General features: G+C 64.0%; 54 protein-coding genes (1 of these 54 running past the window's edge). 24 read left to right on the top strand and 30 right to left on the bottom strand.

What is annotated here, in order from left to right; all coding sequences use genetic code 11:
* From EBB56_RS13085 to EBB56_RS13065, 5 genes are all read left to right on the top strand, one after another.
* Positions 1-34: the 3' portion of a TlpA disulfide reductase family protein gene (locus EBB56_RS13085; RefSeq protein ID WP_071211088.1), read on the top strand. It extends 530 nt beyond the left edge of the window; only the last 34 of its 564 coding nucleotides appear in the window; its start codon lies beyond the left edge, outside the window; the stop codon is at positions 32-34.
* Entirely contained in the window at positions 31-411 is a 381-nt protein-coding gene (locus EBB56_RS13080) for a hypothetical protein (protein WP_185696437.1), read from the top strand. The genes EBB56_RS13085 and EBB56_RS13080 overlap by 4 nt, the downstream gene beginning before the upstream one ends.
* Before the next feature lie 18 nt (positions 412-429).
* A complete protein-coding gene (locus tag EBB56_RS13075) occupies positions 430-1173 on the top strand; it encodes a cytochrome c biogenesis CcdA family protein (RefSeq protein ID WP_045991676.1) in 744 nt (247 codons plus the stop codon).
* A 77-nt stretch (positions 1174-1250) separates the two neighbouring features.
* A complete protein-coding gene (locus EBB56_RS13070; RefSeq protein ID WP_249742928.1) occupies positions 1251-2057 on the top strand; it encodes a VPS10 domain-containing protein in 807 nt (268 codons plus the stop codon).
* Between the two features lie 31 nt (positions 2058-2088).
* Positions 2089-2508, top strand: a complete 420-nt coding sequence (locus tag EBB56_RS13065) for a cytochrome c (protein ID WP_124804553.1) — start codon at positions 2089-2091, stop codon at positions 2506-2508.
* Between the two features lie 722 nt (positions 2509-3230).
* Here EBB56_RS13065 and EBB56_RS13060 read toward each other — a convergent pair.
* On the bottom strand, positions 3231-4088 hold the full coding sequence (locus EBB56_RS13060; protein ID WP_185696435.1) for a DUF3800 domain-containing protein: 858 nt from the start codon (positions 4086-4088) through the stop codon (positions 3231-3233).
* A 243-nt stretch (positions 4089-4331) separates the two neighbouring features.
* Positions 4332-5168 (bottom strand): LysR family transcriptional regulator, encoded by an 837-nt coding sequence (locus EBB56_RS13055; protein WP_045991673.1) that lies wholly within the window; start codon positions 5166-5168, stop codon positions 4332-4334.
* Positions 5169-5282: 114 nt separating this feature from the next.
* On the opposite strand from EBB56_RS13055, the gene EBB56_RS13050 reads away from it, so the two are divergent.
* Positions 5283-7049: a SulP family inorganic anion transporter gene (locus EBB56_RS13050; protein WP_124804552.1), complete on the top strand. Its 1767-nt coding sequence runs from the start codon at positions 5283-5285 to the stop codon at positions 7047-7049.
* 41 nt (positions 7050-7090) lie between these two features.
* Here EBB56_RS13050 and EBB56_RS13045 read toward each other — a convergent pair whose 3' ends face one another.
* A complete protein-coding gene (locus EBB56_RS13045) occupies positions 7091-8380 on the bottom strand; it encodes an aminotransferase class V-fold PLP-dependent enzyme (protein WP_124804551.1) in 1290 nt (429 codons plus the stop codon).
* A gap of 330 nt (positions 8381-8710) precedes the next feature.
* Here EBB56_RS13045 and EBB56_RS13040 point away from each other — a divergent pair, with 330 nt between their 5' ends.
* Positions 8711-9427 (top strand): GntR family transcriptional regulator, encoded by a 717-nt coding sequence (locus tag EBB56_RS13040; RefSeq protein WP_052704264.1) that lies wholly within the window; start codon positions 8711-8713, stop codon positions 9425-9427.
* Positions 9428-9565: 138 nt separating this feature from the next.
* Here EBB56_RS13040 and EBB56_RS13035 read toward each other — a convergent pair whose 3' ends face one another.
* The 6 genes from EBB56_RS13035 to EBB56_RS13010 form a co-directional block, all read right to left on the bottom strand.
* Entirely contained in the window at positions 9566-10810 is a 1245-nt protein-coding gene (locus EBB56_RS13035) for a cysteine desulfurase-like protein (RefSeq protein WP_045991670.1), read from the bottom strand.
* 100 nt (positions 10811-10910) lie between these two features.
* Positions 10911-11657, bottom strand: a complete 747-nt coding sequence (locus tag EBB56_RS13030; RefSeq protein WP_045991702.1) for an amino acid ABC transporter ATP-binding protein — start codon at positions 11655-11657, stop codon at positions 10911-10913.
* An 82-nt stretch (positions 11658-11739) separates the two neighbouring features.
* Positions 11740-12411 carry an amino acid ABC transporter permease gene (locus EBB56_RS13025; RefSeq protein WP_045991669.1) on the bottom strand — a complete coding sequence of 224 codons (672 nt, stop codon included), beginning with the start codon at positions 12409-12411 and terminating at the stop codon, positions 11740-11742.
* A 77-nt stretch (positions 12412-12488) separates the two neighbouring features.
* Positions 12489-13313, bottom strand: coding sequence for a transporter substrate-binding domain-containing protein (locus EBB56_RS13020; RefSeq protein WP_045991668.1), 825 nt, complete (start codon positions 13311-13313; stop codon positions 12489-12491).
* A gap of 68 nt (positions 13314-13381) precedes the next feature.
* Positions 13382-14296: an allantoinase PuuE gene (locus tag EBB56_RS13015; RefSeq protein WP_045991667.1), complete on the bottom strand. Its 915-nt coding sequence runs from the start codon at positions 14294-14296 to the stop codon at positions 13382-13384.
* Between the two features lie 283 nt (positions 14297-14579).
* The gene (locus tag EBB56_RS13010; RefSeq protein WP_124804550.1) at positions 14580-15434 is read right to left on the bottom strand and encodes a hypothetical protein; all 855 of its coding nucleotides are present in this window, start codon (positions 15432-15434) and stop codon (positions 14580-14582) included.
* Positions 15435-15783: 349 nt separating this feature from the next.
* On the opposite strand from EBB56_RS13010, the gene EBB56_RS13005 reads away from it, so the two are divergent.
* From EBB56_RS13005 to hpaI, 3 genes are all read left to right on the top strand, one after another.
* Entirely contained in the window at positions 15784-17259 is a 1476-nt protein-coding gene (locus tag EBB56_RS13005; RefSeq protein ID WP_045991666.1) for a peptide MFS transporter, read from the top strand.
* A 132-nt stretch (positions 17260-17391) separates the two neighbouring features.
* Entirely contained in the window at positions 17392-18666 is a 1275-nt protein-coding gene (locus EBB56_RS13000) for an alpha/beta fold hydrolase (protein ID WP_124804549.1), read from the top strand.
* Positions 18667-18687: 21 nt separating this feature from the next.
* Entirely contained in the window at positions 18688-19545 is an 858-nt protein-coding gene (hpaI, locus tag EBB56_RS12995; RefSeq protein WP_108131985.1) for a 4-hydroxy-2-oxoheptanedioate aldolase, read from the top strand.
* 64 nt (positions 19546-19609) lie between these two features.
* On the opposite strand, the gene EBB56_RS12990 is transcribed toward hpaI, so the two are convergent.
* The 4 genes from EBB56_RS12990 to EBB56_RS12975 all read right to left on the bottom strand — a co-directional run bounded on the left by EBB56_RS12990 (position 19610) and on the right by EBB56_RS12975 (position 24290).
* Positions 19610-20551 carry a RimK family alpha-L-glutamate ligase gene (locus EBB56_RS12990; protein WP_045991663.1) on the bottom strand — a complete coding sequence of 314 codons (942 nt, stop codon included), beginning with the start codon at positions 20549-20551 and terminating at the stop codon, positions 19610-19612.
* A 58-nt stretch (positions 20552-20609) separates the two neighbouring features.
* Positions 20610-22232 carry a zinc metalloprotease gene (locus tag EBB56_RS12985; protein WP_221621175.1) on the bottom strand — a complete coding sequence of 541 codons (1623 nt, stop codon included), beginning with the start codon at positions 22230-22232 and terminating at the stop codon, positions 20610-20612.
* 108 nt (positions 22233-22340) lie between these two features.
* On the bottom strand, positions 22341-22646 hold the full coding sequence (locus EBB56_RS12980) for a hypothetical protein (protein ID WP_045991662.1): 306 nt from the start codon (positions 22644-22646) through the stop codon (positions 22341-22343).
* A gap of 150 nt (positions 22647-22796) precedes the next feature.
* Positions 22797-24290 carry a M28 family metallopeptidase gene (locus EBB56_RS12975; RefSeq protein ID WP_124804548.1) on the bottom strand — a complete coding sequence of 498 codons (1494 nt, stop codon included), beginning with the start codon at positions 24288-24290 and terminating at the stop codon, positions 22797-22799.
* Positions 24291-24866: 576 nt separating this feature from the next.
* On the opposite strand from EBB56_RS12975, the gene EBB56_RS12970 reads away from it, so the two are divergent.
* Entirely contained in the window at positions 24867-26087 is a 1221-nt protein-coding gene (locus tag EBB56_RS12970; RefSeq protein WP_045991661.1) for an MFS transporter, read from the top strand.
* A 256-nt stretch (positions 26088-26343) separates the two neighbouring features.
* On the opposite strand, the gene EBB56_RS12965 is transcribed toward EBB56_RS12970, so the two are convergent.
* The gene (locus tag EBB56_RS12965) at positions 26344-27300 is read right to left on the bottom strand and encodes a phosphatidate cytidylyltransferase (RefSeq protein WP_108131982.1); all 957 of its coding nucleotides are present in this window, start codon (positions 27298-27300) and stop codon (positions 26344-26346) included.
* Positions 27293-28096, bottom strand: a complete 804-nt coding sequence (locus EBB56_RS12960; protein ID WP_124804547.1) for a 1-acyl-sn-glycerol-3-phosphate acyltransferase — start codon at positions 28094-28096, stop codon at positions 27293-27295. The genes EBB56_RS12965 and EBB56_RS12960 overlap by 8 nt, the downstream gene beginning before the upstream one ends.
* A gap of 331 nt (positions 28097-28427) precedes the next feature.
* Here EBB56_RS12960 and gmk point away from each other — a divergent pair, with 331 nt between their 5' ends.
* The 6 genes from gmk to EBB56_RS12930 all read left to right on the top strand — a co-directional run bounded on the left by gmk (position 28428) and on the right by EBB56_RS12930 (position 33676).
* Positions 28428-29045 (top strand): guanylate kinase, encoded by a 618-nt coding sequence (gene gmk, locus EBB56_RS12955; protein WP_045991659.1) that lies wholly within the window; start codon positions 28428-28430, stop codon positions 29043-29045.
* Between the two features lie 243 nt (positions 29046-29288).
* Positions 29289-29546 carry a DNA-directed RNA polymerase subunit omega gene (rpoZ, locus tag EBB56_RS12950; RefSeq protein ID WP_045991658.1) on the top strand — a complete coding sequence of 86 codons (258 nt, stop codon included), beginning with the start codon at positions 29289-29291 and terminating at the stop codon, positions 29544-29546.
* Positions 29547-29609: 63 nt separating this feature from the next.
* Positions 29610-31742 carry a bifunctional (p)ppGpp synthetase/guanosine-3',5'-bis(diphosphate) 3'-pyrophosphohydrolase gene (locus EBB56_RS12945; protein ID WP_045991657.1) on the top strand — a complete coding sequence of 711 codons (2133 nt, stop codon included), beginning with the start codon at positions 29610-29612 and terminating at the stop codon, positions 31740-31742.
* Between the two features lie 84 nt (positions 31743-31826).
* Complete coding sequence (locus tag EBB56_RS12940) at positions 31827-32216, top strand: RidA family protein (RefSeq protein WP_108131980.1); 390 nt, start codon at positions 31827-31829, stop codon at positions 32214-32216.
* Between the two features lie 72 nt (positions 32217-32288).
* On the top strand, positions 32289-32798 hold the full coding sequence (gene thpR, locus EBB56_RS12935; RefSeq protein WP_124804546.1) for an RNA 2',3'-cyclic phosphodiesterase: 510 nt from the start codon (positions 32289-32291) through the stop codon (positions 32796-32798).
* Between the two features lie 383 nt (positions 32799-33181).
* On the top strand, positions 33182-33676 hold the full coding sequence (locus EBB56_RS12930) for an acyloxyacyl hydrolase (RefSeq protein WP_052704262.1): 495 nt from the start codon (positions 33182-33184) through the stop codon (positions 33674-33676).
* A gap of 338 nt (positions 33677-34014) precedes the next feature.
* Here EBB56_RS12930 and EBB56_RS12925 read toward each other — a convergent pair whose 3' ends face one another.
* Positions 34015-34893 carry an SDR family oxidoreductase gene (locus tag EBB56_RS12925; RefSeq protein ID WP_124804545.1) on the bottom strand — a complete coding sequence of 293 codons (879 nt, stop codon included), beginning with the start codon at positions 34891-34893 and terminating at the stop codon, positions 34015-34017.
* A 116-nt stretch (positions 34894-35009) separates the two neighbouring features.
* On the opposite strand from EBB56_RS12925, the gene EBB56_RS12920 reads away from it, so the two are divergent.
* Both EBB56_RS12920 and recG read left to right on the top strand, forming a co-directional pair.
* A complete protein-coding gene (locus tag EBB56_RS12920) occupies positions 35010-35927 on the top strand; it encodes a hydrogen peroxide-inducible genes activator (protein ID WP_108132191.1) in 918 nt (305 codons plus the stop codon).
* Entirely contained in the window at positions 35924-38005 is a 2082-nt protein-coding gene (gene recG, locus EBB56_RS12915) for an ATP-dependent DNA helicase RecG (protein WP_045991654.1), read from the top strand. The genes EBB56_RS12920 and recG overlap by 4 nt, the downstream gene beginning before the upstream one ends.
* Before the next feature lie 45 nt (positions 38006-38050).
* On the opposite strand, the gene EBB56_RS12910 is transcribed toward recG, so the two are convergent.
* The 3 genes from EBB56_RS12910 to EBB56_RS12900 form a co-directional block, all read right to left on the bottom strand.
* The gene (locus EBB56_RS12910; RefSeq protein WP_045991653.1) at positions 38051-38407 is read right to left on the bottom strand and encodes a hypothetical protein; all 357 of its coding nucleotides are present in this window, start codon (positions 38405-38407) and stop codon (positions 38051-38053) included.
* Positions 38408-38498: 91 nt separating this feature from the next.
* Positions 38499-38774 carry an HU family DNA-binding protein gene (locus EBB56_RS12905; RefSeq protein ID WP_045991652.1) on the bottom strand — a complete coding sequence of 92 codons (276 nt, stop codon included), beginning with the start codon at positions 38772-38774 and terminating at the stop codon, positions 38499-38501.
* A 342-nt stretch (positions 38775-39116) separates the two neighbouring features.
* Positions 39117-40277: an FAD-dependent oxidoreductase gene (locus EBB56_RS12900; protein WP_124804544.1), complete on the bottom strand. Its 1161-nt coding sequence runs from the start codon at positions 40275-40277 to the stop codon at positions 39117-39119.
* A gap of 161 nt (positions 40278-40438) precedes the next feature.
* Here EBB56_RS12900 and EBB56_RS12895 point away from each other — a divergent pair, with 161 nt between their 5' ends.
* The 4 genes from EBB56_RS12895 (at position 40439) to phoR (ending at position 44361) form a co-directional block, all read left to right on the top strand.
* Complete coding sequence (locus EBB56_RS12895; protein ID WP_124804543.1) at positions 40439-41077, top strand: chorismate lyase; 639 nt, start codon at positions 40439-40441, stop codon at positions 41075-41077.
* 197 nt (positions 41078-41274) lie between these two features.
* Positions 41275-42168 (top strand): 4-hydroxybenzoate octaprenyltransferase, encoded by an 894-nt coding sequence (ubiA, locus tag EBB56_RS12890; protein WP_045991650.1) that lies wholly within the window; start codon positions 41275-41277, stop codon positions 42166-42168.
* Between the two features lie 114 nt (positions 42169-42282).
* On the top strand, positions 42283-42972 hold the full coding sequence (gene phoB / locus EBB56_RS12885) for a phosphate regulon transcriptional regulator PhoB (RefSeq protein WP_045991649.1): 690 nt from the start codon (positions 42283-42285) through the stop codon (positions 42970-42972).
* Between the two features lie 60 nt (positions 42973-43032).
* On the top strand, positions 43033-44361 hold the full coding sequence (phoR, locus tag EBB56_RS12880; RefSeq protein WP_045991648.1) for a phosphate regulon sensor histidine kinase PhoR: 1329 nt from the start codon (positions 43033-43035) through the stop codon (positions 44359-44361).
* A gap of 190 nt (positions 44362-44551) precedes the next feature.
* Here phoR and EBB56_RS12875 read toward each other — a convergent pair whose 3' ends face one another.
* The 7 genes from EBB56_RS12875 to EBB56_RS12845 form a co-directional block, all read right to left on the bottom strand.
* The gene (locus tag EBB56_RS12875) at positions 44552-44887 is read right to left on the bottom strand and encodes a YnfA family protein (protein WP_221621174.1); all 336 of its coding nucleotides are present in this window, start codon (positions 44885-44887) and stop codon (positions 44552-44554) included.
* A gap of 80 nt (positions 44888-44967) precedes the next feature.
* Positions 44968-45696 carry a sulfate transporter CysZ gene (gene cysZ, locus EBB56_RS12870; RefSeq protein ID WP_124804542.1) on the bottom strand — a complete coding sequence of 243 codons (729 nt, stop codon included), beginning with the start codon at positions 45694-45696 and terminating at the stop codon, positions 44968-44970.
* A gap of 139 nt (positions 45697-45835) precedes the next feature.
* Complete coding sequence (gene phoU, locus EBB56_RS12865; protein WP_124804541.1) at positions 45836-46570, bottom strand: phosphate signaling complex protein PhoU; 735 nt, start codon at positions 46568-46570, stop codon at positions 45836-45838.
* Positions 46571-46602: 32 nt separating this feature from the next.
* Positions 46603-47376, bottom strand: a complete 774-nt coding sequence (pstB, locus tag EBB56_RS12860) for a phosphate ABC transporter ATP-binding protein PstB (protein ID WP_045994491.1) — start codon at positions 47374-47376, stop codon at positions 46603-46605.
* Between the two features lie 86 nt (positions 47377-47462).
* The gene (gene pstA, locus EBB56_RS12855; RefSeq protein WP_260425360.1) at positions 47463-49028 is read right to left on the bottom strand and encodes a phosphate ABC transporter permease PstA; all 1566 of its coding nucleotides are present in this window, start codon (positions 49026-49028) and stop codon (positions 47463-47465) included.
* The gene (locus EBB56_RS12850; RefSeq protein ID WP_124804540.1) at positions 49025-50233 is read right to left on the bottom strand and encodes an ABC transporter permease subunit; all 1209 of its coding nucleotides are present in this window, start codon (positions 50231-50233) and stop codon (positions 49025-49027) included. Before EBB56_RS12850 ends, pstA begins: the two co-directional genes overlap by 4 nt.
* 84 nt (positions 50234-50317) lie before the next feature.
* On the bottom strand, positions 50318-51271 hold the full coding sequence (locus EBB56_RS12845) for a PstS family phosphate ABC transporter substrate-binding protein (RefSeq protein WP_260425358.1): 954 nt from the start codon (positions 51269-51271) through the stop codon (positions 50318-50320).
* A gap of 184 nt (positions 51272-51455) precedes the next feature.
* Here EBB56_RS12845 and EBB56_RS12840 point away from each other — a divergent pair, with 184 nt between their 5' ends.
* Positions 51456-51863 carry an acyl-CoA thioesterase gene (locus EBB56_RS12840; RefSeq protein ID WP_124804648.1) on the top strand — a complete coding sequence of 136 codons (408 nt, stop codon included), beginning with the start codon at positions 51456-51458 and terminating at the stop codon, positions 51861-51863.
* Positions 51864-52071: 208 nt separating this feature from the next.
* Here the strand turns inward: EBB56_RS12840 and EBB56_RS12835 are convergent, their stop codons facing one another.
* The 4 genes from EBB56_RS12835 to hexR all read right to left on the bottom strand — a co-directional run bounded on the left by EBB56_RS12835 (position 52072) and on the right by hexR (position 56767).
* The gene (locus EBB56_RS12835; protein ID WP_108131970.1) at positions 52072-53172 is read right to left on the bottom strand and encodes a TRAP transporter substrate-binding protein; all 1101 of its coding nucleotides are present in this window, start codon (positions 53170-53172) and stop codon (positions 52072-52074) included.
* Between the two features lie 190 nt (positions 53173-53362).
* Positions 53363-53578, bottom strand: coding sequence for an aquaporin (locus EBB56_RS12830; protein ID WP_258183932.1), 216 nt, complete (start codon positions 53576-53578; stop codon positions 53363-53365).
* 39 nt (positions 53579-53617) lie between these two features.
* Positions 53618-55822 carry a DNA helicase II gene (uvrD, locus tag EBB56_RS12825; RefSeq protein ID WP_124804539.1) on the bottom strand — a complete coding sequence of 735 codons (2205 nt, stop codon included), beginning with the start codon at positions 55820-55822 and terminating at the stop codon, positions 53618-53620.
* A gap of 84 nt (positions 55823-55906) precedes the next feature.
* Entirely contained in the window at positions 55907-56767 is an 861-nt protein-coding gene (hexR, locus tag EBB56_RS12820) for a transcriptional regulator HexR (protein ID WP_045994481.1), read from the bottom strand.
* Positions 56768-56833 lie beyond the last annotated feature (66 nt).

The following is a 56833-nucleotide window of genomic DNA, read 5'->3' as shown; positions in this document are numbered from 1 at the left end:
AACCATAGAAACCACCCAGGAGGACGCGCCATGAGTTGCTGTGACGACAAGCCCCAAAAGGGCCAAGAGAAAGCCGGACTGAAAGGCCTGGTAACAGGCCCACGCCGCTGGATGCTGCTGGGCGCTGTGGCGGTGGCTGGTGGTCTTGCCATGGGCTGGGATCAACTGGTCCTGCTGGGCATCGCCCCTATCCTGGTGACCCTGTTGCCTTGCCTCGTTATGTGTGGAGCAATGTGTATGCTGAAATGCAAGGACAAGAAAGGCAAGGCTACCGAGCCGGGCGAAGCCCCTGACGTCCAAGCCAACGTGGAAGCCTCTACCGCGGTAACCACGGAGACGGCATCTGCCAATCGCCAAGCAGCGGATCACCAGGTGCCATCCGAGCGCCCCGACTCCAAGCTCCAAGCCTAGCCACGGGATTAAGGGGGGATGTGGGAAGTTGCCAATATCGGCCTGGCCACGGCCTTTCTGGCGGGCCTGACCTCGTTCGCTTCGCCCTGTGTCTTGCCGCTCGTGCCTAGCTATCTCTCCTTCGTGGCCGGGCGCTCGCTGGGGCAGATACGGGAAGCGGACCGGCGGGAGCGGCTCCGGGTATTGACCCAGTCAATATGGTTCGTGCTCGGGTTCTCCACGGTATTCCTGATGCTGGGTGCCAGTGCCACGGCCATCGGTCGCCTGCTGCTGGTCTACCGCCAGGAAGCCAACCTGGTCGGCGGTATCATCGTCATCCTGTTCGGTGCCTTCATGACCGGGCTCATTCCGCTGCATTGGTTACAGCGAGAATGGCGATTTATCGGCAGGCTTAAGGAAGCGGGCGGGGGGCCCAGTGCGGCTTATCTGCTGGGTGTGGCGTTCGCGTTCGGCTGGACCCCCTGTATCGGCCCGATCCTGGGCGCCATTCTGACCGTCAGCGCCTCGACGGCCAATGCCCCGAGCGGAATGGCGTTGCTCGGCATCTATTCGCTGGGCCTGGGGGTGCCCTTTCTGTTGACGGCGGTGTCACTCGATCGCTTCCTGCAACACCAGAAATTTCTGCGCCGCTGGGGCCGGGTCACGCATCTGGCGGCCGGGCTGATCATGATCCTGATGGGCATCTTGATGATCACCGGCAAACTGACCGAGCTGTCCTATTGGTTATTGCGCACCTTCCCGGCGCTAGGCAGCATCGGCTAGCCATTATTCGAGGAAATATTGCAATGAACAAGATCACGAGTCGCTTCTGGCGTGCCCTGTCACTGACGAGCTGGGTCATGGCCAGTCTGAGCTTCGTCAGTATGGCCGGGGCCGCCGAGGAGGCATTGCCGTCGCTGAGTTATGACCAAACAGGCGAACGGCTGCTCAAGGTCCAGGCCAACCAGCTTTTCGAAAGCACGGATGGCCGAGCGGCCTGGACGATGATTCCCTTGCCCGACGAAGTAGCGGAGGGACGGTTGGTAACGGTATCGGCAACAGCCGAACATGCCCTCTATATCGCCGGCCCCTCGATCGGGGTGCAGCGCAGCACCGATCATGGAGAAACCTGGCAGGAACTCAACGATGGCTTGCCTAACCAGGACGTTACCGCCTTGGACGTGCACCGCCATCAGCCCGAGACACTCTATGTGGTGATTGCCGACGACGGCCTCTACCAGAGTGAGGATGCCGGCACGACCTGGAAGAAGATGGATAGCGGTCCTGCCCAGGCCGTTCGCCGGCTCATCCACTCCGATATGGAGGGGAGCATGCAGACTGGCTGGCTCTATGCGGTGTCCGACGATGCGGTTCGCCTGTCGATGGATTGCTTCTGCGGCTGGCGACCGACCGGGGAGCTCGATGCCGGCAGGGTCTATGATCTGGCCTACAAGCTCGACGATCCCGAACACGTCTATGTGGCCACGGAGCAAGGCCTGTGGCGCAGCGACAATGGCGGCCAGGAGTGGCAGCAAGTAAAGGGTGATGGCCCGACGTTCGTCACGCTTACGCTTGCGCCGCAGGGAACGCTCTATGCCCTGGATCGCGAGGGGGAGCTCATGCGCAGCGAAGATCAGGGCCAAACCTGGACACCCCCCGATGCGTAAGCGCTGGATCCTCGTCACAACGTGGCTGCTGATGAGTGCCGCCTGGCAGGCCATGGCGGGGGGTGGCCCCTCTTCGCGCGATACCTCTCGGCTGGAAGAGGGAGAAAGGATCTACCAGCAGTACTGTGCCAGCTGCCACGGCAGCGAGGGCGAGGGCCAGCCGAACTGGGAGCGCCAGAATGCCCAGGGCGAATTGCCCGCTCCCCCTCACGGGCCGGAGGGGCATACCTGGAAACACTCCGATGCGATGCTCTACCGAATCGTCGCCGAGGGATGGCGCGATCCCTGGAACAAGACCGAGAGACTCACCATGCCGGCCTTCGAGAATGTCCTGACCCCCGCCGAGATCCGCTCCGTGGTGAACTATCTCAAGGCGCTATGGACGCCGGAGCAACGACGTCATCAGGCGGAAGAAAGCGAGGGAGCCCCATTTCCGTCGCAGAGTGATTAGCTGTGGGGCTAGGGAAGCGCTGCGTAAACACCTCCGCAGCTGACGGAGAGTCAACCGCAGGGTAAAACCTGGCTTTCTTGCCACTGTCTGACCAAAGCCAACCGATGAAGCAGATTTCTGTCGCTCAGGCTCAGCAACAGAACAAGAAGAAGGTTCCCCGCAGCGAACGGTGTCTGGGAAGCCTTGAACAGGACATCATGCACGCCCCCAAGGTCAGTAGCGGCATTTTCACCACTACGCTGCTGACATTACTCTCAATACCAGCCCAGAGATGGTGGACATTTCATCGCACGCACGAAGCCCCCTGCGAGAGCGTCACCTTGAGCTGATTGTGGTAGGTTTGCATTTGCTCTCAGCTAGGACTGTCTCTCTCCTACCAGATGGGGAGTAAGATGGGTAGGAACAAACAAAAAACTATGCACAAAATAAAACCAACCCACTGTTTTATAAATAAAAAAACATCAAATTACATCTTCATATTCAGAATATTGAGTGAGGGCCGCTGTATCCGCCAAGGCCAGCCGAGCGCTCAGCACAGAAGACGTCTTGACCCTGGCTAGCGAATCTACTAGCATGATAGTCAAGTGGATTGGGAGTTCCCGGTCGGCGCTACAGCCTCGGTGGTTTCATCGGGGCTTTTCGCTTTTTAGTGTACATGCTTAGGCTTATCAAAAAAGCCGGCAAGCGCATACACTTTTCAGACAAGCCTTAGCGATACGAACTCAGGTTTCCGGATAGACCTTCATACCCCTTCCCTCGTATCCATCTCCCGCATCTTCCCGGCCACCATCGCAATAGAACTTCTTTTTCAGTATATCAAACGCTTTGTTTCTCTGTTCTTTTCTAATAACTTTTAGACCGATAGGACGGGCGACGAGGTCCGCAAGCTGAAGTCCTGAAGACATGGTCTTTTTGTCGGAAAACACCACGTCAAATGGCAGTTGAATCCCTGCCTGATTGCTTCCATCACAGATCCGACGAAATTCCAACTCCAGTTCTCTATCTTCTTTTTTCCCTCGACACTCAACCACTACGTGAGTCTTTTTATTTTCCTCACCTTTTTCCTGAAGAAATTCGTACAAAGTTTCCATACAGAAACGTAAAGCAAGATGATATGGGTTTGATTTATTACCATTCTGCTTCTTCAGTTCCCGCTTATCTATAGTACAGCTAATAAGGATGAAATTGCTTTTTTCTACGATGCCAGACAGCCCCGTCATGAACTGGTTCTTATGATCTCGATTTTTGAAAAAAATAAATGCTCCTTTTTCCTTTCGAATCTCATGCTCATGCAAAACCACTTGATCATGCCCAAAATAGTTGAACTTGAACTTTTCCAAAGAAGGAACAATTGCTTCACTATAATGACGCTTATGAAAAACACAAAAGGCTAGAACAAAGACTGGATAGTTTGGATCAATACTTGAAAGACCATGATCGCCACTTTCGTCTACATATACGATATATTTCCCGAATTCATCATGCATTTCATCAGATGACTCTGTACTAGATCTCGAAACATTAACATTTTCCTCACTGAACTCGAAAAGGGGAAGTTGACCCGCCTCACCATCCTTCATCTCTACCACCTCTCTTCCGCACCAAGCTCTAAAGGAACTTCCATCTCTCTAATCCAAAATACTACTATCAAACGCCATCCGCTTCGGCTTCCTTAACTCCCAGCGAAAGTTTCTCTGCCAAGTGATTGCGGAAGGCCAAGATAGAACAGCGCCTTCACTCCCCCCCGACCGATCAGTTGCTTGAGCAAGGCTCAGGAACAATGACGCAGCGACCTGCGCAAGCAACACAGACTCCATAGCAGATCACCCCAGATGCTCGATCAACTCGCTGATCAATTCGCGGTGCTCGCCGTGCCAGTGGTAGGCCACATAGGCCTTTAGCTCGATGACGGGCGCATCCTTGACCACGAACAGCCGCTGCCGGTCACACCAGGGGGCGACGATGTCCTGGGGCAGGTAGGCGGCGCCGCCACACTCAAGAAGCAGGCCGAGGGCGATGCGGCCGCTGTTGACTCTGCCGCGCGCCAGTTGGCGCTGCGGAAAGCTGCTCTCGTGGATGCTGGCAAACGCCGTGCCCCATTCGACCCGGATGTAGCCTTCGCCCACTGCCTGCTCGGCGCGTCTATCCGGCTGGCTTGAGACCATCACCAGCGGGATGGTCGCCACCTCCTCGACCCCTACGCCACTGATGCGCGGGGTGTCGTAGAGGAAGCCGACGTCGACCATGTTGCGCTCCAGCTTCTCGACCACCCGCAGCGGGGTGCTCTCTTCGGCGCGAACGCCCAGGGTCGGGTAGGCGCGATAGATGGTGGCGAGCCAGTCCTGCAGGAAGATATCCCAGAGGCTGGCGACCCCCGCCACCACCAGCCGCCGCTGGTGCCGCTCGCTCAGGGCGGTGTCCTCGTAGGCTCGCTCCCAGGCGTCGAGCAGAAAGCGGGCGTGGCGCTCCATGCGCTCGCCGGCCGGGGTCAAACCGATGTGGTGATGGCCGCGGCTGAACAGCGACAACCCCAGCTGCGCCTCGAGTTGGCGTATACGTGCGCTGACCGTCGAGGGCGAGACACAGAGGCTCTCTGCGGCCTTGCCGAAATTGCGCAGCCGGCTGACCTCGAGAAAGGTCTTCAGCAGTTGGGTATCCACGGCTCACCTATGCGGTTTTTTTGTTCGTGAAGCGCAAAAAATTTTGTTTTTCAGGATACCCGCATTTCTCTAGGCTTGCCCGACCCCCTACTTCTGCCCACCTGAGGTTCCGCCATGGCGTCTTCCCCCAAGCGTTATCTGCCCTTCCTGCGCTGGGGACGTGGCCTCGACCGCCGCACCCTGTCGGCGGACATGATGGCGGGCCTGACCGGCGCCATCCTGGTACTCCCTCAGGGTGTCGCCTATGCCTTCATCGCCGGGCTGCCACCGGAGGTCGGGCTCTACACGGCGATCGTCGCGGCCACGGTGGCGGCGCTGTTCGGCAGTTCCTGGCACATGATCTCAGGCCCCACTGCGGCGCTCTCCATCGTGCTGGCCAGCGTGATCGGCGGCCTCGGCACGCTGACACCCGACCAATACCTGGGAGCGGCGCTGACCATCACGCTCCTAGTCGGTCTGATCCAGCTGGCCATGGGGCTCTTGCGCCTCGGCAATCTGGTGAGTTTCATCTCTCACACGGTGGTCATCGGCTTCACCTCTGGTGCGGCCATCCTGATCGCCACCAGTCAGATGGAGCACCTGCTTGGCGTGTCCATCGACGCTCAGGGATTCCTGGCCGAGCTGTCAGCGCTGTTCCGGGCGCTGCCGGATATCAACCTCTACGCATTGGCCATCGGGCTGATCTCGCTGATCACCTCGCTGGTAGCACGACGCCTCCATCGTCGTAGTCCTCACCTGCTGCTGGGCCTGGCCGCCGGCAGCCTGGCCTGCTGGTTGATGGATGGCGCCGCCCACGGTGTGGCGCTGGTCGGCACCCTGCCCGGGACCCTGCCACCCGTTACGCTGCCCGAACTGACGCCGGACAGCCTGCGCGTGCTGACCTCCGGCGCCTTCGCCATCGCCCTGCTGGGGCTGATCGAAGCGGTATCCATCGCCCGCGCCATTGCCCTGCGCTCGCGTCAGGTGATCGACGGCAATCAGGAATTCATCGGCCAGGGCCTGTCCAATATCGTGGGGGGCTTCTTCTCTTGCTACGCCAGTTCGGGCTCCTTCACCCGCTCCGGTGCCAACTATGACGCAGGCGCCCGCACCCCGCTGGCCTCGGTGTTCGCCGCCCTGCTGCTGTCGCTGATCCTGGTCTTCGCCCCGGGGATCACCGCTTATCTGCCGCTACCCGCCATGGCTGGAGGCATCCTGTTGATCGCCTGGAACCTGATCGACATCCCGCACATCGTCCATCTGGTACGCGTCAGTCGCCACGAGGCGATGGTGCTGGTCGCCACCGTCTCCGCCACCCTGCTCGTCGCACTGGAGTTCGCCATCTATATCGGCGTGCTGCTGTCACTGGTGCTCTATCTAAAGCGCACCTCGCGCCCTACCGTCATGGAAGTGGCGCCGCGCCAGGATCATCCCCGGCGGCTCATTCGCAACGTCAGACGCTACCAGCTCGAGCAGTGCCCACAGCTCAAGATTCTGCGCATCGACGGCTCGCTGTTCTTCGGCGCCACCGACCACGTGCAACGTCGTCTTCGCGCCTTCACCGCAGAGCCGGGCTCCCGTGCGCTGATCATCGGCAAGGGCATCAACTTCATCGATACGGCGGGCGTGGAGATGCTGCTGCAGGAGGTCCGTCGCCTGACGGACCAGGGGGGCGAGCTGATGATCAGCTCGCTCAAGGGCTCGGTGATGGATGAGCTGTGCCGTCGCGGTGATCTGAAGAGAATCGGCGAGGCTCGCTTCTTCGAGACCACCGAGGCGGCCATCACCTCCATTACCCCGGCGCTGGATCCAGACGTCTGCCAGGGCTGCGCCAAACGCGTCTTCGGCGAGTGCGCGTCAAAGCCATCGCCTGAACTCGGTGTCCTGGCAAGCCAGGTATGACCAGCGGCGCCCGGAATGGGCAATTCGGGGGGCCGCTATATTCAGGCTCCGAGGACGTCCTTCAGCGCCGCCAGACAGGCGTCCACTTCGAATGGGGTGTTGTAGTGGGCCAATGACACCCGGGTAACCGAGGGCAGGCCCAGGGGGCGCAGGATATTGCCGGAGTAGGCGTCATCCTTGCGGGCGTGGACGCGAATGCCACGCTTGCCGAGCTCGGCGACGATCTCCAGTGCGTCTCGGTCCTTCACGCAGAACGAAACCGCGCCTTCCCGCCAGGGCGAATCCGCCTCGCCGATCAGGGTAACGCCGGGCAGGTCCCTGAGTCCGGTGACACCATCGGCTCCGTCGATCAGCCGACGCATCAGCGCGGCCTCCTGGTCATGCATGGCCTGGCCGGCGGCCAGCAGGCGCTGACGGCGGTCGCTCTTGTCAGTGAAGTGTCCTCCCAGCCACTCGAGATAGCGGACCATCTCGTGGGCGCCGGCCCAAGCGGCAGGATCGCGGCTACCCAGCTCCCAGGCGTCATCCGGCTTGCCCGCCAGGCGGTCGTGATCGACGCAACCCAGTCGCGGCGAGACCCAGGCGTAGCCGTCGTTGAACGGGCAGAACACCTTGTACAGCGACACCGCGTAGGCATCGACGCCGTAGTGCGATACCGCCAACGCACCATGGGGGGCATGCTGGATGCCGTCGACGATGATGTAGCAATCCGGTGCGATGGCGCGAATCGCCTCGGCGATGGCGGCCACGCCCTGGGTCATGCCGGTCACCGGGCTGGTGTGCAAAACGGTGGCCACACGGGTCTCCGGCGTCACGACGCGGGCATAGTCCTCGGCGGTGGCGCGCCCCTGACGCGGATCGAAGGGCACCGTCAACCGCTGCCTGCCGGTGCGCCTCGCCCACTGCGCGGTGGCGTCAAAGGTGGCGGGGTGCTCGAGCTCGCAGGCGACGATGTTGCCACCCGCTGGCGCGGCACTGGCGGCGGCGCGAATCACCCGGAACAGGCACTCGGTGCCGGTCTCGCCGCCAAACACGATGCCGTCCTCTACCCCCAGCAGGCTGGCCATGGCGTCGCGACCGTCATCGATCATGCACGAAATGGCCCGGGAAGCGTCATTGTCGCGATGATCGTTGTCCGGTAATGCGGCGACTTCGGCCATGCGTGCCACCACGGCCTTGAGCGTCAGAGATCCGCCGGCGTTCTCGAAGAATATCCGGGGGCCGGTGTAGGGGCAGCGGTCGACGTGGTGAAAGCGAGCGCGCACCTGACTCATCAGGGCGTCGTCAAATACCGCCACGCTCGCCTTGATGGAAGGTTTCAATGTGTGCATCTGATCGTTCCTTGATGGCAGCGGAACAGCGAACCTCACCCCCAGCCGGGCGCCAGAACGAGGCAAGGGACGCTACCCGATCCCTCCTGGTTCGTCCGGAGTTATCGAGAAGCTTGCTCATAGTAGTACGCCCTGGCTGACCGGATGGCAAAAATGCAGCACACTGGGCGCCGGAACTTTGGTCGATCCAACGTTACCGTTCGAGCGACATCGTGATAATCTGTCCCTTGCACGATGGCCGTAAATTGACGCCATTTCACCTTTCACAATGCTCAACCATCCCGGTAATTTTCCCCTGATGATGGGCGAGCCTTCTGGCGAGACAATGCCATGACGAGTGACGCCACCTCCGCTGCACCATCCAAGCCGGAAGCCCTGGCCGAGGAGCTCGTCTATGACCGCATCGTCGACGCCCTGATCGACAAGCGTCTGCGTCCCGGCGAGCGTTTGAACGAAGCCAAGCTCGCCAGCGCCTTCAAGACGCCGCGTAGCCGGGTGCGTCGCGCACTGAACCGACTGACGGCGGAACGCCTGGTACGCTTCGAGATGCACCGGGGAGCCTTCGTCTCGCTGCCATCGGTGAAGGAAGCCTACGATATCTTCGAGACGCGGCTGCATATCGAGGGCGCGGTAGCGCGGATCGCCTGCGAGCGCATCGACGCCGAAGGTATCGCCACGCTACGTCGCCACCTGGCGCTGGAGCATCAGGTGTTCGAGGAGCACCAGCCCAGCGTCAATCGTATCTCCGGCGACTTTCACCTGATGCTGGCGGAGCTGACCGGCAACGACGAGCTGATCGCCATCGTGCGTCCGATCATTCGACGCTTCTGCATCATCCAGTCGCTCTACGAACGCTCCACCGGCGTGCTGTGCCTGACCCACGAGCACCAGTCCCTGGTCGATCTGATCGAAAAGCGCGACGCCGAGGGCGCCGCCGCGTCGATGATGGAGCACTGTCGCCACATCTTCTACAGCCTGGACCTGTCCGAGCGCCGCCGCGCCGAGGCCAACATCTACGATATCGACATCGACGATCCGCTGGGATAAAGGGCGGGCCAGGCCGAAAAACCAACGCAAGCAGGAGACAGGGCCGGCCCTGAGCCTGGGACATGCGTAGCAGAAAAGGGGCCAGAAGCCCCTTTTCTGCATTTCCACGACGTCATTGCCAGCTTCTGGCCCACGCCATCAGAGTGCGGCGTCCAGCGCCTCGATCAGTCGGTCCACCTCGGCCTCGGTGTTGTAGTGCACCATGGACACCCGCACCACGCCCTGGATGTCCATCAGACCGAGGTCCTCGGTCAGGCGACGGGCGTAGAAGTCGCCGTAGCGGATTCCTACCTTGGCCTCGTCGATCTTGCGCACGATCTCGTCAGACTGATGCCCTTCCACGGTAAAGCTGATGGTCGCGACGCGATGTTCGATATCGGAATCCCGCCTTCCGATGATGCGAACGCCTTCTTTTCCAGCGAGATAATCGAGCAGTTTCTTGCTCAATATCGCTTCATGCTTGGCGATGGTATCGAAGGCTGTTTCCAGCTTTTTCCGCTTATCACCTTCACCATTATCGCCCGTCAGTGAGGTCAGATAATCCAGGATACCGGTGGCGGCGTAGGTCAGCTCGTAGTTGGGATTTCCAGGCTCCATCTTTCCTGGAATCTGCTCACGCGTGAAGAAGTGATGGTAGATATTATCCAGCTCCAGCAGGCACTCCTTTTTCACATAGAGCACCGCGTGGTGGGGACCGAATACCTTGTACAGACTGAAGCCGTAGTAGTCGACATCCCAGTCCTGGACGTCGATGGCCCGGTGGGGGGCGAAGGCCACCCCATCGACACAGATGCGAGCACCGGCGTCGTGGGCCATGGCGGCGATCCGCTTGATCGGATTGATGGTGCCGAGCAGGTTAGAGACGTGGGTCACGCAGACCAGGCGGGTGCGCTCGTTGAGCAGTTCCGCCAGGGTGTCCAGCTCGAGTTCCAGGGTCTCGGGATTGCAGTTCCAGAAGCGCAGCTTGACGCCGCGCTGCTCGAGGCGCATCCAGGGGCCGACGTGGCTCTCGTGGTCGGTGTTGGTGACGATGATCTCGTCACCCGGGGCGAACTGGCTGGCCATGGCGTCGGCCAGCAGGCGGAACTGGATGGTCGAACTGGGGCCAAACACCAGCTCTTCCACGTGGCGGGCATTGACCAGCGTCGCCACCGCCTGGCGACCGGCATCGACCTTGGCCTTGGAATTCTGGCTGGGGGCGTAGCTCGCGCCGAGCTGCACGTTGTCGCCCAGCAGATAGTCGCTGATGCGTTCCACCACCATCTTCGGCACCTGGGCGCCGCCGGCGTTGTCCATGAACACCCAGTCGCTTTCAAGCGAGGGAAACTGGGCTCTGACGTGTGTCAGATCAAGGCGAGCGTCTGAGGATGAATCGAGTGACATGGGAAGTCCTTGAATAGGGGTCGAGAGGCGATACATGGACGTCGAGAGACAAGGCTGGGGCGAAACAAGCGCCGGCCAGCCGTCGAACAGGCGCCACGACTCAGTGAGCCAGCACCGACTGGAAAAAGGCGCGAGTTCGGTCTTCCTGCGGTGCCGAGAAGATCTGTTCGGGAGCGCCTTCCTCGACGATCTGGCCGGCCTCCATGAAGATCACCCGGTCGGCGACATGGCGGGCGAAGCCCATCTCGTGGGTCACCAGCAGCATGGTCACGCCGGTGCCGGCCAGGGTCTTGATGACGTCGAGCACCTCGCCGACCATCTCCGGGTCCAGCGCCGATGTGGGCTCATCGAACAGCAACACGCGCGGTTCATTGGCCAGCGCCCGGGCGATGCCGACCCGCTGCTGCTGACCGCCGGACAGGGCGCTTGGATACTTGTACATCTGCTCGGCGATGCCGACCTTTTCCAGCAACTCCTTGGCCCGCGCCTGGGCATCCCCCGGGCTCATGCCGCGCACCCGGATCGGCCCCAGGGTCACGTTCTCCAGCACCGTCATGTTGGGAAACAGGTTGAAGCTCTGGAACACCATGCCGACGTCCTTGCGCACCTCGATCAGCTCGGGGCCGGGCTGGACCCGCACGCTGTCGACATAGATGTCGCCGGCGCTATAGGCCTCCAGATGATTGATGCAGCGGATCAGCGTCGACTTGCCGGAGCCCGACGGGCCGAGGATCGCCACCACCTCGCCTTCGCGTACCTTGAGGTCGATGTTCTTGAGGGCGTGGAAGTCGCCGTAGTACTTGTTGACCCCTTCGAGCGAGATGATCGCTCTGGGCGCCTCGGGCAGACCAGCCTCGAGCGGGGGAAGGGTAGTGCCCTGGGTAGTGCCCTGGGTTATCCGGGTTTCATTGATCATGGCAGTTCTCCTGTCAGGCCCGGCCCTGGGCGAAGCGTTTCTCGAGCAGACCGACCAGGCGCACCAGTGGCAGCAGCACCGCCAGGTAGAGTAGCGCCGCGCCGATCAGCGGTGTCGGGTTGGCCGCCAGCGCCTGGGCCTGGGTGGCCTGCTTGAGCAGGTCGGGCATGGCCACCACCGAGGCCAGGGCGGTGTCCTTCATCACGTTGATGCAGTTGCTGGTCAGCGGCGGAATGATCAGCCGGATCGCCTGGGGCAGGACCACGTCGCACATCATCCGATACTGGCTAAGGCCGATCGACTGGGCGGCCTCGAACTGGCCCCGTGGCACCGCCTCGATACCGGCGCGGTAGATCTCGGCGGCGTAGGCGCTGGAGATCATGGTCAGGGCGGTACAGGCCGCGGCGAACGGTGACAGGGTGATGCCGACGAACGGCAGCGCGTAGTAGACGATGACCAGCCACACCAGCACCGGCAGTGAGCGAAAGACGTCGATGTAGGCGATGGTGAGAAAACGCAGCGGCTTGGGGCCGTAGAGGCGCAACAGCGCCAGCCCCAGCCCGCCGATCAGCCCCAGCAGGATGCTCAGAAAGCCCAGCATCAGGGTCATGCCGAGCCCCTGCAGGAGCATCGGGAAGGTGCGCACCAGCACCTCCCAGTTGAAGAATGTCTGGACCAGGTCCATGGATCGTCTCCACGATCGAGGGTAATACGCTGGCCGCGGCGGTCACCGCCGCGGCCACGGGACTTGCTGGGCCAGGTTTACTGGGCGGAAGGCATATCGCGCACTTCGACGGTGCTGGTGCCGGCATCCGGAGCGGCGCCGAACCAGGTCTCGTGCAGCTCGGCGATAAAGCCTTCCTGCTTGAGTTCGCTGATCACTTCGCTGGCCTTGGTGGCAAGCTCGGCGTCCTTGGCAAACATCATCGAGTACTGCTCACCGCTGGGGATGCGGCTGACCACCTCGAGGCTGGGCTTGTCACGCACGTAGTACTGCACCGCCGGAATGTCGGAGATGTAGGCGTCCAGGCGGCCGCTGGACAGGTCCAGCATGGCCGGCTGCAGGCCTTCATAACGACGGATTTCCTTGATGCCGTACTGCTCCTGGTTCTCGCTGGTCCAGATGTCGCCGGTGGAGCCGGTATCGACGCCGACCACCTTGCCGTCCAGGTCCTCGAGCCCGCTGATGCCCTTGCTGGTGTGGGTCGCCAGGGACTGGTCGCTGTCGTAGTAGGGCTGGGCGAAGGACACCGACTCCAGACGCTCGTCGGTGATGGTGATGGAGGACACCGCCACGTCGATGCGCCCGGACTGTACCGCCGAGAACAGGCCATTGAACGGAATGTTGCTGATCTCGACCTCGTCGTAGCCCAGGCGGCTGCCGACCTCGTTGACCAGGTCGATCTCGAAGCCGACGTAGTCACCGCTGTCGTCCTGGAACTCCCAGGGCAGGTTGCCGATGTTGGCACCGACCTTGAGGGTCTCGGCCATCACGCCGCCTGCTGCCAGGCCGGCGGAAAGCGCGGTGGCCAGCACCAGGGAACGCTTGGAGAATGTCTTGGAGAAGGTCTTGTAGGAAAGGCTCATGGAATATTTCCTCTGGTTATTGTCGTTGTTGCGGGTACAGCAGAAAACACGGGGGTTCACCGGCGACGTCAGACGACGCCGGTCGCTTCACCTTCCCGGGCAAGCCAGGCCCGGGCGATCTCTTCACGGGTGGCGAACCATACGCCCTCGTGGGCCTGGGCATAGGCAATAAAGTCCTTGAGCGCACGAATCTTGCCGGGGCGCCCGACCATGCGCGGATGCAGGCCGACGGACATCATCCTGGGGCCACGGGCCGATTCCTCGAACAGCACGTCGAAGCCTTCCTTGAGGTTGTCGAGAAACTCGCGTCCCGAGGTAAGCCCAGGAGAAAGCCAGAAGCGGAAGTCATTCATGTCGGTGGTGTAGGGCACCACCAGCTGACGACTGCCCGCCACTTCGGTGAAGTAGGGTACATCGTCGTTGTAGGCGTCGGAGTCGTAGAGGAAGCCACCCTCTTCTATCAAAAGGCGCCGGGTGCGCACGCTGGGTCCGTAGCGGCAGTACCAGCCCACCGGGCGCTTGCCTGTGGTGGCGGTGATCGACTCGATGGCCAGGCGGATATGCTCGCGTTCCTCGTCTTCGCTGAGGCGAAAGACCTCCTCCCAGCGATAGCCGTGGCTGCAGAATTCGTGGCCATCGGCGCTGGCGACACGGGCAACGCGGGGGTTCTGCTCCAGCGCCACCGCGCAGGCAAAGAAGGTCGAACGCACGTCGGCCTCGCGCAGGATGTCGAGGATGCGCCAGATGCCGACCCGCGAGCCGTACTCGTACATCGACTCCATCGCCAGATTACGGGTGCCGGCGGGAGTTACGTAACTCCCCCACTCGGTCATCGACTCCTGGTCGTCGTCGCCCATGGCGAAGGACCTTTCAGAGCCCTCCTCGTAGTTGACCACGATATTGACCGCCAGGCGGGCGCCATTGGGCCAGGCCCCGGTGGGGGGAGTATCGGCGTAGCCGACCAGATCACGCTGCGGGAGCATCCCGTTTCTCCTGAGGTCGCCAAGCATGCGACGACCCTGATTGTTGGTGTTGTTATCGACCGTCTGTCGGCCTTGTCAGGATTGCACGCAATTCTGCGTGCGATGTGAACAATAAAGCACAACCGTACTCGCAGCGCAAATGGCAACTAGCCAATGGTGGGGTATGGGGTTGGGGCCTGCTGAACAGGTAGTCGAACCCCGGCCAGGGACTCGACGGGAAGGAAAGCAATCGAGAGGCGGGAAGGCGCTGCCGGTGGGGGCCTGCAGCGCCTTGTTGTGGGCATTACCAGCTCGGCGCGGTCTCGGCGTCCAGTTGCTCGATGGCGCGATGAAGCTTGCCGGTGGACAGCGCGGATCCAAGCAGACGCAGGCGCCAGGTCAGGTCGATGAAGGGGCGGATGGCCTCGGGCACGACGGGGGCATCGGCCATGCTGCGCCGCTTGAGGAAGGAATTGTGCCAGTCGATGACCCAGCCCGGACCGACCCCGACCAGTTCGTTGTCGATCACCACAAAGCGGCCGCTGCCTTCTTCCATCACGAGATTGGCCAGCGACAGGTCAGGGTGGCTGAGCCTGTCGCCCACCGCTGCGCGGTGGCGCTCGTCCTCACGCTGCCAGCGGGCCAGAAAGCCACCGATCGCATCCAGGTGCTTCCAGCCGTCCACCCGTCTGAGCAGGTAGTCGTCGATGTAACAGAAGGCCCCGGCGTGCTCGTCGGCCAGGGCGCGATAGCGCTCGTCCGACTGCGCCATCTCGAGAAAACGACTCACCGCCTCCGCCGCCGAAGCGATAGGCGCCTTGTCTGCCCTGGAGCGTTCGATCTGCTTGAGAGATGGCCCCTGGATCCACTCTTCGACGACCAGCTCGTCGTCGTGGGCGAGTATCGCCGGGAAGCTGAGCCCCGACGCCGGCAGTTCGCGAATGGCGTGACTCAACGCGATCTGACGCGGCGAGAAGGCGCTATAGACCTTGACCTTGCGACCGTTCATCCAGCCGGCAAACGACAGCCTGCCGGCCTTGGTCATGCCGGGAGAATGCTTGCTGCCCAGAGGCGTCAGATCGGTGATGGTCCGGTCCTGGACGGTGATGCTCCCCAGTGGCGTTTCGGCCACCTTTTTCTTGAAAAACGTTCTTATCATGTCGCCTTCTGACGTTATCCCTGCACATTCGCGCGGATAGTAGCACGCTAAACGTGCCCTACCTATGCGCCGAAAGGGGCGGGCTATGCGTCGAAAGGGGCGGGGCCCGTGCCGCCCAGCCAGGCAGGCCTTCTCCCCCACGACGGGCTGTCTCCAGAGCATCACTGTGCAGCAGCAGCTCTGCTCGTTTTGCTGTGAGCCAACGTCCTCGCTCCCGCTTGTCGTTTTTCGTCGTGGCCTTTCCGATCGCGGACATGGGTTTTGCCCTGTAATTCGCAACGTTTTAGGGTTTTCATGGGCGGAAAATGTATTTTTCGTTCCGATTTTCTCGTCAAAGCAGGAGCTCCCGATGAAAACCACCGAGGCCGCCGCCCGCCAACACGGCGACAGCGGCAAACGCCGCTTCTTCGGCCATCCCTGGCCTCTCGCCACCCTGTTCGGCATGGAGGTGTGGGAGCGCTTTTCGTTCTATGGCATGCAGGCGATCCTGTTGATCTACCTGTACTACGAGGCCAGCCGTGGGGGCCTGGCGATCGACCAGTCGGTGGCCATCGGTATCGTCGGTGCCTACGGCAGTTCGGTCTATCTGGCCACCATCCTCGGCGGCTGGTTCGCCGACCGGGTGTTCGGCGCCGAACGCACCCTGTTCTATTCGGGCATCGTGGTCATGCTCGGGCATATCGCCCTGGCCATCCTGCCCGGTGTCTACGGCGTCACCGCCGGCCTGATTCTGGTGGCGCTGGGCAGCGGCGGGGTCAAGGCCACCTGCTCGGCGCTGGTGGGGTCCCTGTACGAGCCCGGCAGCCCCCGGCGCGACGCCGGCTTCTCGATCTTCTATCTAGGTATCAATATCGGCGGCTTCGTCGGCCCGCTGCTGACCGGTCTGCTGCAGCAGAACGCCGGCTTCCACTATGGCTTCGGCATCGCCGCCGTGGGCATGGCGATCGGTCTGGCCCAGTACACGGCGGGACGCAAGGGGCTGCCCGATGATCAGAAGGCCGCACCGGACCCCATCGCGCCGGCGACCCTCAAGCGCTATCTAGGCATCGCCCTGGTGGTGCTCGCCCTCGTGGTCGGCGCGGCCCTGGCGGGCTGGATTCGTGCCGACAATCTGTCCGGGGTGATGCTTGGCATCATCGCTGTAGCGGCGCTCTGCTACTTTGCGGTGATCCTGCGCTCCACCCACGTAAGCCCCGAGGAACGCAGCCGGGTGCTGGCGTTCATTCCGCTGTTTCTGACCAGCGCCGCCTACTGGGCGCTGTACAGCCAGTCCTACACCGTGATCACCGCCTTCTTCGATCAGCGCGTGGATCGCAGCCTGTTCGGCTGGGAGATTCCGGTGGGTTGGCTGGTATCGGTGCAGGCGCTGACCATCATCCTGTTCTCGGGGGTGTTCGCCTGGTTGTGGACGACGCTGGGCAAGCGCCAGCCGTCGTCGGCCGGCAAGTTCGTGATCGCCATGGCGATCATCGGCGCCACCTTCCTCGGCTACCTGCCGTTTCTCGGCAGCGAAGGGTCGAACATGCCGCTGGCCATGCTGGTACTGTTGCTGCTGGGCTTCACCGCCTCGGAGCTGTGCCTGTCGCCGATCGGGCTGTCGGTGACCACCAAGCTCGCACCGCGGGCCTTCCAGACCCAGATGATGGCACTGTTCTTTCTCTCGCTGGCGCTCGGCTTCGCCGCCGGCGGCAAGCTCGGCGCCTTCTATACCGAGGACACCGAAGTCGGCTACTTTATTGCCATGGCGGCCATCGGTGGCGTCAGCGCCCTGCTGCTGGCGGCCTGCCTGCCGTTCATTCGCCGGGCCATGCGCGGCGCAGACTGAGCTACCGCCAGGGTCGGCCAGCGCTGGCAACAAGAAGCTGGCCGACCTTGTCTCTTTCGGCACCGGGCGGCCATGGCCGCCCGGATACTCTTTCGACGCTCTCTCGACACTCTCTCGACACAGGATGTAGGCATGCCTTCCGACCACGCCATCCCGGGCCTTTCCATCAGCGACCATCGCCTCGAGGTGCCGCTGGACTGGTCCCACCCGGACAGCGGCGAGACCCTGAGCCTGTTCTACCGCGAGGTCTGCGCGTCAGACCGTGTCGACGAGGAGCTACCGCTGTTGCTGTTCCTGCAGGGTGGCCCCGGCGGCAAGTCGCCACGCCCCACCGCCAATGGACCGGGATGGCTGCACGAGGCGCTCAAGCACTATCGGGTGATCCTGCCCGACCAGCGTGGCACCGGACGCAGTTCGCGCATCACCGAGGCCACCATGGCCGCCTTCGACAGTGACGAGGCAGGCGGTGACTACCTGGCCTGCTTCGACGCCCACGCGGTGGTCGCGGACTTCGAGCACCTGCGCAAGACCCGCTATCAGGGCGCCACCTGGACCACGCTGGGCCAGAGCTACGGCGGCTTTCTGACCCTGACCTACCTGTCCTACGCGCCTCAGGGACTGAGCCGCTGCTATATCACCGGCGGCTTGCCGGCGCTCGACGCCGACCCCGACGAGGTCTATCGGCGCACGCACCGTCGGGTGGAGCGCAAGCTTGAGGCGTATCTGGCGCGCTTTCCCGATGATCGCGAGCGGATCGACGCCATCGCCGACCATCTGCTGGACCACGATGTCCGCCTGCCCGACGGCGACCGACTGAGCGTGCGCCGCTTCCAGAGCCTGGGACTGATGCTGGGCATGGGTGACGGCGCCGAGCAGCTCCACTGGCTGCTCGAGGAGGCCTTCACCGACGACACGCGAAGCGCCCTCAACCATCACTTCCTGGTGGAGGTGATGACGCTGACCGGCTTCTACGAGAATCCGCTGTTCGGCGCCATCCACGAGAACATCTACGCCAACCCTGAGCGCCTGTGCGACTGGGCCGCCGAGCGCCAGCAGGGGCCGCAGTTCGACGAGCGTCATCGCCCGCTCAGGCTGACCGGCGAGATGATCTACCCTTGGATGTTCGACGAGATTCGTGCCCTCAAGCCCTTCCGTGGGGCGGTACACAAGCTGGCCCGGCGACCTCTGGCCAGCCCCTTCTACGACGCCAGACAGCTCGCCGCCAACCGGGTGCCGGTGGCGGCGCTGATCTACTTCGATGACATGTACGTGGACGCCGAGCTGTCGCTGGCCACCGCCGAGGCGATCCCGCGGCTACGCTACTGGATCACCAACGAGTACGAGCACGACGGGCTGCGCCAGGACCCAGGGGTGTTCCGTCGGCTCAAGGCGATGCTGGACGATTGACACTCATCAAGGACGCTGCCCATGACCCCTTCCCACTGCGCGGGTGTCCCCGCCGGCAATCCCTTCAAGACCGCCATGGCCAGTGGCCAGGCCAGAATCGGCCTGTGGCTGTCGCTGGGCGATCCCTACTGCGCCGAGATGTGCGCCAGCGCCGGCTTCGACTGGCTGCTGATCGACGGCGAACACGGCCCCAATGATGTGCGCTCCATGCTCGCCCAGCTGCAGGCGGTCGCCGCCTACGACAGCCACCCGGTGGTTCGGGTGGTGAACGGCGAGACGGCGCGGATCAAGCAACTGCTGGACATCGGCGCCCAGACCCTGCTGGTGCCGATGATCGACACCCCGGAGCAGGCCCGCGCCATGGTCGCCGCCACCCGCTACCCACCGGACGGGGTGCGAGGTGAAGCCTCCGCCATCGTCCGGGCGTCACGCTGGAATGCACGGCCTGACTATGTGCATCGGGCCAACGACGAGATCTGCCTACTGGTCCAAGCGGAGAGCGTGACCGCGCTGGATAACCTCGAAGCGATCTGCGCGGTGGACGGCGTCGACGGGGTCTTTGTCGGACCCGCCGACCTGGCCGCTTCCATGGGCCATCTCGGTGACGCGGGCCATCCCGAGGTCCAGGCCGCCATCGACGAGGCCATCGCCCGCATCGTTGCCAGCGGCAAGGCCGCCGGCGTGCTCACCGGTGACCCGGAGCTTGCCAGACACTATCTCTCCCTTGGTGCCAGCTTCGTGGCGGTGGGGCTCGACGTCAGCCTGATGATGCAGGCGGTGCGCCAGCGTGCATCAGAGTTTGCGCTTGGCCCGCAGGCGGCCGATTCGCAGGAAGACTCATCCACCAGCCCTGGCGACGGGTCCCAGGGACCCTACTGACCTGATACCGGCCGGGGGCCCTGATCCCACCGACCGGGGGCCCTGCTGCCACCGGCCGGGGACGTCACCACTCGCCGCCGCCGCGCTCCAGGGCGGCGGCGATGGCCTGGGGAATCGGCTGGCCGCTGCGTTCGCTGGCGAACAGGTACTCGCCGGCCGGATTGACCTCGAAGAACACATGACGCCCCTCGGGTGTGACCCTTAGATCGATGGCGCCGTAGGCCAGTCCAAGCTCTCTCATCAGCGCGCGCAGTCCGGTCTCCACCTCATCCGGCAGGGTATAGGGGAAAACCTCGGCGCTGCCCACGCCACTGCGGTAGTCGACCTCGTACTGCGGCTCGCTCCTGAAGGCGGTCGCGAACATCTCGCCGGCCACCGCGGTGACGCGCAGGTCCAGCGCCAGCGGGATGTACTCCTGAAAGATCACCGGCGCCAGACGAACCGCCTCGAGCCTGGCCATCTCGTCCTGGCCGACCTTGAGGGTCTCTCGCGGCGCCTCGACGATATTGCGAAAGGCCTTGCGCACCACTCCACCATCGCCGTGGCGGGCAATAAACTCGGCAGCGGCGTCCGGGCGATTGGTGATCAGGGTATCGGGAATCTCGAGCCCCAGCCGGTGGGCCAGACGATGCTGGGTCAGCTTGCGCTGGGCGCGTTCGTCGGCCAGCGGATGGTTCATCCAGAAGCTATCCAGGGCATACCACAGACCAAGCACCGCCTCCTGGGTCTCGGACCAGGCAAACAGCCGTTCGGTGCCGTCGCCCAGGGCAGGGTCCAGATCAAAGGAACGGATGCGCCGGTTCCATACCGAGCGCACCTCGTCCAGCGCCAGCCGGCGCCCGTCGCCAAGTTCCAGCCACAGGCTGTCACCGCTGGCACCTGCGTAGGCCAGGATTCCCAGGCGCCGGGGGAAGTCGGCGACGTCGATCACCTCCACCGGCGAGTGAAGATGGGGCAGTACCCGCTCGACATGGGCATTGTCGGCAAACGACAGGATCAGGATCATGCTCGGCTCCCTCGAAAAAGGCGGGCACCGACAGGGTGCCCGCGGGTCCTGTCATCGCTCACCGTCCACCAAGCTGCACGTAGGCCGCCCAGGCCTGCTGCCAGGCCAGCATCCCCTGCTGATCGAGCATGCCCTGCTGGTAGAGCTGGGCGTACTGCGCCAACAGTTGAGCGTACTCGCCAAGCAACGCCTGGCTCTGATCCTGCTCGCCTCCGCCGTCCGCCACCGGCGGCTTGAGCGAGGCGCCCGACGGCGCCTGACCGGTGGCCAGCACAAAGGGCTGCAGCGGCTGGACTGGTTGCATCGGTTGCATGGGCTGGACGGGCTGGTTGCCCCAGCCCCCCGGTAGCGGATTCTCGAAGGCCTGCTTGCCGCCCACGGGGCCTTCCACCAGTTGCTTGGTCGGCACTTCGAAGATCTGCTTGGGAGGCGGGTCAAGCGGCTTCCATTTGCCCGGCTCCAGGCCTGGATCCTTGCCAAAGTCCTTGGGGTTGTCCTTGGGCAACTCCTTGCCGCCGTCCTTGATGCCGTCCTTGATGCCGTCCTTGATGCCGTCTTTGCCGCCATCCTTGATCACGTCCTTGATACCATCCTTGGGGCCATCCTTGATCAGGTCCTTCGGTCCCTCCTTGACGCTCTCCTTGACCGGCTCCTTGACGAACTCCTTGGGGTTATCCTTGGGCCGCTCTTTTGGCGGTTCCTTGGTGAACTCCTTGGGGGTGTCCTTCGGCAGCGCCTTGGGGTGCAACGGCGTGCACGACACCATCTCGCCGATGGCGCTACGGGGGCCATCCAGGCAGGCCTGCATTCGTGCCACCTGGCCCTCGGTGAACATCACCATGGTGTCGTCGTCGACGTAGTCCATGTAGTTCATGAACATGTCGCCATCGGGGCCGTTGTCGCAGGACACCTTGGGAAAAGTCGGCTTGCCCAGGTTGGCGCCGCCCTGGTTGGGGGTGTCGTCGACGAAGTCCGAGCCAGAGCAGCCGGTGCCGTCGTCTCCCCAGATATGAAAGAGATTGAGCCAGTGGCCTATCTCGTGGGTGGTGGTGCGCCCCAGGTCGAACGGCGCCCGGGCGGTGCCCATGTTGCCGAAGCCGGTGTAGGTCACCACCACGCCGTCGGTGGCGGCGGGTCCGCCGGGGAACTGGGCGTAGCCGAGCAGGCCACCGGAAAGCGGGCAAACCCAGATATTGAGGTATTCGTCTGCGGGCCAGGCATCCTTGCCGCCGCTGGCGTCGGCCTTGACTTTGTCGTCATCGACAAAACCGCTGACGTCGGTGCGGGTGCGGGTGATGCCATCGGTGGGGTTGCCGTCGGGATCGCTGGTGGCCAGCGCAAACAATAGCCTGGCATCGGCGGCCACCGGCGCGAAGGGCGCAGGTACCGTCGAGATGTCGGCATTGGTCTTGCGAAAGTCCTCATTGAGGATCTCGATCTGGCTGTCGATCTGCTCCCGCGAGATGTTCTGCTCGTCGGTGTTGTAGACCACGTGGACGACCACCGGGATGCGGGTGCACCCCGGACGCTGGACGATGGTGCCGCGCATGGCACGAAAGGCGTGTTCCTCGATGCGCGATCGCCGCCTGGCATAACCGGGGTCCTGATCCAGCAGTCGCCGGTGAACCGACATGGTGCCACAACAGCGACACCGTTCCGGATGGGTGGTGTTATCGGACATGCAAGCCTCCCCGCCGGCCAGCCGGTCGGCGTCGTGAGTACAGGTTCAATGGCCAGCAACTGGCCTCAAGTGGCCCCACAACGCACGGTATTGGCGGCGTTGGTGGCCTCAATGACGGGTAATGATCAGAAGATCGTCCTCCAGCGCATCGATATCGTAGTCACCGTCCCAACCGGGCAGTGTCAGGTGCAGTTGATCGCCATCACGCCGCCACTGACCACGGGCATCGCAGGCAAGGCGGTCGGCGGCGTCTCCGGTGTGGAGCTCGACGGCGCCGTCCTGGTGCAGACACAGGCGCCTTCGCGGCATCCGCGAGGGGGTGACAGCCGGCGAATCCGGGTGCCGCAGCACCGTGCAGTCGCCGATGCCTTCCTCGCGCATCTCGATCCAGTCTCCGCACAGGTCCTTTGGCATCACATCCTCCTGATCGGTCTTGTCTTGCTTTACCTGATCTTGTCTTGCCTGTTCTCGTCTCGCCGGGGCGTCACTCGATCACTGGCTGGGTTAATGGCTGGGTGAGTGGCTGGCTGAGTGGCTGGGTGAGCGGCCTTGCCACTGGCTCGTTCAACGGCCTGTCGACCGAGACCGTCGCTCCCATCCCCTGCGCGAGCGCAGCAACTCCAACCGCTGCCAGGCCTGACGCCAGCCGGCGTCCAGCTGCGCCGACCAGACGCCTTGTCCCTGCCAGCGACGATACTGGGCCAGCAGGGCTTCATGATGGGCCTCGAGCTGGCGCCAGGGGTCGCCCAGGTGGTGGCGCTCGTCGCCACGACAGTGGCATTCCGGCAGGGGTGGGGCGTCGACCGCGTGCAGGCCGGCGCTGGTGGCCACAAACCCCAGGTTCATTGCCACGATCTTCATGGCGTAGGACGGATCCACCGTGGCCAGGACATCGTTCGGTCCATGGATGGCGTCATTGGCGCCGTCGGCCCCTTCGATGGTCAGCACGGCGGGTATTCCGGCGTCGATAAAGGGCACATGATCACTGGCAAAGGGGTTGAGCGAGACCTGCAGTTCGAGATCGGTGAAGCGGCCTCCCGCCGCACTCAGGCCATCGATCATGTCCTGGCTGAGGGGCGCGCCTTCCAGCAGTACCGCCGCAGGTGTGGCGTTGATCGAGCCGATCATGTCCATATTGAGCACCCCGGCGATGCGCCCCCGCTCGGCAGCGGAGAGTCCCGCCACGAACTGGCGGCTACCGTGCAGCCCCTGCTCCTCGCCGCCGAACAGCACAAAGCTCAGGTCATCATCGAAACGCTGCCCGGCCAGCACCTCGGCCATCAGCATCAGCGCCGCCGAGCCACTGGCGTTGTCGTCGGCGCCCGGCGCCGGTGCGGACGGACCGCCCTGATGGTTGACGCTGTCCAGGTGAGCGACCACCAGCCAGTGACGGGGGCTGGCGGCCTGCCCCGGCAGCCGCGCCAGCAGGTTGATGCTGCTGGCGCCGCCGGGCAGCGATACCTGCTGGCGATCCACGGCCAGCCCCGCCGTAGTCAGCTGAGACTCGGCCCAGTCCACCGCCTGAGCGTACTCGGCGCTCGATGATAGACGCGTCGGATAGGACACCAGCTGACTCAGCAGGGTGACGTAGCGGGCCTGGGAGGCCGACGCGACGACAGCGTCGACGGCCCGGGATCCTGTAGCGTCGCGACGAGGCGCAACCTGGCGAAACAGACGGGTCGATTCGCTTAAAGGGAACAGGCGGAAGCAGGGCGCTTCACTTTGCTCAAGAGGCTTGTTGATCCTGGTGGCCTCCGACCTGGGCAGGTCCACCACCAGATAGCGCCCCGCATCCAGCAGCACCGGGACCTCGGGATGGGCCTGCTGGAACAGCCGGCCCTTCTGGCAGACGCCGTGCAGCCTTCCCTGGCCCAGGTCCTGGACCATCGCGTCATCGGCGTCATGCAGGCTCGTGGCCTCGCGGACGGCCCGCCAGCGGGCGTTGGCGGCGACCAGCAGTCGTTTGCGTCCAGCCTCCACCAGCCAGCCACCGGCTTTCTCGACGCGCTCGGTCAGCGCCGCGTCACCGCTCCTTGCCTGATGCAGTTCGACCTTCATGTCGACTCCCTGCCGTCAGCGCGTGCGCCGAACCATCGGTTTCGACGTCGCCACGACGGCCGCCGCTGAACCGGGGAATGGGGCTCAACGGACTTAGTCGGGTGGTACTGAACTACTAAGGTAGTTCGTTCCTCACTCGCCGCCATCACTCGTCACGACAATCACGCGTCGACATCGGCACGATCACTTGCCGGTGAACACATGCCAGGCTATTGATTTTCAACCAAATGTTAAGCGCAGTGGAGAATTTTGAAGAGATCAGCCTGCTGGTCGTGTCAAAAAAAGAGCACAGAAAAACAGTACACTGCGTATAGGTGAAACTTCTTCAACAGAAATGCGCTAAAGCTGAGCGCTTTTTCACAGTGGTAAAATTAACAACACGATAGCTCGCCGTGGCGCTGGAGAGCTCCCCGGCTCGACGACACATAACCGTCACTTACCCGCATTTTAGCCCTATCTAATCGACAAGATTGACGTTTTCGGCGCTAGAACCCACCTTTCGGATGCCTTATACTTTTGTCGTAAATTTACGATCTCGACACCCGTCGGGATCGTTTTCGTTTTCCAGGAGGCCCGATGGCAATCTCCATCACCCATCTCAGAGCTCGTCATCCTCGCCTGGCGGAGCTCGCCCTGGCCCTCGGTGGCTTTGGCATCGGTACCAGCGAGTTCGTGATCATGGGCTTGATGGAGCGTGTCGCCCAGGACCTGTCGGTCAGCGCCGCCGACGTCGGCTACGCCATCTCCGCCTATGCCCTGGGGGTGGTGGTCGGTGCGCCGCTGATCTCGGCGCTGGCCGCGCGGGTGCCCCGGCGCACCCTGCTGATCTGCCTGATGCTGGTGTTCGCCGTGGGCAACATCGCCAGCGCCCTGGCGACCAGCTTCTGGCCCTTTGTCGGTCTGCGTTTTCTTGCCGGCCTGCCCCACGGCGCCTACTTCGGCGTGGCTGCCCTGGTGGCCGCAGCAGCGGTACCGGTGGAAGAACGCGCCCGAGCCATCAGCCGGGTCATGCTGGGGCTGACCAGCGCCATCGTGATCGGCGCGCCGCTGGCCACCTGGGCCGGCCAGTGGTTCGGCTGGCAGTTCGCCTTCTTCGCGGTGGGCGTCGTGGCCTTTGTCACCATGGGCCTGATCAAGCTGTTCGTGCCGCGCCAGCCGCATGACGTCAAGGCCAGCCCCAAGCGCGAACTGACCGCCCTGGTCAAACAGCGGGTGCTCTACACCCTGGGCGTGGCCAGCATCGGCTTTGGCGGCATGTTCTCGGTGTTCAGCTATGTGGTACCGACCCTGCGCGCCCAGGCCGACATGCCCGAGATGGTCGGCCCCTGGGTACTGGCGATCTTCGGCATCGGCGGCATCATCGGCAATCTGGTGGGCGCCCGGGCAGCGGACAAGAACCTGATGAAGGCGGTGCCACGCATCCTGCTGTGGTGCCTGGTAGTCCAGGGCGCCTTCTACTTTGCCGCCGACAACCTTTACACCGGCATCCTGTTCGTCGGCCTGGTCGGCACCAGCATGGCGCTGGGTCCGGCGCTGCAGACACGCCTGATGGACGTGGCTGGCGACGCCCAGACCATGGCCGCCTCGATGAATCACGCCGCCTTCAACTGCGCCAATGCGCTGGGCGCCTATCTGGCCGGGGTCACCATCAAGGCCGGTGCGCCCTGGTCCTCCAGTGGCCTGGTCGGCGCCGGGCTCGCCCTTGGCGGCCTGGTGGTGTTCTATATCGGCCTGCGCGCCGAGAAGCGCAGCGACAGGCGCCGCGCCGCGGCCACCGACTGCGCCAGCGAGAGCTGATCGTTCGCCCCGGACTCAGGCGCCGCCTTCGTTGAGCGGAAAGCGCAATGTCAGGCACCGCGCCGTGTCTCCGGGCTCAGGCACCGCCTTCGGCAAGCGAGAACCGCAATGACAGGCGCCGCGCCGCGTCCCCAGGCTTAGTTACCGCCTTCGGCAAGGAAACGATGCAGGCGCCGCGCCCTTGCCCAGGCGGTCCAACCGCCCATGGCGACGAACCCCACCAGTCCATGCATTGCGCTGTGACGCCACCAGGGCCTCATGCCACCGACCAGAAGTAGCGCACCACGTGGAAGAAGATCGGTGCCGAGAAGATCACCGAATCCAGACGATCGATAAAGCCGCCATGCCCCTCGATCAGGTGACCCCAGTCCTTGATCCCGCGATCGCGCTTGATCGCCGACATCACCAGTCCCCCGACGAAGCCGAGCAGCGCGATCATCAGCGCCAGCAGCGCCGCCTGGCCCATGGAAAAGGGGGTCATCCAGGCCAATCCGGCCCCGACCAGGGTGGCACTGGCCACCCCGCCGAGGAAGCCTTCCAAGGTCTTGGAGGGCGATAGCCTGGGGGCGATACGCCGGCGTCCGAGCAGCTTGCCCCAGACGTACTGCAGGACATCGCTGAGCTGCACCACCACGATCAGAAAGGCGATCAGCAGCACGTTGCGCCCCTCGTAGCCGGGGATGTCCAGGCTCAACAGCGCAGGCACGTGAGAAACGCAGAAGACGCACACCATCAGCGCCCACTGGACCTCGCTGACCCGCTCGAGAAAGCCCTGACTATCCCCTCTCAGGGCCGCCACCACCGGCAACAGCAGGAACGCGTAGACCGGAATGAAGATCGAGTACATGCCGTAGTACTGGTGCCAGATGAACAGGTACTGCACCGGCAGCACCACAAAGAACACCAGCGCCAGGGCCCAGTGATCGGCCCGTCGTGACGGCACCAGGCCGATGAACTCGCGCAACGCGGAAAACGAGGCGAAGGCAAACAGCAGCACCACCCCGGTCCTGCCGCCGAGCAGGGCGATACCCATCAACAGCGTCATGATCCACCAGGAGCGGATGCGCTGGTTGAGGTTCTCGATCACTTCGTTTTCGCCCTCGGGCGAATAGCGGCGGGCCAGTACGAAGCCAACGCTACTGGCCACCAGCAAGATCCCGACGATGGCGGCGAGCAGGGTGCCGAGACCGGCGGGAATCACGATATCAGTCATTCGGCGCCCCCTCCCTGGGGCCAGATGCCTCGGTGGCGGAGCCTGGGGTGGTGGTGTCTGGGGTGCTGTTAGCTGGGGTGGTAGAGCCAGGGGTGGTAGAACCTGGATGCGTGGTGTCGGGTGGCGCGGTGTCGGGAGACACGGGGTCGCTGGGAACGCTGGCCCCGGCCGGCGCCAGCGCCTGCAGCGCTCGCTGGGCCCGGGCCAGAAAATCGGCCTTGGCCTCGCCCTCTATCCGAGCCAGCGGCTCGCCGTAGTTGAGCGTGCATAACAGCGGCAGCGGTACCACCTCGCCCTTGGGCAGCACCCGATTGAGGTTATCGATCCATACCGGCACCAGTTCTACCTCGGGATAGTCGCAGGCCAGGTGGTAGAGCCCTGGTTTGAACGGCAAAAGGCCCTTGTCATCGGTATTGCGGGTGCCCTCGGGAAACAGAATCAGCGAGTCGCCGCCGTCGAGTGCTTCACGCAACACCGCCAGGGGGTCACGCTGGCCGGGCTTGCGCTGGCGGTCGACCAGCACCCCCTTGAAGACGTCGTGGATCAGAAAGCGCCGCAACCGTGACGCCAGCCAGTAGTCGGCGCCCGCCACGGGACGGGTGCGCGCTCGCAGGCGCGGCGGCAGGGTGGTCCAGATCAGTACGAAGTCGCCATGACTCGAGTGATTGGCAAAGTACAGCCGCTGACGTGCCACCGGCGCGACCCCCGACCAGATCGGCCTGGGCGCCGTCACCAGCCGGGCCACCAGCCGGATCAGCACCCCCGTCAACGCCGCCCGCCAGGCTGTTCCTTTCATGTCTTATGCTCCCTTGCCCATGCTCGGACGTTGTTCCGCCCCGGCTGAATGACGCTCCCCGGATCCACCGCCGCCATCGGCTTGCCTTTTTCCGATCTCGCCGCACGTCCAGGCGGTCCCGTTTCCCTCTCCACGGCGCTTTTTCACGGGAGTTCAGGGGGAATTCACGGAGAGTCCAGGGGGAGCGATGGCCCCACCGAGCGACGTCGCGGGTCAGCCTGGGCGGATGCAGGCCCAGGCCCAACTGTGCCATACTTCGCCACCTTGTCGCCCGCGAAGTCGCCCGCGAACGGCGCTCGATCCCCAAGGCCTCCAAGTGAAGACCCCGCCCATGTCCCAAGGTACGCTGTTTATCGTTTCTGCCCCTTCCGGCGCCGGCAAGACCAGCCTGGTGCGTGAATTGATCGAGGGTCTCGACGGCATTCAGGTCTCGGTCTCCCACACTACCCGCCCCATGCGCCCGGGCGAGGTCGACGGCGTGAACTACCACTTCGTCGACATGGCCACCTTCGAGGCGATGATCGAGCAGGGTGACTTCTTCGAGCACGCTCGGGTCTTCGACAACTGCTACGGCACCTCGCGCAGCGCCGTGGAGACACTGCTGGCCGCCGGTCAGGACGTGATTCTGGAGATCGACTGGCAAGGCGCCCGCCAGGTTCGCGAGCAGATGCCAGAGGCTGTCTCGGTGTTCATCCTGCCGCCTTCACGGGAAGAGCTTGAACGCCGCCTGTCGAGCCGCGGCACCGACGACCATCAGGTGGTCAGCGCGCGCATGCGTGAGGCGGTCAGCGAAATGTCCCACTACAGCGAATACGACTTCCTGGTCATCAACGACGACTTCACCACCGCACTGGACGAGCTGCGCGCCCTGGTAGTGAGCCAGCGCCTGGCCACACCGCGCCTTGGACAGCGCCATGCCCCGCTGCTCGAGGCGCTTCTGTCCGACTAGAACACGCTATCAAAGGCAAGTCGCCGAGGAGCGCGGGCAACCCACGCCTCCCACGGCTCGCTTTTCGGCGCTGCAACCAGACCCCGGCGTCTTGTCACAGGCGGCGTGACTCGAGTAATCTAGCCTGTCACTTCGCAGGTGCAACCCCCGGGCGCAATCGTCGACGGGGGCAAAGTCCGTCTCGCCGACCGCGAAAGGCCAGCACCTGCCCGACACACCGTCTGTCAGATCAGGAAGGGCCCAATGGCGCGAGTTACTGTCGAAGATTGTCTGGAACACGTCGAGAACCGTTTCAAGCTGGTGATGATTTCCACCCAGCGCTCCCGGCAGCTGGCCCGTGGCTCACGCGACGCGCTGCTTCCCTGGGAAAACGACAAGCCCACGGTCATGGCTCTGCGCGAGATCGCCGAGGGCCTGATCGACCACAGCGTGCTGGACGAGCCGGTCGAGGCGCCCAGCCGCTTCCGTCCCGAGTACCAGGCCTCGCCCTCCGAGGAATGATCGTGCCGAAGGCGGCCGCGGGTCGCCCTTCGGACCTCTCATCACGCAGTCAGGGCACGCCACATGTTCACGATCGACGATCTGTCTGACCGACTCGGAGGCTATCTGCCCGCCGAGGAAATCCAGCAGGTCAGGCGTGCCTTCTATTATGCCGAACAGGCCCACGACGGCCAGCGTCGTCGCTCCGGCGAACCCTATGTGACACACCCGCTGGCGGTGGCCAACATCCTCGCCAACATGCACATGGACCATCAGAGCCTGATGGCGGCCATGCTGCACGACGTCATCGAGGATACCGGGGTCTCCAAGGATGCCCTCGCCGGGCAGTTCGGCGAAGCCGTGGCCGAACTGGTCGACGGCGTCTCGAAGCTCACCCAGATCACCTTCGAGGACAAGGCCGTCGCCCAGGCGGAAAACTTCCAGAAGATGGTCATGGCGATGTCCCGGGATATCCGGGTAATCATCGTCAAGCTGGCCGACCGGCTGCACAACATGCGTACCCTGGGCGCGCTGCGCCCGGACAAGAAGCGCCGCATCGCTCGGGAGACGCTCGAGATCTATGCCCGGGTGGCCAGCCGCCTCGGCATCAATACCATCAGGGTCGAGCTGGAGGACCTGTCGTTCCAGGCCATCCACCCGATGCGCGCCGAACGCATCAAGCGCGCCGTGGCCAGCGCCAGAGGCAACCGTCGCTCGGCCATCCGTCAGGTGCAGAATGCGCTGCAGACCCGGCTCGACGAGCACGAGCTCAAGGGCACGGTGATCGGGCGCCAGAAGCACCTGCTGTCGATCTATCGCAAGATGCGCGACCAGCGTAAGTCCTTCGCCGAAATCATGGACGTGTTCGGCTTTCGCATCATCGCCGACGACGTCGACAGCTGCTATCGCATCCTCGGCATGGTGCACAATCTCTACAAGCCGGTCCCGGGGCGCTTCAAGGACTACATCGCCATCCCCAAGGCCAACGGCTACCAGAGCCTGCATACCACCCTGTTCGGCAACAGCGGCATGCCCATCGAGGTCCAGATCCGTACCCGGGAAATGGAAGCGATGGCCAACAACGGTATCGCCGCCCACTGGCTGTACAAGGCCGGGCAGACCTCCCACCCGATCGCCGAAGGCAGCCGCGCCAGGGCCCGGGAATGGGTCAAGGGGCTGCTCGAGATGCAGCGCCATGCCGGCGATTCGCTGGAGTTCATCGAACACGTCAAGAACGACCTGTTCCCCGATGATATCTACGTGTTCACGCCGAAAGGCGACATCATGGAGCTGCCGCAGGGCGCCACCGTGATCGACTTCGCCTACGCCGTGCACACCGAGATCGGCAACACCTGCATCGCCTGTCGTATCGACCGCCATCTGGCCCCGCTGTCATCGCGCCTGGAGAGCGGCCAGACGCTGGAGATCATCACCTCTCCGGGCGGCAAGCCGAACCTCGCCTGGCTCAATTTCGTCGTTACCGCCAAGGCGCGTTCGGCCATCCGCCATGCGCTCAAGCATCAGCAGCATACCGAAGCGGTACAGCTGGGACGCCGCCTGCTGACCAAGGCGCTGGGCGAGTTTGGCGTGCATCTGGAGGACGTCGGCGAAGACGTCATGGCACGGCTGCTCAAGGAGATGGAGCTGCAGAGCGAATCCGCCCTGCTCGAAGCCATTGGCCTTGGCAATCGCATGACCCAGGTGATCGCCCGTCGTCTGGTGGAACTGCACCGTGGCGAGCGAATCTCCCATAGCGAGGCCGCCGAGGACAGCTCCAGGGTCACCATCAGCGGCGTCGAAGGCATGGTGATCAAGTTTGCCCGCTGCTGCCACCCGCTGCCGGGAGACCCGATCATCGGCCATCTGTCGGTGGGCAAAGGCATCGTGGTACACCGCTCCGAGTGCCGCAACCTGCAGGAATTGAAGAGCGACCCGGAGAAGCTGCTGACGCTCAACTGGTCGGACACCATCGACGAGGACTTCCCCGTGGCGCTGCGCCTCGAGGTCGAGAGTCGTCGCGGCCTGGTTGCCGAGCTGGCCGGCCTGATCACCGACGCCGACGCCAATATCGAGCGCATCGGCATCGAGGAGCGTGACGCCCGTCTCTCGATCGTCAATCTGACACTTTCTGTGCGTAATCGGACCCATCTGGCACGCATCATCAAACGACTGCGTAACCTTTCGCATATCGGCAAGATCTCTCGACTTGGCAATTGAGCCCCGACGCCAGGGCCGTCATCCCGATGACGGCCCTGGTGGTGGTGTTGCTATTTGCCGCTGACACGACATCAGGAGTCAACAATGAGCAACAAGGCTGTCATCAACACCGACCAGGCGCCCGCCGCCATCGGCCCCTACGCCCAGGCCATCAAGGCCGGCAACACCGTCTACATGTCTGGCCAGATTCCGCTGGACCCGGCCACCATGGAGCTGGTTTCCGACGACTTCGAGGCCCAGGCGCGCCAGGTCTTCACCAACCTCAAGGCGGTGTGTGAAGAGGCCGCAGGCTCGCTGCAGGACATCGTCAAGCTCAACCTCTACCTGGTCGACCTGGACAACTTCGCCACCGTCAACAAGGTGATGGAAGAGGTCTTCACCAAGCCGTACCCGGCGCGTGCCGCGGTCGGCGTCAAGGCCCTGCCCAAGGGCGCCCAGTTCGAAGCCGAGGCGGTGATGGTCATCGGCGACTGATGGACGGAGCCTGAGGTCAGGGTCCGAGGCGTCTGGATTTCCGGCCTCGCTCCCTGCCTGGGCAACCCGGGGATGCGACTGTTTCTTGCGCTCACGCCGCCGACTGCGCTGCGCCAACGTCTCGGCGGGCTGGCCGACCGGCTGCACGCCGAACTGGGCGGGCGCCGCATCCCCGACGACAACCTTCATCTGACGCTGGCCTTCCTCGGTGAGCAGAGCGACACCACCGCCTTGAAGCTGCGTCGCTGGGTCCAGCGCTACCCCTGTGCGCCCGGTCGGCTGACCCTCGACCACGTAGGCTACTTCCACCGGCCCGGCATCGCCTGGATCGGTCCTTCCTCTCCCCCCGACTCCCTTCTCAAGCTGCAGAGCGACCTGTCGCAACAGCTCACCCGATGGGGCCTGCCCCACCAACCGCAGCAATTTCGTCCCCATGTATCGTTACTGCGTAGTGCGATGACTCAATCAGCACAACCTTTATCAGAAGATTGTTTCTGCTGGCCTTATACTTCAATTCAACTAATACAGTCATCAATTAGTCATGAAGGCAGCCGATATACCACGCTCGCAACCAGTCGATAACTCGGTATAGGTAGCTCTGCCATCTGACCGATAGTGGCGCCCTTGAGCGTAGGCTCCGGCCAGGCACAGGAACACCACCTTTCGTACCCCCGGAGGGTCTGCCTGTTGACCGATCTACCTGGGGTTGGCCCATCGACAAGAGCTTTTCCGCTGTGCAGAAACCTCACGGCTATGCAGAAGAATGTGACCTGAATCACGAACGATGGTGGGACCCGGGACTAGCGTATTACAGCACAGCAACGTCAACGATATCCGGGCAAGACGCGACAGTGGCACGAGTGCGAATGCCGGTGTCGAAAGCCATTTGCAAAAGACAATAACGAACAGCGCTCGGGCCACCCGGATCCACGACCCGAGGACACAACAAGGATAGGGGAATCGCCATGACTACCTCACTCGCCCGCCCGCTGGCCTGCTGCCTGCTCATGGGACTCGCCTCTACCGCCACGGCAGGCCCCACCCTCGGCCTCGGCTCCACCAGCGAGGGCACCGGGGCACTGGATCTGGGCTATGACTGGACCTTCGACCTGAGTCGCTATCATCCCTCGCTGGACCTGCGCCTGGGCACCGGGGTGATCCTGTTCGAAGGCGACGACCGTAGCGCCAACCAGGCCTTCTACCTGCGTCCTGCGCTGCGCTACAGCTGGGACCACGTCTTCGTGGAAGGCGGCATCGGTGCCTCGGCCTTTATCGATACCCATATCGAGGACCGTGATCTGGGGAGCTCCTTCCAGTTCGAGGATCGTCTCGCCCTGGGTCTACGGATGGGCCCCTACGGCGATCTTTCGATCAGTGCCACCCACTACTCCAACGCCAGTATCAAGGAGCCCAACGATGGCTTCGAGCTGTATGCGCTCAACTGGCGCCTTGCCTACTGAAGCCTTGCGGGATGTGACCGACAAGGGTCAGACCCTGGCGATGCATTCGGCGCACTCGAGACACCAAAGCGAATACGCTTTTATCGGACAAGACGTGCGCTGCACTATCTTGTCATGCCATTTTTAGCGGTGACTCCCGTTCGTCCTGAACAAGACGGGGCAAGCGATCGCCCCCGCGTTGCCACTACCGCAAAAACAGTCCGCAAGAAAAAGTCGCTTAGAAAAAGCCCGCAACCTTGTTGCGGGCTTTTCTGCTACCTGGCCGGCAGTTTTCCGTTGCCGGCCTTGCGCTGTCGGACCTTTTGAAACCCTCGTCGATCCGGTGCTCGACACCGGCCTTACTCCACCACGCCGGCCTTGAGAAAACCGCCTTCCTTCAGCACCTGGGTATAGCCGTCACGGAAGGTCGGGTAACGGAAGCGATACCCGCTGTCGATCAGCAGGCTGGAGTCGCAGCGCTTGCTGGCCCTGCGACGCAGCGGTGACTGGATGGTTTCGGTACATTCCACCTTGAGCTGTTTCGCCAGCCAGGTCATTACCTCGTTGAGCGGGGCCGGCTCGGTGTCACTGGCCAGGTACAGGGGCTCGAGTGTGGCTCCCTCCAGCGCCTTGCCGATCAGATGGGCCAGCACCCCGGCGCAGTCATCGCGGTGGATACGGTTGGAGTACATTGTCGGCGACGCCGGCGCGATGCGGCCCTCGCCCACCTGGCGGATCAGGCGGTCACGCCCAGGGCCGTAGATGCCGGAGAAACGCACCACGCTGCCAGGCAGATCATGTTCGATCAACGCCTGCTCGGCCTCTCGCATCAGCACACCGGAGAAACCGGTGGGTTCTGCCGGGCTGGTCTCGTCCACCACCTCGCCGTCGCGCTGGGCGTAGACGCTGGTGGAGGACACGAAGAACACGTGGCGAGGCGCCTTGTCACGGATGGCCATGGTCGCCAGTACCGCCTTAAGGCCCTCGGGGTAGGCGGCGCGATAGGCTTCCTCCTCGAAGCGGTCGGCGCTGACCACGTAGACCAGGATGTCGGCATCGGGCAGTTCAGCCAGCGTCTCGGGGTCGGCAAGATCGACCTTGACGCCTTCGATGCCCGAATCCGCCAGGCGTTCGGGCCGGCGACGCGCGCCGATCACCCGGTGTCCACTGGCGAGCAGCTCGCGTCCCAGCGTTATGCCAATGTCGCCACAACCAACAATCAGTGTCGTTGTCTTCACCTTTACCGCGTCCCCCTGATATAAAATCCCTATGAGGCTCCGGCCCGGAGACCCGCGCGTCCAGCGTCTGGCGCCTCGATCAATACCCCGGATAGAGGATGCCGATCGGCACCATCATGACTCTAACAGAACTCCGCTATATCGTAACCTTGGCTCAGGAGCGCCACTTTGGCCGCGCCGCCGAGCGCTGTTTCGTCTCCCAGCCGACCCTCTCGGTGGCGGTGAAGAAGCTGGAAGAGGAGCTGGAGGTTGCCCTGTTCGAGCGCTCCAAGTCCACGGTACAGGTCACACCCCTCGGCGAAAAGATCGTCGAACAGGCCCAGCGCGTACTGGAGCAAAGCAGCGCCATCAAGGAACTGGCCACCGCCGGCCGGGACCAGTTGGCAAGCCCCTTGCGTATCGGTGCGATCTATACCATCGGGCCCTATCTGTTCCCGCACCTGATCCCGGAGCTGACCCGCGGCGCGCCCCAGATGCCGCTGTACATCGAGGAAGGCTTTACCGGCGGGCTGCGCCGCAAGCTCAGAAATGGCGAGCTCGACGCCATCATCGTGGCGCTGCCGTTCACCGAGACCGACGTCGTCACCAAGCCGCTCTACAAGGAAGACTTCGAGGTGCTGCTGCCAGCGGAGCATCCCTGGGCCGAGCGCGAGACCATCGCCAAGGAAGACCTTCTCGATGAACGCCTGCTGTTGCTGGGCGAAGGCCACTGCTTCCGCGACCAGATCCTCGAGGCCTGCCCGGCGATCAGCCACAAGCTCAACAGCCCCAACAATACCCTCACCGCCGAAGGCGGATCGCTCGAGACCATCCGCCATATGGTGGCCTCGGGACTCGGCATCACGGTGCTGCCACGCTCGGCCATCGGCACCAGCCACTACGAGAGCGGCATGCTGATCAGCCGCCCCTTCACGGATCCCCCCGGACGTACCGTGGCGATCGCCTGGCGCGCCAGCTTTCCCCGGCCCAAGGCCATCGATGCGGTGACCGAAGCCATCGCGCGCTGCCGCGCCGCCGAATCGGAGACTCCGTGAGCGGGCTGGCGGACCCGGTCACGACGCTCAAGGGGGTCGGCGAGGCGCTAGCCCTGAAGCTGGCCCGGCTCAAGGTGGAGCGAATCGAGGACCTGCTGTTTCACCTGCCGTTGCGCTACCAGGACCGCACCCGGATCACCCCCATCGCCACCCTGCGAGGGGGACACGAGGCGGTGGTCGAGGGTGAGGTATCCGCCGCCGACGTGGTCCGCGGTCGCCGCCGCAGCCTGCTGGTACGACTACGTGACGGCAGCGGCATCCTCAGCCTGCGCTTCTTCCACTTCTCGCCGGCGCAGCAGCAGCAGTTTCGCCCCGGCGTGCGGGTGCGCGCCTTTGGCGAGGCCCGCGCCGGCGCGACCGGTCTGGAGATCTACCACCCGGAATATCGTCTGATCGGTGGCAGTGAACCGCCGGTGGAAGACCACCTGACACCGATCTACCCCACCACCGAGGGGCTTGCCCAGGCACGTCTGCGGGCGCTGATCGACCAGGCCATGACGCTGCTCGAAGAGACCCCCGAGGCGCTGCCGGACTACCTGCCGGAAAACCTGCGTCAGCGCTTCGGCCTGGCCTCGCTGCACGATAGCCTCGCCACCCTGCACCATCCGCCCCCCGACAGCGACGTCGAGGCGCTAAGCGACGGGCATCACCCGGCCACCCGGCGATTGGCCATGGAAGAGCTGCTGGCCCACCAGTTGAGCCTGCGCGAGGTGCGCCTGCGCATTCAGTCGGACGGCGCGCCGGAGCTGCCCAGCGGTCGCAGCCTGAAGACTCGCTTTCTGGCCCAGCTGCCGTTTTCGTTGACCGGCGCCCAGCGTCGCGTGCTCGACGAGATCGGAGCCGACCTGGCCAGGCCCGCGCCAATGCTGCGTCTGGTCCAGGGCGACGTCGGTTCGGGCAAGACCGTGGTGGCGGCGATGGCGGCACTGACGGCCATCGCCGGCGGCTGCCAGGCCGCCATCATGGCCCCCACCGAACTGCTGGCCGAGCAGCACTACCGCGCCTTCCGCGACTGGTTTGCGCCGCTGGACATCGACGTGGCCTGGCTGTCGGGCAAGCTCAAGGGCAAGGCGCGCCTGGACACCAAGGCCGCCATCGCCGACGGTCGAGCGCGCATGATCGTCGGCACCCACGCCATCTTCCAGGATGATGTGGTGTTCTCTCGTCTGGGCCTGGCGATCATCGACGAACAGCACCGTTTTGGCGTGCATCAGCGTCTGGCGCTGCGCGAGAAGGGCGAACAGGGCGGGCTGACGCCCCACCAGCTGGTGATGACCGCCACCCCGATTCCTCGCACCCTGGCGATGAGCGCCTACGCCGACCTGGACGTCTCGGTGATCGATGAGCTGCCGCCCGGGCGTACCCCGGTGACCACCGCTGTGGTGCCGGACGAACGCCGGCCCGAGGTGATTCAGCGCATCCGCTCGGCCTGCGACGAGGGCCGCCAGGCCTACTGGGTCTGCACCCTGATCGAGGAGTCCGAGGCGATGACCTGCCAGGCCGCCGAGGTGACCCACGAGGAGCTGACCGAGGCTCTGCCGGGCCTGGCCGTCGGCCTGGTCCACGGGCGCATGAAGGCGGCCGAGAAGGCCGAGACGATGGCCGCCTTCAAGAGCGGCGAGCTGGACCTGCTGGTCGCCACTACGGTCATCGAGGTCGGTGTCGACGTGCCCAACGCCAGCCTGATGATCATCGAGAACCCCGAACGTCTGGGGCTATCGCAGCTGCATCAGCTGCGTGGCCGGGTGGGGCGCGGCAGTACCGAGAGCTACTGCGTGCTGCTCTACCATCCGCCGCTGTCGGAGTCCTCCAAACAGCGCCTGTCGGTCATGCGCGAGACCACCGACGGCTTCCGCATCGCCGAGCGGGACCTCGAGATTCGTGGTCCCGGAGAGGTGCTGGGCACCCGCCAGACGGGGCTGGCCCAGATGAAGATCGCCGACCTGGAGCGTGATGCCGACCTGTTGCCGCGCATCACTCCACTGGCCGATGCCCTGCTCGAGCAGGCAGCGGAGGCCAGCAGGCCACTGATCAGGCGCTGGCTGGGCGAGGAAGCCGGCCGCTATGGCCAGGTGTGAACCGGGTGTGGGCCAGGTGTGGACCGGGTATGAATCAGGTGTGCCTCACAGGTGCTTGAGCAGACGCTGCAGCCGATCAAGATCCTGGGCGTCGCCCACCAGTCGCAGCTGGCCGGCCATCATGGCATCGAGGAAGGTGCGCTGGGAGGGGCGCCGGAGTACCTTGATCGCGGTCTGACTGTCCTGGAAGCGTAGTTCCAGATCGAGATCCACCGGCAGTCCGCGCTGACTCTCGATCCCCGTGGGACGCATGCGATAGTGGCGCGCGATGGACAGATCTTCGGTGGCGATGCCCCAGTCGAGCCCGCCCCGGTCTTGCAGACGTTCGCGGAATCGCGCCTTGCGCTTGAAGGCCCGCTTGAGCATGACGCCCAGCAGCCACAGCATCAGTCTCAGGGTCATGTTGCCTCACCGGTCGACGGGTAGGCGCGGCCCGCTAACGGGCCGCGATATCGATCCACCGCCTGGAGGACAGGCGGTGGTAGTCGTCACCTCAGCGGGCGACTGCGTCCTTGAGCCCCTTGCCGGGCTTGAAGGCGACTGTCTTGCTGGCGGGAATCTTCAGCGGCTGGCCCGTCTGAGGGTTCTTGCCGGTGCGGGCGGCACGCTCGCGCACGGTGAAGGTGCCGAAGCCGATCAACGACACGTCCTGGCCGGAAGACACGCTACCGGTGATTTCGTCGAGGATGACGTTCAACACCTGGCTGGCCTTGTCCTTGGATAGATCGGCACGCTCGGCAATCGCCGCGGCGAGTTCTGGCTTGCGCATACAGCCCTCCTGGTTTGGCTTGATACTCCGGTGCCGTGACACCGGCATCATTGTTATGGAAACACTGTCCGAGTGTCCACACGGGCAGTCCCCGGCCCTGCGTCGTGACAACAGGATCGTTGACCACGACGATGGACATCATGGTGCGCTCAGCGCTTCCTGACTGTCTTTCGACTAGCGAGAGCCACCGCCGACGGGACCTTGCCTCTTCCATCGGTACGAAACCGGCGATACGACACCGGCCAGCCACACGTCGTGGCGGTCGTCCCCGATAGAATTGCCCTGCCTCGGTGGCACCTTCAACGACGGCTGTATCGCGTACAACCCGCGCCGTTGACGAACCTAGCCTAGCAACGGCGGTGCCGCCCGCGCCAGTTCGACTTTCCGACGAACGCATTTTCCCGTCAACGCAAAGCCCTGCAGACGCCCTTCGTCATCCTCGGCCAGGGCGCTGATATCCTCGCCGTCGGCCTCGATTCGCCAATGCACCTTGTCGGTCATCGGCGGCAGCGCCACCACCGGCAGCAGCGGCGTCTTGACCAGCACCGGCCAGGGGCCGTAGCGCACCTGGGTGGGACGACCGCACAGGGTCGCGGCCAGCGCCTTGGCCGAAGCCTGCAGCGGCTGCACGTACATGGCATTGACGCCATCCACCGAGGCCACATCACCCAGCGCATGAACACGAGGATCGGAGCTTTTAAGGTAGCGATCGACGACAATAGCATCACCATCTGTCGCGATACCGGCCTCTCGCGCCAGCCGAGAGCGCGGCTTCAGACCGGTGGCCACCAGCACCATATCCGCCTCCAGCTCATGGCCGTCGTCGAGGTGCACACCGATGTCACCACCGGCACCTTCGAGCCTGCTTACCAGACGGCCATGGATGACGTCGATGCCGGCCTCGATGAAGGCCTGGCTCAGGGTCTGACCCAGCCGCCGGGGCAGCAACCTGGGCAACAACGAGGGTTCAGGGCCGACCAGGCAGACGCGATGACCACCGGCGTGCAGATCGTTGGCAAATTCACAGCCGACCAGTCCGAGGCCGACGATGGCCACCCGAGCCGGGCGCCCCAGCGCCTCGAGGCCTGCCGAAAAACGCCGATAGTCGTCGAGATCATTGATCGAGAACACCCGTCCGGCCAGGGCATCGGGAATCTCGAAGGGCGCCACGGGGCTGGCACCGGTGGCAATCACCAGATCCGACCAGGGCAGGCGTTCCTGGCCCAGGCTCAGGGTGCGCGACGCCAGATCGATGGCATCGACCCTGGTGTGGGGACGTACCACCGCGCCCAGTTGATCGGCCAGTTCCAGCGCCGAGCGCGCGGCCAGCCGGTCCGCCGCCAGGCCCTTGGCGAAGCCGGTGGACAGCAGCGGTTTGGAATAGTCATCGCCTGAGTCGGCGCTGATCAGGGTGATCGGTCGGTGGGCGTCCAGCGCCCGCACCTGGCGTGCCAGGCCTATGCCCGCCATGCCGGTACCGATGATGGTCAAGGGTCCTTGCATCGCTTCCTTCGACTCTGCCGACGACCGCCGGGCGGTCGCTGTTGAAGCTGGGCCGGCCCGCACGGGGCCACACCAGCGGGTGAGTGCTGGGCCACATGGTACACTATGCGCCGACCGACCGGAGCACCGCCGTCCGGTGACGACAGCCCTGCCGAGGCCGCATGACACAGCTTCCTTCCACATTCCGCTCCTTGGAGGAGCGCTCGGGGTCCGAACCGGGTAATCCCGCGCCAGCCACAGCCTCTTCGCCGAATGCCGACGCGGCCGATATCGTCGACCCCGGCTGGGTGTCGCTGGCCTCCGGTGGCATCGCGGTGCCCGCTGACTGGCACGCCTGGCTGGCCTCGCGGGACTCCCTGACAGAACGCCTGATCGAGGCGGCAGGCGCCGGGCACTTTCGCGTACGCCTGCTGGCGGAGGCCAAGGGCCTGCCGTGGCCTGACGAGGCCCACGTGCTGGGTCTGGCCAGCGACGAGCAGGCCTGGCTGCGCGAGGTCGCCCTGTGCGTGGACGAGGAGCCCTGGGTGGTGGCGCGCAGCGTGGCACCGATCGTCGAGCGTCACGACGCTCCCTTCGAAGGCCTCGGCGAGACCTCTCTCGGCAGCTGGCTGTTTCGCCAGCCCGATCTCGAGCGCAGCGCCATTCAGATCGGCCGTAACACCAGGCCGATCCACGGCTATACCGGACTGTGGCAACGCCGCTCGGTATTTCGTCACAGCGGCTGGGTGCTGCTGGTGCAGGAGAGCTTTATGCCGACCATGGGCCGAGCGTTGTCGCTGTCGGCCTCTGCCACCGGCTGACTAGCTGTCGCTCACCGGCTGTCACCCCGCCATCGCCCTTCCGTCGCCAACTTCGGAGCGAGCCGCCTGGCTGGTCATGGCCGTCGGCTCGCGCTAGGCTGCGCCAAGGCTTCTCGGCGATGTTTCTCCGAGGAGCGACTGTTGCCCGGCTTACGCCTCATTTTCGCCTGACCTGCGCCAGAGCATGAGAGAAACCGATGGATCGTTCGCTGCTGCGTCCCCCTGGATACCTGAACCGAATTCCCGACTTTCTGGCGCTGATGCGTCTGGACCGCCCCATCGGTACCTGGCTGTTGATGTGGCCGACCCTGTGGGCGCTGTGGGTGGCCTCCGAGGGCATTCCGGCCCGTGACACCCTGCTGATCTTCGTCGCCGGCGTCTACCTGATGCGGGCGGCGGGCTGCGTGGTCAACGACTACGCCGATCGCCACTTCGATGGCCACGTCAAACGCACCAAGAACCGACCGCTGGCCACCGGCCGCATCAGTGAGCGGGAGGCCAAGGTGCTGTTCGTGTGCCTGCTGGGATCGGCCTTCGCGCTGGTCTGGCTGACCAACGGCTTTACCGTGTGGCTGTCGTTGATCGGAGCGGTGCTGGCCGCCAGCTATCCCTTCATGAAACGCTACACCCACTTCCCCCAGGTGGTGCTGGGCGCAGCCTTCTCCTGGGCCATTCCGATGGCCTTCGGCGCGGTGCTCGGCGAAGTCCCGATGGTCGCCTGGCTGCTGTTTACCGCCAACGTGCTGTGGACCGTGGCCTACGACACCGAATACGCCATGGTCGACCGCGACGACGACCTCAAGATCGGCATCAAGTCCACCGCGGTACTGTTCGGCCGCTGGGACACCCGCATCATTGCGCTATTGCAGCTGGCTACCCTGGGGCTGCTGGCCTGGGCCGGCAGCCTGCTGGCGCTGGGCGGCTTCTTCTGGCTCGGCTGGCTGGCCATGGGCGCGACCTTTGTCCACCAGCAGCGGCTGATCAAGAGCCGTGACCGCGACCGTTGCTTCCAGGCCTTTCTCAACAACCACTGGTCGGGCCTATTGCTGTTCGCCGGACTCGGACTGAGCCTCTATCCCTCCCTCGGGTGAGGGAAATGCCCGTCTCGGTCGCTCGACAATGGATACAATGTCATCTAATTGTCACATTGACGTGGTGTCATTTGTCACCGTCGAGTGTAAGACCCTGACCAAGAGGCTCCCGGGATGACCGCCAAGACCGTACTGATCGTCGATGACGAAGCCCCGATCCGCGAAATGATCGCGGTGGCGCTGGAAATGGCCGACTACCGGGTGCTCGAGGCGGACAATGCTCAGGCCGCCCACGCCATCATCGTCGATGACCAGCCAGACCTGCTGCTGCTGGACTGGATGATGCCGGGCACCAGCGGCATCGAACTGGCCCGCCGGCTCAAGCGCGAGGAAACCACCGCAGAGCTGCCGATCATCCTGCTCACCGCCAAGGGTGAGGAGGACAACAAGATCCAGGGCCTCGAAGCCGGCGCCGACGACTACATCACCAAGCCATTCTCGCCGCGAGAACTGGTGGCCAGACTCAAGGCAGTTCTGCGACGCGCCACTCCGCGGGGCGTCGAGGACCCGGTGGAGGTGGAAGGCCTCAAGCTCGACCCGGTCAGCCATCGCGTCAGCGTCGACGGCAAGTCACTGGACATGGGCCCCACCGAATATCGCCTGCTGCAGTTCTTCATGACCCACCAGGAGCGCGCCTACACCCGTGGCCAGTTGCTCGATCAGGTCTGGGGTGGCAACGTCTACGTGGAAGAACGTACCGTCGACGTGCATATCCGCCGCCTGCGCAAGGCCCTGGGGGAACCCCATCAGCAACTGATCCAGACCGTACGCGGTACCGGTTATCGCTTTTCGGCCAAGGTCTGAGCGAGCCATCGACGCAACGCAGCACCAGGAGGGATGAGGTGAACGGAGCCGAGAACTGACGTGGGTCGTCTGTGGAGACGAGAAGTCTGGCGCCTGGCCGTGCTGGTGGGTCTCGGCGCCTTGCTGGGCTGGCCCTTCTCGCTGTCCAGCGTAGGCATCGGCCTTGGCCTGGCGCTTGGGCTCAGCTATCACCTGCGCAACCTGCACGCGATGCACGACTGGCTGACCCACCGCCCCCAGCAGGAACCTCCCACCGCCAGTGGCCTGTGGGGCGAGCTGTTCGATCGCCTCTATCGCTATCAAAAGGGCCAGCGGATCACTCAGCGCCGCCTGCGCTCGACCCTGCAGCGTATCCAGGAGTCGTCCGAGGCGATGCGCGACAGCGTGGTGATGCTCGATCGCCACGGCGACCTGGAGTGGTGGAACAGCTCCGCCGAGCGCATGCTCGGCCTGAAGCCGGCACTGGACCGCGGCCAGCACATCACCAACCTGCTGCGCGACCCGCGCTTCGTCGGCTACTTCAATGCCCGTGACTACCGCGAACCGCTGAGCCTGCCCTCCCCCATCGACGAGAACATGATCCTGCAGTTCCAGATCACCCTGTACGGTGACGATGAACGCCTGGTCATGGCCCGCGATATCACCCGTCTGCATCGCCTGGAACAGATGCGCCGCGACTTCGTCGCCAACGTCTCCCACGAGCTGCGCACGCCGTTGACCGTGCTCACCGGCTACCTGGAGACCTACAGCGACATGGCCGGCATGCTGCCGGAGCGCCTGGGCAAGGGGGTCGCCCAGATGCAGAGCCAGACGCGCCGCATGCAGAATCTGGTCAACGACCTGCTGCTGCTGTCACGACTCGAGAACGACCAGGGCGGCAGCGACCACGTTCGCCTCGACCCCACCACCCTGCTGCAGGCGGTCAAGCGCGACGCCGAGGCATTGTCAGGCGGCCGCCAGCAGATCGAGGTGGTCGTCGAAGAATCGCGCAGTCTCACCGGCAGCGAGAAGGAGATGCACAGCGCAGTCTCCAACCTGGCCTTCAATGCGGTGCGCTACGCCGGTGACGGCGCCCATATCACGCTACGCTGGCGTGCCTACGGCGAAGGCGCCTGCCTCGAGGTGGAAGACGACGGCGAAGGCATCGATCCGAGGCACCTGCCACGCCTTACCGAACGTTTCTACCGGGTCGACAAGGGCCGCAGCACCGCCACCGGTGGTACCGGCCTGGGACTGGCCATCGTCAAGCATGTGCTGCTGCGCCACGAGGCACGCCTGGATATCGACTCCCGGCTCGGCGAGGGCGCAACCTTCCGCTGCATCTTTCCCTCGAGCCGGCTGGCAGCGGCCGACCCTGTGGCGCTCGGCCGCGCCGGCGCTGTGCACTAGGGCTTGTCTGAAAAGTGCCTGCGCTCGGTAATACGGCGTTAAAAATCGGCTGGTGCGCCAGCCCGGTCAAAATGCTCAATTACACCCCGTAAACTGCGCTTTCTCACCGATTTTTGCCTTGTCTAACCTTCGCTCGTCGACTTTTCGGACAGCGCCTAGGCCCCGCCAGAACGAACCGAGCGTGCTCCCATCAGCTCCTGGGCCCCAGCAGGATGACCGCGGCACCCATCAGACACAGCACTCCCCCGATCAGGTCCCAGCGATCCGGCAGGCGCTGCTCGACCCACCACAGCCAGCCCAGCGACGCCACGATGTAGACGCCCCCGTAAGCGGCAAAGGCACGCCCGGCGTAGTCGGCATCGGTCTGACTGAGCAGCCAGGCGAAGGCCACCAGACTCGCCACCGCGGGCAGCAGCCACCATGCCGAGGCGTCATCTCGCCACCAGCGCCACACCGCAAAGCAACCGGCGATCTCGGCCAGCGCCGCCGCGATATAGAGCAAAAGACTTGGCAACAGCGCCGTCATGGCCACTCCCTGCTATCCCCTTTTGACGCCGCACCATTATCGGCAGCACCGACACGCCATACGTCCACAGGAAGTGCCTCTCAACGCCGAACCACCGGCAACTGCCGATAGTGCTGATCCCACATCAGCACCGCGCCGGCCACGGCCCCGGGGATCAGAAACAGGTTGGCCAGCGGGATCCAGGTGATCAAGGTCACCAGGCCACCGAAGCTGAGACTCGGCCACCAGCGCGCCGACAGGCGCTTGCGCATATCGGCGAAGCTGACCTTGTTGTTATCCATCGGGTAGTCGAGGTAGGTGATCGCCATGACCCAGGCGCTGAAGGCCGCCCACAACAGCGGCGCGATCAGGTTGATCACCGGAATCCAGCTCAGGATAAACAGCCCGATCATGCGCGGCAGGATGTAGGCCAGCTTCAACAGCTCCCTGCCCAGGGCGTCGAGACCGGTCTTGAGCCAGCCACGATCATCGATGGGCTCGCGGCCGGTCAGCTCGACCTCGGCCCGGGCCGCCAGGAAGCCGTAGAAGGGGGCGGCGATCAGGTGGGTAACCAGGGTAAAGCTGAAGAACACGATCAGCACGAGGCTGACCACAAACAACGGCCAGATCAGCCAGTCGAGCCATTCCAGCCAGCTCGGCACCATGGCCATCCAGCTATCGAGCCAGCCACCGAACTCACCGAGCACGTAGCTGAGCATGCCGGCGTAGACCAGCAGGTTGACCAGAATGGGAAGAAACACATAACGACGCAGGCCCTGGCTATAGACCAGGCGGGTTCCGCGGCGGACCGCCTCGAGGGCATTCAGCATGACATCGATCCTTGGCAGTGGCTGAAGATGACAGTGCCCCAACGACATCGGGCCATCGTCTCGACGATGGCCCGATGCTCAGAGTGCAGGCAACGACCCTGACGGGGCCGGCCTATTGACGCCGCTCAGGGCGTCGAGGTCAAGACGTGCTGCTGTCGTCGAGCAGTTCCTGGTTGAGGTCGTCAGGGGCGATGTGACGGATATCAAGGCCCTTGACCAGATAGATGACGTACTCGGCCAGGTTGTTGGCGTGATCGCCGACACGCTCCAGCGCGCGCAGTATCCACATGATGCCCAGTACCGGAGAGATCGAACGCGCATCTTCCATCATGAAGGTCATCAGCGAGCGCATGGCGCTCTGGTACTCGCTGTCGACCCGCTCGTCTTCCTGCACCACCTGCATCGCCAGCTCGGTGTCGAAACGCGCGAAGGAGGTCAGGGCGTCACGCATCATGTGACGCACGTGCTCGCTGATATTGCGCACCTCGACGAAGCCGCGGGTGCCGTTGTTGCCGTCGACCAGTTCGATGGCGTTGCGTGCGATCTTGCTGGCCTCGTCACCGATACGCTCGAGATCCGACGCTGCACGGATCACCGCCAGTACCAGGCGCAGATCCGAGGCCGCCGGCTGACGGCGTGCCAGCACGCGGGTGCACTCATCGTCGATCTTGACCTGCATGTCATTGACCGCACGGTCGTTGTCGACCACACGAGCGGCCAGTGCCGAGTCGGCGTCGAGCAACGAGCTGACGGCATCCTGCACCTGCTTTTCCACCAGGCCACCCATGGCCATCAGGTGGGTCTTGAGTTCCTCGAGCTCATGATTGAACTGCCTCGAGATGTGCTGGCTGTGGGTATCGCTGGTGATATCCATGAAGGTCTCCTGAAGAAGCATGGGGCGGGACGCTAGCCCACCATGCGTCCAGTGATGTAGTTTTCGGTGCGCCTCAGGCGCGGATGCGTGAACAGGGTGTCGGTCGGGCCGTACTCCACCAGCTCACCGTTGTGCAAAAACGCCGTATAGTCCGACACCCGCGCCGCCTGCTGCATGTTGTGGGTCACCAGCACCAGGGTCAGATGCGGCTTGAGTGTGCGAATCAGCTCCTCGATCTTCAGCGTCGAGATCGGATCCAGGGCCGAGGCCGGCTCGTCGAGCAACAGCACCTCGGGTTCCACCGCCAGGGTCCGGGCGATGACCAGACGCTGCTGCTGGCCTCCCGAGAGCGACCAGGCCGATGCCCGTAGACGCCCCTTGACCTCGTCCCACAGCGCCGCCGACTTCAGTGCCCATTCGACCACATCGTCGATGCGGCGCTTGCTCAAGCCTCCCTGCAGACGCAGGCCAAAGGCGACGTTGTCGTAGATCGACATGGGGAAGGGGTTCGGTGCCTGAAACACCATGCCCACCCGACGCCTGAGCTCGGCCACCGCCACCCTGGGGTCATGGATATCGTGGCCGTCCAGATGAATCTGGCCGTGACGACTGACGTCCTCATTGAGGTCGTGCAGACGATTCAAGGCGCGCAACAGCGTCGACTTGCCGCAGCCCGACGGCCCGATAAAGGCCGTGACCCGATGGCGTGGAATGCGCAGGGTCAGATCCTTGAGCGCCGTCTTGCCGCCATAGGCCAGGGTCAAACCCTGGATATCCAGGCAGGTATCGGCTGCGGAAAACTCCATGACCGCCCCGCGTCGATTTCCCAGTCTTGCCTGGGCCAGCTGACGCTTGGGCAGCTCGCCATCGATGGACATTGCCTCTCCCTGCATCATCGGCGCACCGGGGCACCATGACGCTTACGCAAATAGTGACGCATGAATATTGCAGTCAGGTTAAGCACCAGAATCACCGTGACCAGCAGTAGCGCTGTGGCATACACCAGCGGCATCGCCGCCTGGACATCGCTGGAGTGAAAGGCCGCGTCATAGATGTGATACCCCAGGTGCATGAACTTCCTTTCAAGGTGGAGGAAGGGAAACTCCCCGTCCAGCGGCACCTGCGGCGCCAGCTTGGCGACCCCGACCAGCATCAGCGGCGCCACCTCGCCGGCGGCCCGGGCCACCGCCAGAATCAGGCCAGTCAGCATCGCCGGCGTGGCCATCGGCAGCACCACCCGCGTCAAGGTCTCGAAGCGCGTGGCCCCAAGCGCCAGGGCGCCTTCACGCTGGTGCAGCGGGATCCGCGAAAGACCTTCTTCGGTGGCCACGATCACCACCGGCAAGGTCAACAGCGCCAGGGTCAGTGAGGCCCACAGCAGTCCGCCGGTGCCGAAGGTCGGCGAGGGCAGCGTCGATTCGAAGAACCAGCGATCGATGCTGCCGCCGATGCCATAGACGAAGACCCCCAGGCCGAACACGCCGTAGACGATGGACGGCACCCCGGCCAGATTGCGCACGCCAATCCGGACCAGTCGGGTCAATCGACCCTGGTGGGCGACCTCATTGAGGTAGACCGCCGCCAGCACCCCGAAGGGCGTGACCAGAATCGACATCAACAGCACCATCAGGATGGTGCCGAAGATCGCCGGCCAGACGCCACCAGCGGTATTGGCGTCGCGTGGCCCCTGGGACAGAAACTGCCACAGCTCCCGCACCCAGTGACCGAGTTTTTCATGCCAGGCCATGGCGTTGGGGCGCCAGGCCTCGAGTATCTCGGCAAGGGCTTGTTCCTGACGGCGCCCCTGACCATTCTCGAGCACCACCAGGTCACCTTGCATGCGCTGCTGAAGCTCACTTGCCCGGCGCTGCAGGTCGGCCAGGCGCCGATCCTCCGAGCGGTGGCCATCCTGGTCTTCCATGCTGCGGATCAGCGGTAATATCTCGTCGTGGGTCAGACGCCGACGTTCGTCGCGCAGGGCATTGATCTCCTTCAGCCGAGACTCGAGCACCGTCCAGGCATCCGGACCGGTCAAGCGCTGATCACCTGACTGCAAGGCCACCAGACGCCCGAAGAAGGTGCCCCAGTGGCGCCGCTCCAGCACCACCAGATCCTCCGGCGTGGTGTCTTCGGTGATCTGGTCATTGGCGAGCCACCGCCAGATGCCACCGCCGTCATCACGATTGGCGGTCAGATAGCGCCGCTCCAGTCCCTGCCTGGAAGGTAGTTCGCGGGTCTCCAGGGGAACCCCTATCACCGTCTCACCGCCCTTCAGGGTCAACTGGTGGACCGTCGCTGGCCAGAAATTGGACAGGCCCTTGACGCTCAACAGCACCAGCAAGGCCCCCAGCATGATCAGCGACAGCGCCACCGAGGCCGCTGCCAACCAGGCCCAGGGGCCCTCTCGGGTGCGCCGCTTGCCGGGCATGCCCACCGCGGTGTGGCCGGGAATCTTCATGCGTCCCCCTTACGCCGGGTAAAACGACGCTTCAGGCGGGCGCGCACCACCTCGGCCAGGGTGTTGACCAGAAAGGTGAAGGCAAACAGGGCCAGCGCCGCCAGCAGCAACAGCCGATAGTGGCTGCCCCCGGGTGCCGCTTCCGGCAGTTCGATAGCGATGCTCGAGGCAAGCGACCTCAAGCCATCCAGCGGGCTCGCCGTCATCAGCGCGCTGTTGCCGCTGGCCATCAGCACGATCATGGTCTCGCCCACAGCGCGCCCGGCGCCGATCATGATCGCCGAAAAGACACCGGGCAGCGCCACCGGCAGCATCACCCGGGTGAGCGTCTGCCAGCGGGTCGCACCCATGGCCTGGGCGCCTTCGGCCAACTCCCGAGGCACATCGCTCAGCGCATCCTCGGCAAGCGCGTAGATGCCGGGAATCACGGCAAAACCCATGGCCAGCCCGACGATCAAGGCGTTGCGTGCCTGCACGTCGAGCCCCCAGGACTCCTCGACCCACAGGCGCAGGTCGCCATCGAACCACCATCCTTCCCACATCGGCGCCACGCTCATCGCCAGCCACACCAGCAGCAACAGGCAGGGGATCAACCACAGGGCCGCCCAGCGTAACGTCAGGGCAGCCTTCAGCCGATCGGGCAACCACCGGTAGCCCAACGCCAGCAGCACCACCGCCGCGGGCAGCACCACCACCATCGACAGCGACTGCGCCAGGTGACGTTCGACCCAGGGCCCCAGCGCCAGACCCGCGATAAACCCCAGCACCACGCTGGGCATCGCCTCCATCAGCTCCAGCGTCGGCTTGAGCCGTGCGCGCAGGCCGGGAGACATGTACAGGCTGGAGTGCGCCGCAGCACCCAGGGCCAGGGGAATCGCCACCACCAACGCCCAGGCGGCCGCTTCCAGGGTGCCCCACAACAGCGGGGCCAGGCTCGCCTGGGGCACCGCGGCGTCATCCAGCCGATGGGGCAGCCAGCGATACTCGGGCTCGCCGCTCACGTCTGGCGATGACCACAGCGCCTTCAGCGGAAAGCTTGCGCCATCCGGCCAGAACAGCGGCAGGACCTCGACCAGCAGAAATACCGCAATGGCGACCACCGCCAACAGCACGCCAACCCCTCCGGCCGTGATCAGCATGGTCGCCAGGCGGTCACGTCGCTGTCTCGTCTGGTGCAGTGAGGTTATCGGAGAAGGGTCAGACATTGATCTTGGGCCATCGGTATATAGCGAAAGATTACGACAACTTCATGACACCCAGATGACAACCCGACCGGGGCCTGGCATCTCTCAAGGCCCGTCCCGTGGCAGTTCAGCCAGCCCCAGGGCATGTCGCTGAGCGGCCAGCACAGACGGCGGCAGCGCCACGAAACCCAGCTCCTTGACCACCCGCTGGCCCGAGGGTGACAGCACCATGTCGAGAAAGGCCCGTTCGACGTCGGGAAGCTCGCCCTCGGGGGGGCGATTGACGTAGATCAACAGGTCCCGTGACAACGGATAGCCGCCGCTTCGCAGCGATTGTCGGCGCGGAAGAATCCCGTCTTCGGCGTTGCCGATCGCTACCGCCTTGACGTCCGCATTCAAGTGATTCAGGCCGGCGTAACCGATGCCTGCGGGATCGTCACCCACGGCGGCCACCACGGCGGCAGAGCCCGCCGACACCATGACCGATACCTTGAATTCGCCGTCACACAGGGCGCGGCGACGAAACAATCCATGGGTGCCGGAGACCGCGTTGCGCCCATACAGGTGGATGGTGCCCCCCGGACGCTCGAGCCCCAGCTGCTGCCAGCGCTCGATGCTCTCGCTGGCACCGCACGCGAGGGTGTCGGAAAAGATCGCATCGAGCTCTGCTCGAGACAGTCGAGACAAGGGGTTGTGGCGATTGACCACCACCACCAGGGCATCCTTGCCGACCACCACCGGCGTTGGCGCGTAGCCATGGCGCTCGATGAAGGCCGCGGACTCGTCCTCCTGCATGGGTCTGGACATGGGGCCCAGCAGGGTGGTGCCGGCGATCAGGGCAGGCGGTGCACTGGCCGAACCAGCCACCTGAAGCTGCAGCCTGACCCCCGGTCGCTGTTCTTCGAACTGCTCGCCCCATCGCAGCATCAACTCCGCCATGGTATCCGAGCCTATCGCATCGAGAGAGCCGGCCACGTCATGGGCGGCAACCTTCGCCGACACCAGCATGGCGGCCAACACCAGACCCGATATCAGGCTCGAGGCCGCTCTCGATGCCACGTTCGACACCGCTCCTGGTCCCGAGCTTGAAGACAACAGCGTGCGCTTGAGCGCACCTATGCAACGCGACAACCTAGACATGCGCTCCCCTGGGCGTTTCATGACACCAACGGTAGAGAAAGACTGACCCGGGTGGGTACCATGACGACACAACAACATCCACGACCAGGCGCCGCCCACCATGATGACAGAACTCGATGACGTTCCCGTGCCAAAGGGACAGCTGACGCTCCAGCTGGCCGCGACACGACAGCATACCAATGCCCACGGCGATATCCCGGCAGGTTGGCTGGTGGGCCTGATGGATCAGGCCGCGGAATGGACCGCCAGCCGCGAGGCGATGGGACGTACCGCCACCGTCGCCATCGAAGGCATGGACTTTCTGTGCCCGGTGCGTGTCGGCTCGCTGGTCTGCGTCTACACCGAGGTGCGCGATATCGGCCACAGTTCCATCAAGATCGACGTGGAGGTCTGGATCCGGTCCCTCCAGGACGCCGAAGACGCCGACCTGCACAAGGTCACCGAGGCACGCCATGTGATGGTGGCACTGGATGACAACGGTCGCATACGCGGCGTCCGATCCGATACCTGAGCGATACCTCAGCAAGAGCTGGGAACGCGACCGGCAAGAGAGAGGTGCGAGCTAGACCTGCAAGCTAGTCCTGCGAACTAGACCTGCAAGATAGCCCTTCAAGAGAGGCGCGCCCGCGGCGCGCCTGGTTTTCCGTCGCTAGCCTTCATCACCTCGCCAGGCCCGTCACCGCCGGGTCTGTGCCACCACTTTTGAGCCTCGTCTGGCGTCAGGACTCGCCTTGGCCAAGCACGCTATCGCGGGCCTTCAGGTAGGCGAACTCACCGACGTCAGAGAACTTGCGTACCTGGCGCTGGAAATTGCGATAGGACTCGTAGATCCGCGCCGACGCCTCGTCGTTATCGACCTGCTTCTGCAGCACCTGCTGCGAGGAGTCATGCAGGGCCGCCAGTACTTCCTCCGGAAACGAGCGCAGCTTGACGCCATGCTCGTTGACCAGGGCGTCCAGGGCCTCGGCGTTGCGGAAGGCAAATTCGCTGATCATGGCCAGGTTGGAGGCCTTGGCGGCTTCATTGACCACCGCCTTGAGGTCATCGGGCAGCGCATTCCAGGCATCCAGGTTGACCGTGCCCTCCAGCACCGCGCTGGGTTCATTCCAGGCCGAGGTGTAGTAGTAGTCAGCCACCTGATGCAGACCAAAGGCCAGATCATTGTAGGGCCCCACCCAGTCGGCGGCATCGAGCACGCCGGTCTGCAGGGAGGTGAAGATCTCGCTACCCGGTATGGTCAGTGTGGTCACGCCGATCCCGGCCATCGCCTCGCCGGCGAGCCCTGGCAGACGCAGCTTGAGGCCCTGCATATCCTCGAGCGAGTTGATTTCTTTCTTGAACCAGCCAGCCATCTGGGTGCCGGTGTTACCCACCGCGAAAGGCTTGAGGTTGTGGTCGGCGTAGAGCTCGTCCCACAGCTCCTGGCCGCCGCCGTAGTACAGCCAGGCGTTGGTCTCGGTGGTGGTCATGCCGAAAGGCACGGCGGTAAAGAACTGAGAAGCCGCGACCTTTCCCCGCCAGTAGTAGGAAGCGGAGTGGCCCATCTCGGCGGTTCCCTGGGACACGGCGTCAAAGACCTCCATCGGCGGTACCATCTCGCCGGCACCATGGACCCTGACCTTCATGCGTCCGCCGGACATCCGCTCGATACGCGCTGCCAGATCGTTGGCTCCGGTGCCGAGGGCCGGAAAGTTCTTGGGCCAGGACGTCACCATGTTCCAGGTGATGGTTTCCTGTGCGCTGGCGGTATTGACGAAGGGGGCGGCGGCCACGCCGGCGGCGCCGAGGCCGGCTGTCCTGAGGAAGGAACGACGTTCCATGGGGCGAGCTCCTGAAGCTTGTAGTGTCGACGCCGGGAGCGCAGGGAGCCGCGCTGAAGCGCCATTCCCCGCGCTCGGCGTGGTGTCCGCCAAGCAGTATGCGGCAAAGCGAAATTCGCCTGCAAGCCACCACCATGCAGGTCGGCCCGGCGATGGCCGGGCCGGTTTCCTGCGTCTTGCTCAAGTCACCTCAGGTCGCCTGCTCGCCCACCGGTCGAGCGCTTCCGATCAGGCGGTAGACAAGCGCACCCAGCACACCACCGATCAGCGGCGCCACCCAGAATAACCACAGCTGCGCCAGCGCCCAGTCACCCACGAACACCGCCACCGCCGTGCTGCGCGCCGGATTGACCGAGGTATTGGTCACCGGGATGCTGATCAGATGGATCAGTGTCAGCAGGCCCATGGCGGTCACCGGCGCCTTGATGACTAGACTGAGACCCCGCTACAGCGCCTCCAGCTTGGCGAAGCCCAGCACCAGCCACTTGTCGCCGTGGCCTTCGAAGCTGACCTGGACACGGGCCCGCTCGCCCTCTCCTTCGGCGTTGAGGATGACCCCCTCCCCGAATACCGGATGGCGTACCCGCTGGCCCAGCGACAAGGCAGGTAGATCGCCGCTCGCCTCCACGGTCGTCTGGGCGAAGCGCGACGGCGTTGGCCGGGCGCTGACCGGACGTGACACCTGGCCACGCAGACGCACTTCCTCGAGCAGCGACTCCGGCAATTCACGCAGAAAGCGCGACGGGCGCTGAAAGGTCTCCTTGCCGTGCATGCGACGGATCTCGGCGTGGGTGAGGTAGAGCTTCTGCATGGCGCGCGTGACCCCTACGTAGCAGAGCCTGCGCTCCTCCTCCAGGCGCCCGGGTTCTTCCAGCGACATGCGGTGGGGAAACAGGCCTTCCTCGACCCCGGCCACGAACACGATGGGAAATTCGAGTCCCTTGGCCGAGTGCAGCGTCATCAACTGGACGCTGTCCTCGAATTCGTCGGCCTCGTGCTCGCCGGCGTTGAGGGCAGCTTCGGCCAGAAAGGCTTCCAGCGCGGCCATGCCCTCCCCGGCTTCGACGTTGTCCAGCGTCTCGCCCTGGGTGAAGGCACGGGCGGCGTTGATCAGCTCTTCCAGGTTCTCGACCCGGGCCTGCCCCTTTTCCCCCTTCTCGCTCAGATGATGGTCGATCAGACCACTGCGTTGATTCACGTGGGCGATGATCTCGTGAAGCGCCATCCCCGAGGTGTCGTTGTCGAGGCCTTCGATCAAATTGGCAAAGGCACCCACGGCGTTGGCCGCACGCCCCTTGAGCGAGCCGTCGGTCAGGGTGTCGTGGATCGCCTGCCACAGCGACACTTCGGTACGACGGGCGCGATCGCGCAGTCCCTCCACCGTGCGGGTACCGATACCGCGGGCAGGGACATTGATCACCCGCTCCAGCGAGGCATCGTCGTCGCGGTTGAGCAGCAGCCGCAGGTAGGCCAGGGCGTTCTTGATCTCGAGGCGCTCGTAGAAGCGCTGGCCCCCGTAGATGCGGTAGGGCATGCCCTGGCGGATCAGGGTCTCCTCGATGACGCGGGACTGGGCGTTGGAGCGATAGAGGATGGCCACCTCCTGGCGCTTGAACCCCTCGTCGACCTTTTCCTTGATGGTGTCGACGATGAAGCGCGCCTCCTCCATGTCGTTGAAACCGGCGTAGACAGAAATCGGTTCGCCACGACTGCCGGCGGTCCACAGCTCCTTGCCCATGCGATCCGAGTTCTGCTTGATCAGGGCGTTGGCGGCGTCGAGGATGGCGCTGGTGGAGCGATAGTTCTGCTCCAGGCGCACCGTTTTGGTGTCGCTGAACTCCTGCTCGAAGCGACGAATGTTTTCCACCCGCGCCCCGCGCCAGCCGTAGATCGACTGGTCGTCATCGCCGACCACCGTCATCGGCGTGCGCTGTCCGGTCAACAGCTTCAGCCAGGCATACTGCAGGGTGTTGGTATCCTGAAACTCGTCGACCAGTACGTGGGCGAAGCGCTCCTGATAGTGGGCCAGCAGAGCAGGATTGTCGCGCAACAGCTCGAGGCTTCTGAGCAGCAGCTCGCCAAAGTCGACCAGGCCACCACGTTCGCAGGTCAGCTGGTAGACGTCATACAGCGCCACCATCTGCTCCACGTAGGCGTCACCGTTGATCCGGACCTGGTGAGGACGCAATCCCTCCTCTTTGCAGCCGCTGATAAACGACTGCACCTGACGGGGCGGAAAACGCTCGTCGTCGATCTTGTTGTCCTTCAACAGGCGCTTGATCAGACGTAGCTGATCATCGGAGTCGATGATCTGGAAGTGCTGGGGCAGACGAGCATCCTGCCAGTGGGTACGCAGCAGGCGGTGGGCGATGGAGTGAAAGGTACCCACCCAGACGTGGCGCAGCGAGATCCCCAGCAACGCCTCCAGGCGAGTGCGCATTTCCCTGGCGGCCTTGTTGGTGAAGGTCACCGCCAGCACCGCGTAGGGCGAGAGACCTTCCGCCTGCATCAGCCAGGCGATGCGATGGACCAGCACGCGGGTCTTGCCGGAACCGGCGCCGGCGAGCACCAGCATATTGCCCTGGGGAGCGCAGACCGCCTCATGCTGCGCCGCATTGAGGCCGTCGATGATCGCCGTGACGTCGTCCATGGAGAAGGCACCGCTCGAGATCGAAAATGGGCGCCCAGTCTATCACAGCGATGCTGGATAAATGGACAGGCAGGGCGCCCTCGGTCAGGAAGGATCAGACTCCGGATAGCGCAGCGGGTTGAGGCTGCGCTTTACCGCCTTGAGCTGCTCGGCGAGCTTGGGGCCCCGGGTCTTCGCCACTCCCACCGCCAGCACGTCGACCAGTACCAGATGGGCGATACGGGAACTCATGGGCGTGTAGATCTCGGTGTCTTCAGGCACATCGATGTACAACGGCAGGTCGACCTCGTCCGCCAGGGGGGAGCCGCTGGGGCAGAGACCGACCACGGTGGCGCCCGCCTCCCGTGCCAGCTTGACGCTGGCCACCAGTGCCCGGGTGCGGCCGGTCTGCGAGATCGCCACCACCACATCGCCTTCCTTGAGGGTCACCGCCGACATGTTCTGCATGTGCGGATCGGCGTAGGCGGCGGTGGAAATCTGCAGCCTGAAAAACTTGTGCTGAGCATCGAAGGCCACCGCACCGGAGGCTCCGTAGCCGTAGAACTCGACGCGATTGGCCATGGCCAGGGCGTTGATGGTCTTGTTCAACGCCTCGTTGTCGAGCCGGTCCCTGATCGACAGCAGGGTCCCCACCGTGGAATCGAAGATGCTGTGGGAAAACTCGGCCACGGAGTCGCTGTCATTCATCGAGAACTGCGCGAACTGGCTGCCCGACGCCAGCATCTGCGCCAACTTCAGCTTGAAGTCCTGAAAGCCGTTGCAGCCCAGGGCCCGGCAGAAGCGTACCACCGTGGGCTCGCTGACCTTGGCCTCAGTGGCCAGATCGACGATACGCATGTGGATAACTTCGTCGGGGTTGCGCAATACGAAGCGTGCGACCTTCTGCTCCGACCGACGGAAGTGCTCCATGCGACGTCGCATTTCATCAAACAGCGCGCGACTCACCCTCTACTCCTTTGACTGGCTGGGAGGACCCGGAGCTGGCAGGGCGCAATGCCCGTCGCTATCGAT

Origin of the sequence: Halomonas sp. YLB-10 (assembly GCF_003856855.1) — a bacterium.
Classification (GTDB): Bacteria; Pseudomonadota; Gammaproteobacteria; order Pseudomonadales; family Halomonadaceae; genus Halomonas; species Halomonas litopenaei.
This window is presented reverse-complemented; position numbering and strand designations above follow the sequence as displayed.

Excerpts from the sequence above, each read along its gene's own strand:
- EBB56_RS13080 (WP_185696437.1), top strand. The coding sequence starts at position 31 with ATGAGTTGCTGTGACGACAAGCCCCAAAAGGGCCAAGAGAAAGCCGGA.
- EBB56_RS13075 (WP_045991676.1), top strand. The coding sequence starts at position 430 with ATGTGGGAAGTTGCCAATATCGGCCTGGCCACGGCCTTTCTGGCGGGC.
- EBB56_RS13070 (WP_249742928.1), top strand. The coding sequence starts at position 1,251 with ATGGCCAGTCTGAGCTTCGTCAGTATGGCCGGGGCCGCCGAGGAGGCA.
- EBB56_RS13065 (WP_124804553.1), top strand. The coding sequence starts at position 2,089 with ATGAGTGCCGCCTGGCAGGCCATGGCGGGGGGTGGCCCCTCTTCGCGC.
- EBB56_RS13060 (WP_185696435.1), bottom strand. The coding sequence starts at position 4,088 with ATGAAGGATGGTGAGGCGGGTCAACTTCCCCTTTTCGAGTTCAGTGAG.
- EBB56_RS13050 (WP_124804552.1), top strand. The coding sequence starts at position 5,283 with ATGGCGTCTTCCCCCAAGCGTTATCTGCCCTTCCTGCGCTGGGGACGT.
- EBB56_RS13045 (WP_124804551.1), bottom strand. The coding sequence starts at position 8,380 with ATGCACACATTGAAACCTTCCATCAAGGCGAGCGTGGCGGTATTTGAC.
- EBB56_RS13040 (WP_052704264.1), top strand. The coding sequence starts at position 8,711 with ATGACGAGTGACGCCACCTCCGCTGCACCATCCAAGCCGGAAGCCCTG.
- EBB56_RS13035 (WP_045991670.1), bottom strand. The coding sequence starts at position 10,810 with ATGTCACTCGATTCATCCTCAGACGCTCGCCTTGATCTGACACACGTC.
- EBB56_RS13025 (WP_045991669.1), bottom strand. The coding sequence starts at position 12,411 with ATGGACCTGGTCCAGACATTCTTCAACTGGGAGGTGCTGGTGCGCACC.
- EBB56_RS13020 (WP_045991668.1), bottom strand. The coding sequence starts at position 13,313 with ATGAGCCTTTCCTACAAGACCTTCTCCAAGACATTCTCCAAGCGTTCC.
- EBB56_RS13015 (WP_045991667.1), bottom strand. The coding sequence starts at position 14,296 with ATGCTCCCGCAGCGTGATCTGGTCGGCTACGCCGATACTCCCCCCACC.
- EBB56_RS13010 (WP_124804550.1), bottom strand. The coding sequence starts at position 15,434 with ATGATAAGAACGTTTTTCAAGAAAAAGGTGGCCGAAACGCCACTGGGG.
- EBB56_RS13005 (WP_045991666.1), top strand. The coding sequence starts at position 15,784 with ATGAAAACCACCGAGGCCGCCGCCCGCCAACACGGCGACAGCGGCAAA.
- EBB56_RS13000 (WP_124804549.1), top strand. The coding sequence starts at position 17,392 with ATGCCTTCCGACCACGCCATCCCGGGCCTTTCCATCAGCGACCATCGC.
- hpaI (WP_108131985.1), top strand. The coding sequence starts at position 18,688 with ATGACCCCTTCCCACTGCGCGGGTGTCCCCGCCGGCAATCCCTTCAAG.
- EBB56_RS12990 (WP_045991663.1), bottom strand. The coding sequence starts at position 20,551 with ATGATCCTGATCCTGTCGTTTGCCGACAATGCCCATGTCGAGCGGGTA.
- EBB56_RS12985 (WP_221621175.1), bottom strand. The coding sequence starts at position 22,232 with ATGTCCGATAACACCACCCATCCGGAACGGTGTCGCTGTTGTGGCACC.
- EBB56_RS12980 (WP_045991662.1), bottom strand. The coding sequence starts at position 22,646 with ATGCCAAAGGACCTGTGCGGAGACTGGATCGAGATGCGCGAGGAAGGC.
- EBB56_RS12975 (WP_124804548.1), bottom strand. The coding sequence starts at position 24,290 with ATGAAGGTCGAACTGCATCAGGCAAGGAGCGGTGACGCGGCGCTGACC.
- EBB56_RS12970 (WP_045991661.1), top strand. The coding sequence starts at position 24,867 with ATGGCAATCTCCATCACCCATCTCAGAGCTCGTCATCCTCGCCTGGCG.
- EBB56_RS12965 (WP_108131982.1), bottom strand. The coding sequence starts at position 27,300 with ATGACTGATATCGTGATTCCCGCCGGTCTCGGCACCCTGCTCGCCGCC.
- EBB56_RS12960 (WP_124804547.1), bottom strand. The coding sequence starts at position 28,096 with ATGAAAGGAACAGCCTGGCGGGCGGCGTTGACGGGGGTGCTGATCCGG.
- gmk (WP_045991659.1), top strand. The coding sequence starts at position 28,428 with ATGTCCCAAGGTACGCTGTTTATCGTTTCTGCCCCTTCCGGCGCCGGC.
- rpoZ (WP_045991658.1), top strand. The coding sequence starts at position 29,289 with ATGGCGCGAGTTACTGTCGAAGATTGTCTGGAACACGTCGAGAACCGT.
- EBB56_RS12945 (WP_045991657.1), top strand. The coding sequence starts at position 29,610 with ATGTTCACGATCGACGATCTGTCTGACCGACTCGGAGGCTATCTGCCC.
- EBB56_RS12940 (WP_108131980.1), top strand. The coding sequence starts at position 31,827 with ATGAGCAACAAGGCTGTCATCAACACCGACCAGGCGCCCGCCGCCATC.
- thpR (WP_124804546.1), top strand. The coding sequence starts at position 32,289 with ATGCGACTGTTTCTTGCGCTCACGCCGCCGACTGCGCTGCGCCAACGT.
- EBB56_RS12930 (WP_052704262.1), top strand. The coding sequence starts at position 33,182 with ATGACTACCTCACTCGCCCGCCCGCTGGCCTGCTGCCTGCTCATGGGA.
- EBB56_RS12920 (WP_108132191.1), top strand. The coding sequence starts at position 35,010 with ATGACTCTAACAGAACTCCGCTATATCGTAACCTTGGCTCAGGAGCGC.
- EBB56_RS12910 (WP_045991653.1), bottom strand. The coding sequence starts at position 38,407 with ATGACCCTGAGACTGATGCTGTGGCTGCTGGGCGTCATGCTCAAGCGG.
- EBB56_RS12905 (WP_045991652.1), bottom strand. The coding sequence starts at position 38,774 with ATGCGCAAGCCAGAACTCGCCGCGGCGATTGCCGAGCGTGCCGATCTA.
- EBB56_RS12900 (WP_124804544.1), bottom strand. The coding sequence starts at position 40,277 with ATGCAAGGACCCTTGACCATCATCGGTACCGGCATGGCGGGCATAGGC.
- EBB56_RS12895 (WP_124804543.1), top strand. The coding sequence starts at position 40,439 with ATGACACAGCTTCCTTCCACATTCCGCTCCTTGGAGGAGCGCTCGGGG.
- ubiA (WP_045991650.1), top strand. The coding sequence starts at position 41,275 with ATGGATCGTTCGCTGCTGCGTCCCCCTGGATACCTGAACCGAATTCCC.
- phoB (WP_045991649.1), top strand. The coding sequence starts at position 42,283 with ATGACCGCCAAGACCGTACTGATCGTCGATGACGAAGCCCCGATCCGC.
- EBB56_RS12875 (WP_221621174.1), bottom strand. The coding sequence starts at position 44,887 with ATGACGGCGCTGTTGCCAAGTCTTTTGCTCTATATCGCGGCGGCGCTG.
- cysZ (WP_124804542.1), bottom strand. The coding sequence starts at position 45,696 with ATGCTGAATGCCCTCGAGGCGGTCCGCCGCGGAACCCGCCTGGTCTAT.
- phoU (WP_124804541.1), bottom strand. The coding sequence starts at position 46,570 with ATGGATATCACCAGCGATACCCACAGCCAGCACATCTCGAGGCAGTTC.
- pstB (WP_045994491.1), bottom strand. The coding sequence starts at position 47,376 with ATGGAGTTTTCCGCAGCCGATACCTGCCTGGATATCCAGGGTTTGACC.
- pstA (WP_260425360.1), bottom strand. The coding sequence starts at position 49,028 with ATGAAGATTCCCGGCCACACCGCGGTGGGCATGCCCGGCAAGCGGCGC.
- EBB56_RS12850 (WP_124804540.1), bottom strand. The coding sequence starts at position 50,233 with ATGTCTGACCCTTCTCCGATAACCTCACTGCACCAGACGAGACAGCGA.
- EBB56_RS12840 (WP_124804648.1), top strand. The coding sequence starts at position 51,456 with ATGACAGAACTCGATGACGTTCCCGTGCCAAAGGGACAGCTGACGCTC.
- EBB56_RS12835 (WP_108131970.1), bottom strand. The coding sequence starts at position 53,172 with ATGGAACGTCGTTCCTTCCTCAGGACAGCCGGCCTCGGCGCCGCCGGC.
- EBB56_RS12830 (WP_258183932.1), bottom strand. The coding sequence starts at position 53,578 with ATGGGCCTGCTGACACTGATCCATCTGATCAGCATCCCGGTGACCAAT.
- uvrD (WP_124804539.1), bottom strand. The coding sequence starts at position 55,822 with ATGGACGACGTCACGGCGATCATCGACGGCCTCAATGCGGCGCAGCAT.